Source organism: Kitasatospora sp. NPDC101235 (genome assembly GCF_044767505.1).
Classification (GTDB): domain Bacteria; phylum Actinomycetota; class Actinomycetes; order Streptomycetales; family Streptomycetaceae; genus Kitasatospora.
In genome coordinates this window covers 225,351-281,890 of sequence record NZ_JBIWNZ010000010.1, presented here as the reverse complement: position 1 = coordinate 281,890, position 56,540 = coordinate 225,351, and the positions used below count along the sequence as shown (strand labels likewise).

Here is a 56,540-nt window from a genome sequence, read left to right as displayed (position 1 = left end):
AAGGAACGGACGCTTCCTTCGGATCGCCTTCCAGCGGACCCTCCGGGCTTCGTTCTTTCGTGTTTCCAGCTTATCAGATGTTTTCCGCTCCGTTTCCGGGGCTTCGTTCATCCAACTCGCCGGTGTCTTCCGGGGCTTGACGCCCCGTCCGACGTTTCAAACTCTAGCCGATCTCCGCTCCGAAAAGCGAATCCGGCCGCAATCCGATAAAACGCGCACGCCGAATAAGCACCGGGTCGCCACGCGGAAAAGCGGAAACGACCGGCACGAACCGGGAGATGGTGTTTCAGAGGATTGGCCGCTCCGGGACCGTCCGCGCAGACGCGTGTCCGGTGCTCCCTGCCGAGCGACTAGAGAACACTACCCCTGTCCGGCACCGGAGGCAAACCCGCGCCTGAGACGGTCCGGGTGCAGAGCGCCCGGCCGGGCTTCACGTACTCGCCGTTGGGGTGGTCGTTGCCGGTGACCCAGCGGCGGGCGGTGGCCTCGTCGCGGCCGCCGTCGCGGTGTCGCCGGAGCAGGCGTTCCTCACGGACGTCGTCGTCGGTGTGCACGTACCAGAGCTCGTGCAGCAGCCGGCGGGCGTCGGGCCAGGGTGCGTCGGCGGAGGCGAGGTAGTTGCCCTCGGTGATGACGAGCCGGGTGTGCGGGCGGACCACATGGCGGGCGGCGACCGGTTCGTCCAGGGCGCGGTCGAAGTCCGGGACATAGATGTCCTGGAAGCGGTCGTCGGCGATGCGGCGCAGCAGGGCGACGTAGCCATGGGCGTCGAAGGTGGCCGGGGCGCCCTTGCGCCGGGTCAGGCCGAGGCGGTCGAGCTGGGCGCCGGAGAGGTGGAAGCCGTCGAGCGGGACGTAGGCGGCGGTGCCGGGGCCTTCGGCGCGCTCGACCTCGGTGACCAGGTGGCGGGCCAGGGTGGACTTGCCGGCACCGGGCGGGCCGGCAAGTCCGAGGATCGTGCGGGCGTTGCTGCCCCGGCCCCGGAGGAAGCCGAGGGCGAGGGCGGTGAGGCGGTCCTCGTTCATGGCCGCACCTTACTCAGGGCGCCCCGTCCCGGGCAGGGCTCGCCGGGCCGGATCGGCTCAGCGGTCGGTGAGGGCGGGCAGGTCGAGGGTGAGGGTGCCGGCGTCGGCGTCGAGCAGGGCGGGAACGCCGAGCGGGACGGTGAGGGTGGACGGGCAGTGGCCGAAGCCCAGCTCCCACAGCACGGGGACGCCGAGCCCGCCGAGCCGGTCGAGCATCACGTCCCGGACCCGCTCGGGCCGTCCGCAGCCCTCCCAGGAGCCGAGGGCCACGCCGGCCACGCCGTCGAGGGCGCCGGAGCGCAGGAGCTGGGTGAGCAGCCGGTCGAGCTGGTAGGGGTGCTCGTTCACGTCTTCGAGCAGCAGGATGCCGCCCTCGTAGGAGGGCCGGGCGGCGGGTGTGCCGCGCTCGGCGGTGAGGACGTGGAGGCAGCCGCCGGCCGTGACGCCGCGGGCCCGGCCGGGAACGAGCGGGGCAGCGGTGGGTGAGGTGAGGACGGTGGTGGCGGCAGGGTCGAAGAGGGTGCGGCGCAGGTGCTCGGCGGTCGGGCCGTCGGAGACGAAGGAGGCGCCTGCGGCCAGCGGTCCGTAGAGGGTGGCGAGGCCGAGGCGCTGGGCGAAGGCCTCGTGCAGGGAGCTGACGTCGCTGAAGCCGATGAAGGGCTTGGGCCCGGCGGCGCGCATCGCGGTCCAGTCCAGCAGGTCGAGCATGCGGTGCACGCCGTACCCGCCGCGGGCGCAGATGACGGCGTCGACGGTGGGGTCGACCCAGGCGGACTGGAGGTCGCCGGCACGGTCGGCGTCGGTGCCGGCGAGGTAGCCGAGGGAGGAGTGGGTGTCGAGGACGTGCGGGGCGACGGTGACGCGCAGCCCCCAGGAGCGAAGGATCGCGCACCCTGCGGTGAGGCGTTCGGCGTCGATGGGGCCGCTGGGGGCGACGACGGTGATGTGGTCGCCGGGGCGCAGGTGCGGCGGGCGGGTCAGTCCCTGGCCGGGTGTGGTCGGGTGCTGGTCCATGGGCCGGGCCGCCTTTCGGGCTCGGGAGCGGGGTGCGGGCGGTCGCGCTGTGGCCGCGACCGCCCGGTGACGATATGCCCCGTGTCAACCGGCCGATGTCCGCCGGTCGGCGTCCGCCGGATGCGGTCCGCGGGTCGGCAGGTCCCGGTGGGGGGTCCGGCAGGCTCCTGCGGACTCCGTCGCGCTCGGGAAGGGCGGGCGGTGGGTGCTCTTCAGATCACCGCCCCCATCACCTCCCGAACCTCGGTGAGGGTGGCGTCGGCGACGGCGTTGGCGTGCTCGGCGCCGTCGCGCAGGACCTGCCGCAGGTGGCCCCGGTCGGCGGCGAGTTCGGCCCGGCGGGCGCGCATCGGGCGGAGGAACTCGTTGACGGACTCGGTGACGGTGCGCTTGAGCGCGGCGGCGCCGCCGTCGCCGATCTCCTCGGCGACGGTCTCGGGGGCGCGGTCCTGGCAGAGCGCGGCGAGCAGGACGAGGCTGGAGACCTCGGGCCGGTTGACCGGGTCGTAGCCGATCCGGCGGTCGGCGTCGGTCCTGGCGCCGCGGATGATCCGGGCGGTCTCGTCCTCGGTGGCGCCGAGGGCGACGGCGTTGCCCCGGCTCTTGCTCATCTTGCCGCCGTCGGTGCCGAGCAGCATCGGGGCGTCGGAGAGCAGGGCCTGCGGGCGGGGGAAGACGGCGCTGCCGTCGGCGTGCGGGTAGCGCTCGTTGAACCGCCGGGCGACGGTGCGGGCGACTTCGAGGTGGGGCAGCTGGTCCTGGCCGACCGGCACCAGGTCGGCCTTGCAGAAGAGGATGTCGGCGGCCTGGTGGACGGGGTACGTGAACATCAGCCCGCTGACGGCGGACTGCCGGGAGTGGGCGATCTCGTCCTTGACGGTGGGGTTGCGGCCCAGTTCGGCGACGCTGACCAGGCTGAGGAAGGGAAGCAGCAGCTGGTTGAGGGCGGGGACGGCGCTGTGCGGGAAGATCGTCGCCCGCTCGGGGTCGAGGCCGGCGGCGAGGTAGTCGAGGACGAGGTTCTCGGTGTGCTCGGCGAGCCGGTCGGCGAGGTCGCGGTCGGTGATGACCTGGTAGTCGGCGACCACGACGAACATCTCGACGCCCTGGTCCTGGAGCCGGACCCGGTTGCGCAGGGTGCCGAAGTAGTGGCCGAGGTGGAGCGGTCCGGTGGGGCGGTCCCCGGTGAGGACGCGGTGGGCAGTCGGGTCGTCGGACGGAACGGGGACGGCGGCGGGAACGGGAGCCGCGGCGGCGGCGATGGTCTCGGTGGTCAAGGTCTCTCTCTCCTCGGTGCGGCGGTGGTGGCGGCCGTCCGGGGCGAGGGGCCCGTCCTGCGGGGAGCGCGGAAAACGCAGCAGGGCCGTCCATCCCGGACGGCCCTGGGTCAGGCGAGTGGGGTGGCCGTCCTAGGACGGCCACCAGCACAGGCCCACGAAGCGCTTCATGCGCCCAACAGTAGTGGCGTCAGTCCTCCACGACCAGCGCCGGGGTGTCCTTGCGCAACGTCTCGCCGCGGAAGAACTCCGGCCGGATGAAGCCGTACCAGGTCATCAGCCCGGCGCCGAGCAGCAGGATGCCGACGCCGATCACGAAGACCGAGCCGATGCCGAAGACCGAACCGCTGCCGTAGTCGGGGGCCCAGGCGTCGGTGAGGGTCTGCAGGAAGACCGCGCTGAGCAGCACGCCGCCGAGGAACGGGGCGACGCCCTTGAGCAGCAGGTCACGGGCACTGGTGCGCAGCGAACGGCGGAAGTACCAGACGCAGGCGAAGGCGGTCAGCGCGTAGTAGAAGCAGATCATCAGGCCGAGCGCCAGGATGGTGTCCTGGACGACGTTCTCGCTGATCAGGCTCATGCCGACGTAGAAGACCGCGGTGGCGATGCCCGCCGCCACGGTGGCGTAGCCCGGGGTGCGGTAGCGCGGGTGGACGGCGCCGAAGCGCGGCGGCACGGCGCGGTAGGCGCTCATCGCGAGCAGGGTGCGGGCCACCGGGATGAAGGTGGTCTGCAGGCTGGCGGCGGCGCTGGCGACGACGGCCAGGAAGAGCAGGATGCTCCACGGCGAGCCGAGCACCGGGCGGGCCAGCGCGGCGAAGACGTTGTCGGCGGTGGCCGGGTTGCCGAGGCCGTTGCCGGTGGTGCCGACGCCCGCGAACATCTGGGAGGCGATCGCGACCAGCAGGTACGAGCCGACCAGGGTGACCATGGAGATCATCGCGGCGCGGCCGGGGGTCTTGGCGCTGCCCTGCGTCTCCTCGTTCATGGTCAGGCAGGTGTCCCAGCCCCAGTACATGAAGATCGACAGCGACAGTCCGGCGGTGAACGCGCTGAACGAGTCGACTTCGAGCGGGTTGAGCCAGGAGAGCGAGAAGCCGATCGAGTCGGGCAGGTCGCCGGAGGCTGCCTTGCCGATGGCGATGGCGGAGAAGAGCAGCAGCACGGCCAGCTGGAGGCCGACCAGGCTGTACTGGAACCACTTGGTGGCGGTCATCCCCCGGTAGCTCATCGCGGTGGCGCCGGCGATCAGCAGGACCACGGTGAGCAGGTGGACGGCCTTGTTCTGGTCGAGTTCGGTGACCCAGCTGCTGCCGGTCATCTCCCCCAGCATCAGGTACAGGAAGTCGGTCGCGACCCCGGCCAGGTTGGAGAGCACGATGATGGTCGCCACCGTCAGGCCCCAGCCGGCCATCCAGCCGACCCGGGGGCCGAAGGCCCGGACGCCCCAGGTGAAGGACGTGCCGCAGTCCGGGAAGTCCTTGTTCAGCTCCTTGTACGCGAACGCGACGAGCAGCATCGGCAGGAAGCCCGCCAGGAACACCGCAGGCATCTGGACGCCGACCGCGGTGACGGTCGGACCGAGCGTGGCGGTCAGGCAGTAGACCGGGGCGACGGTCGAGACGCCCAGCACCACGCTGCTCAGCAGGCCGACGGAACCGCCCCGTAGACCCTTGTCCCCCGCTCCCCCAGCGGTCCCCTGATCGGCGGGGACTCCACCACTGATGCCACTGACCGGGGCACCCTGCGGAGCGCCGGGCGCCATTGCCCGGCCGCTGCTCGTGTGCTCTGAGAGCTGCTGATCAAACACCAGCGCACCCTAGATCCGGGCATGGAAGGTTGAGTAGACCAACTCTTGGTGATCTAAACCACGTGCTTCGATTCGTTCCCGCGGTGGCCGCTTGAGTCGATGCATTCACGACTTGTTAACCCATGTACCTTGGTTTCAAAGGAGCTGGGCCAAGAAAATTTCTTCCTTTTGCCAAGATTCGTCATGGTTTGCCCTCCCGGCACGGAGGGGTCGCGACCCCATCGCCTTCGAGTTCGGATAGGTTTGCCTAACCTAATTTCGATCGCGAAGGAGCGTCGCGTGCCCACCACCTCCGACGACCAGGCCCTCCTCCCCCGCACCGCCACCCGCCGCAGGTTCCTCACCGCAGGGATCGCCGGAGGCGCGGTGCTCGGCCTCGGCGGGCTGCTCACCGCCTGTGGCAGCTCGGGCGGATCGGGTGGATCGGGCGGCAGCGCCGATTCGACCCCGGGCGGCGGCTCCTCCCCGAACCAGAAGTCGGTCAAGCAGGGCGGCGACGACTACGCCACCGTGATCGAGAAGATGAAGGGCTTCGGCACCGACGCCGCCCCCGGCGTCTACCCGCGCACCCTCAAGCACGCGATGGGCGAGACCGTCATCCCGGCCAGGCCCACCCGCGTCGTGGTGCTGGACACCGGCGAGCTCGACAACGTCGTCGCCCTCGGCATCCAGCCGGTCGGCGTCGTGCACACCGACGGTTCCAAGTCCCTGCCGTCCTACCTCAGGGACAAGGCCGGCAGCCCTGCCGCCGTCGGCACCATCAACAGCCTCAACCTGGAGGCGATCGCCGCGCTCAAGCCGGACCTGATCCTCGGCAGCCAGCTGCGCGCCCAGGACCAGTACGCACAGCTGTCCAAGATCGCGCCGACCGTCTTCTCGCTGCGCCCCGGCTACCCCTGGAAGCAGAACTTCCTGCTCAACGCGAGTACGTTCGGCCTGGAAGCCGAGGCCAGGACGCAGCTCGACGCGTACCAGGCGGCGGCCGCGGCGATCGGCGCGAAGCTCGGCGACAAGCGGCCCACCATCACGCCGCTGCGCTTCATGCCGGGCCGGACCCGGCTCTACGCCGAGCTCTCCTTCATCGGCACCATCCTCACCGACGTGCCGCTGCCGCAGCCCGGAATCGAGCAGGTCCGGGAGCTCGCGGTGGAGGTCAGCCCGGAGCAGATCGACAAGGCCGACGCCGACTGGATCTTCTACGGCGTGTACGGCAGCCCCAGCTCGACCAACCAGGACGCGGTGCTGGGCGGCGCGCTCTGGAAGACGCTCGGAGCGGTCAAGTCCGGTCAGGCCCGGCCGGTTTCGGACGAGACCTGGTTCCTCGGGCTCGGTGTCATGGCGGCGAACGCGGTGCTCACCGACCTCAAGGGCTTTGTGGCGCCCGGCAGTTGAGACTTCCCGACCGGGCAGTGGCCGGGTCGGCGCGCAGAACGGGGCGCCGTTCCGGTCGTGTGGCAACGGTGTTCGCCCAGCGCTGTCTTGGGCGATCTGCTGCTCATCCCGCACCGATCCCGCGGTGGTATCGCGCACACCGCCGGGTTCGACGCTTGGAGCTGATCGCGTGGTGCGGGAGGATCGTCGGGACCGTTCCCCGAAGGGCCCGCAGATGACCTCGCTCCACCCCGCCGCAACCGCTCCGTCCCTGCCCGGCCCGCCCGGGGACAGTGCCGGATCCTCACCCCCGTCCGCCGCGCCCGGCCCGCCCGCCGCGGCCGTCCCGATGTGCTCGATCGCGTCCGCCGCCGAGCCCGGTGCGACCTCGCCCGGCTCCCCGGAGGGGTCGGCGCGCCAGGACGGTACGGCGCGCCACGACTCGGTGCCGCAGCCGCGCAGCCGGAACGATGCGCCGGCAGCCTGCCCGGAGGTCGACGGCGATCCGACCACGTCGCGGCTGCGGGCCGCGTTCACCGACCGGCTGCGGGCCGCGCACGCCCAGGGCCGCTCCGTCGCCGAACTGGCGGACGCGTGCCGGCGGCCGGTCGCGGAGGTGCGGGCTCTGCTCGGCCTGGCCGCGGACGGTCCGGCCGCGCCCGGCGCTTCCACCGGCGGTGCTGCCGGGGCGACCGACACCCCCGACGGACCGGAAGGGGTCGGGGCCGAGGCCGGGTTCGTCCGGTTCGGGCCCGCCGCCGCGCCGTCGGAGGGTGGCCAGTCCGTGCCGGCGCCGCGTCCGGTGCGCGAAGAGCCGCGGATCCTGGGGTCCCGGCGGCCGTCGCCCTCGCGGCGACTGCGCCGGATGCACCCGCAGGCCGTCCAGACCGGGCAGGGGGCGACCGCACGGGAGACGGCCGCGACCGGCCCGAGCAGGACGGATCTGCCGGATGTCACCGGGCGGGCGGACGAACGCGCCGGTACGGCCGGTGCGGCGGCGCAGGCGCCGTCGTTCGAGGCCGGAGCCGGAGCCGGCATCGACGCCTGGGGCTCCGATGGGGCCGACCCGGCTGCCACCGGCCCCGCCGCCGGAGCCTCGTGGGCCGAGCCTCCGCTCGGCATCCTGATCGGCGGCAACCCCGTGCCGGCCGAGGGCCTCGGCCGGCCGGAGGAGCGCACACCCGTCCGGGCGGCGGCCAAGCCGATCCGGGTCGGCCGCGGCACCTGTCTGGTGGTGCTGCCCTCCTGGCGGCCCGCCATCGCCGTCTCGGTGCCGACCGAGCAGCTGCTGTCCGCGACCGGGCTCGGCTTCGAGCAACTGGCCGGCGCACAGCTGACGGTGCTGATGAACCCCGCCGCACTGCACGACCGGGAGCTGGAGCTGCACGGCTGGGAGTCCGCTCCGGCCGGGCGGACCCGGCGCGGCAGGCGCACGTAGCCGCTCCGCCGGGCGCCGTCCGGCGAAGGGCAGCGCGGACGTGGTGGGCCCGACGGGCCCGGCAGGCCTGACCGGGCTAACGGGCCTGACCGGCCTGAGGGGTGACCGGGGCGTTCGGGACGTACCCGAGGTCGACGGGCACCGGCGGCCGCCCGTCCACGGCCCAGCCCGCGCGGACCGCGTCCAGCAGTTCCGGCAGTGCGGGCGGCCAGAGCGGGTCAGCGTTCTCGTCCGCGAGGTCGGCCGGGGTCCACCACCGCCAGTCCAGGATCCGGTCGACGGCGTGCACCTCGCTGACATCGCCGACCGGGCCGCGGTGCGGGCCGCCGGTGAGGTAGATGTGCTCGTGCTGGCGGACCGGGGTGCCGTGCCAGGTGAAGTCGTGCTCCCAGGTGCAGAGCAGCGGGCCGGGTTCGAGGTCGCTCCAGCCCGTCTCCTCCCAGAGCTCGCGCCGGGCGCCGTCCCACGGAGTCTCACCCGGTTCCAGTCCGCCGCCCGGCATGGCCCAGTGCACGCCGACCTCGTCGTTGTCCGAACGGAGCAGGAAGACCGAGCCGTTCTCGTCCAGGACCACCGTACGGGCGGCCTGCCTCGGCTTGCGTTTGCGCTGACGCAGCAGATTTCGCATCGGGTCACTCTCGCAGCAGCCGGCAGGGGCGTCGAGCGGATTCGGCACTCCGGTCGGGTGCTTGAGCCGGCCGGTCCGTCGCGGCGGGCGCACGACCCGCCGGGCGGCCGTACCCTGACGGCCATGCCCGTACCCGCGATCATCTTCCCCGCCGATCCGCTCAACCCGCGCCGGCCCGACCCGCACTTCGCCTGGGAGGCCAGGATGCTGCGGGAGTTGGGCGGCGAGCACCACCTGGTCGACCATGACGGGCTGTTCGCCGGGCGGGCCGAGGAGGCGGTCCGGCGGGTACCGCGGGACAGCGGCCCGCTCTGGTACCGGGGTTGGATGCTGCCATCCGCCCGGTACGCCGACTTCGCCGCCGCGCTCACCGCCCGCGGCGGCAACCTGCTGACCAGCGCGCCCGGGTACGCGGCGGCCCACGAACTGCCGGGCTGGTACGACGTGTTCGAGGGCGCGACCCCGGCCAGTGCGTGGATCCCGTCCGACGGGCCGGTGGCGCCAGGGCCGGCGGAGCTGGCGGAGGCCGCGGCCCGGCTCGGTGGGCGCGGCCCGGCGATCGTCAAGGACTACGTGAAGTCGCGCAAGCACGAGTGGCACGAGGCCTGCTACGTGCCCGAGTTGTCCGACCTGGCGGCCGTCGGCCGGGTGGTGGAACGGTTCGTCGAACTGCAGGGCGAGTTCCTGGCGGGCGGCGTGGTGCTGCGGCAGTACGAGGAGTTCGAAGGCGCGGGCGTCCCGGCGATCGGTCCGGTCGGCCCGGTCGGCCCGGTCGGCACGAACGGTACGAACGGTACGAGCGGGTTGGCCGGTACGAGCGGGTCGGCCGGTACGGCCGGTCCGGAGCGCGCGGACGGCGGCGGACCGGGGGCCGGCGGGCGGGCCGTGGAGGCCCGGGTGTGGTGGCTGGACGGCCGGCCCGTCCTGGTCGGGCCGCACCCGGACGCCCCGCGCCAGGCCGTCGAACCCGACCTCACCGGGGTTCCGGCGCTGGTCCGCAGGCTCGGCTGCCGCTTCGTCACCACCGACCTCGCCAGCCGGGCGGACGGCTCCGGCTGGCGGGTGGTCGAGGTCGGGGACGGGCAGGTGAGCGACCTGCCCCGGGGGATCGACGCCTCGGCGCTGCTGGCCTCGCTGATCGCCGCCTGACGGTCCGCAGGTGAAGGGCCGTCAGGCGGCTCGCGGGTGAGCGGGGTTCCGGGTGCGGAGCGGCCCTATCCTGCGGCGACGGCCTCGACCGCCGGGTGACCGTCGGCGATGAACGCCTGCCAGAGCCGGGCGTAGGTGCCGCCCCGGGTGAGCAGTTCGGTGTGCGTGCCGTCCTCGACCACCCGGCCGTGGTCCAGCACGATCACCCGGTCGGCGCGCTCGGCGGTGGTCAGACGGTGGGCGATGACCAGGGTGGTCCGGCCCCCGCTGAGCCGGTCCGCGGCCTGGTTGACCGCTGCCTCGGTGGCCAGGTCGAGCGCCGCGGTGGCCTCGTCGAGCAGCAGGACGTCCGGGTCGACCAGCTCGGCCCGGGCCAGCGCGATCAGCTGGCGCTGGCCCGCCGAGAGGTTGCGCCCGCGGCCGGCCACCTCGTGGTCGTAGCCGCCCGAGAGCCGGACGATCATGTCGTGCGCGCCGACTGCCCGGGCCGCCGCCTCCACCTCGGCCGCCGAGGCGTCCGGCCGGCCGTACGCGATCGCCTCGCGGACGGTGCCCGCGAACAGGTACGCCTCCTGCGGCACCACGCCCAGGCGGTGGCGGTACTGCGCCAGGTCGTAGCGGGTGAGGTCGACCCCGTCCACCCGGACGGTGCCCTCCGTCGCGTCGTAGAACCGGGCGACCAGCTTCACCAGCGTCGACTTGCCGGCGCCGGTCTCGCCGACCAGCGCAACCGTCTGCCCGGCCGGGATGTGCAGGTCCACGCCGCTCAGCACGGTCGGAGCACCGTCGGCGCCTCCGTTGTAAGCGAAACCGACCCCCTCGAAGGAGATCTCGCCGCGCAGGCCCTTGGCCACCGGGACCGGGTCGACCGCCTCGGCGGTGGTGGTCGGGGTGCGCAGCAGCTCGCGGATGCGGCCGAGCCCGACCGAAGCCTGCTGGTAGCCGTCGAACACCTGGGACAGCTGGTTGACCGGCGCGAAGAACAGGTCGATGTAGAGCAGGTACGCGACCAGCGCACCGACCGTCAGCGTCCCCGCGTCGACCCGGGCGGCACCGACGATCAGCACCAGCGCGGCGGCCACGCTGGAGAGGAACTGGACGAACGGGAAGTACAGCGAGATGTAGAGCTGGGCCCGGACCCGGGCCTCGCGGTAGGCGATGCCACGGGCCACGAAGCGGTCGGTGTTGGTGTCCAGGCGGCGGAAGGCCTGGACGATCCGCATGCCGGCCACGTTCTCCTGGAGGTCGGCGTTGACGGCGCTGATCAGGTCGCGGGAGCGCTCGTACTGGTCCTTGGACTTCTTGCGGAACACCAGGGTGGCGATCACCAGCAGCGGCAGGACGGCGAAGACCACCAGGGCCAGACCGGCGTCGATGATCAGCAGGGCGGCGAAGATCCCGGCGAAGGTCAGCAGGCTGACCACGGCGGTGACCATGCCGGTCTGGAGGAAGGAGGTCAGCGAGTCCAGGTCGGTGGTCATCCGGGTCATGATCCGGCCGGTCAGCTCGCGCTCGTAGTAGTCCAGGCCGAGCCGGTTGAGGTGGGCGAAGATCTTGAGCCGGAGCGTGTAGAGGACGCGCTCGCCGGTACGGCCGCTGACCCGGTTCTCGGCACCCTGCACCACCCAGTCCAGCAGCACCACGACGAGTGCGGTGAGCGAGGCCACCGCGACGCCGGACATCAGGCCCTTGCGGACGCCCTCGTCGATGCCGTGCCGGATCAGCACCGGCAGCACCAGTCCGGCCGCTGCGTCCAGGGCGACCAGCAGGAGGGCGATGAGCAGCGGGTTGCGGAAGGGGCGCAGCAGACGGCGCAGGGTGAAGTCGGGGTCGCCGGCCTCGGCCTCGTCGCGGGGGACGGCCGGGTTGTCGGAGGCGGGCGGGAGGGCCGCGACCTTGTCCAGCAGGTCAGGGTCGGCGGTGCGGGCTGCCTTGGCCAGGGCGGGGGTGGGGAGGGCGGGGGTGGCCTGGGTTCCGGTGGTCCCAGTGCTGTCGGTGGTTCCGGCGCTGTCGCTCCCGGGGGTTCCGATGGTTCCGGGGGCCGTCTGCGCGTCGCCGGTGGGAGCGCCGGCGGCGGCCGGCTGCCCGGACGCCTGCCCGGACGCCTCTGCGGAGGCCGGTTCAGGGATGGACTGCCGGCCGGTGCGACCGGCCTCGGGGTCGGTGATCAGGGCCCGGTACTGGGGACATCGGGCTTCTAGTTCCTCGTGCGTTCCGAGATCCAGCAGCCGACCGCGCTCCAGGACGGCGATCCGGTCGGCGAGCTGGAGGGTCGAGCGGCGGTGGGCGATCAGCAGCGTGGTGCGGCCGGTCATCACCGAGCGCAGCGCGTCGTGGATCTCCGCCTCGATCTGCGGGTCCACGGCGGAGGTGGCGTCGTCCAGCAGCAGGATCCGGGGGTCGGTGAGGATCGCCCGGGCCAGCGCGATGCGCTGGCGCTGGCCGCCGGAGAGGGTCAGGCCCTGCTCGCCGACCTTGGTGTCGTAGCCGTCCGGCAGCGCACGGATGAACTCGTCGGCCTGGGCGGCGCGGGCGGCGGCGACCACCTGCTCGTCCGTGGCGTCCGGGCGGCCGTAGGAGATGTTGGTGCGGACCGACTCGGAGAAGAGGAAGCTCTCCTCGGGGACGATGCCGACCGTCGCGCGGACCGAGTCCAGGGTGAGGTCGCGCAGGTCGTGGCCGAACAGGCGGACGGCGCCGGCGGCGGGGTCGTAGAAGCGGGGCACCAGCTGGGCCACCGTCGACTTGCCGGAGCCGGAGGCGCCGACCAGGGCGAGGGTCTCACCGGGGGCCAGCTTCAGGCTGAGGCCGTGCAGGACGGGGGCGGGGTGCTCGGGGTCGTAGCGGAACTCGACCCGGTCGAACTCCAGGGCGACGTCGGGGGTCCGCGCACCGACGGTGGCGGTGACGGCGGTGGCGGTGGCGGTGACGGCGGTGGCGCCGGAGGCGGGGGCGTCGGCCGGTGCGCCGTTCTCCGAGGCCCCGGCCGGGGTGTCGCCGTGCGCAAGGTCCAGGGTGCGGGCGTCCGGGCGCTCCTGGACCAGCGGGCGCTCGTCGATCAGCTGCAGGACGCGCTCGACACCGGCCCGGGCCTGCTGGCCGACGGTGATGACCATGGTCAGCATCCGCACCGGGCCGGTCATCTGGGCGACGTAGGTGGAGAAGGCGACGAAGGTCCCGAGCGTGACCCGGCCGTCGACGGCCAGCCAGCCGCCGAAGGCCAGGACGCCGACCTGGGCGAGCGCCGGGATCGCCTGCATCGCCGGGTTGTAGCGGGCGTTCAGCCGGATCGACCGGAGGCGGGCCGCGAAGAGGTTGCGGGAGGCCAGCTCCAGCTTGTCGCGCTCCTGCGCCTCCTGGCCGAAGCCCTTGACCACGCGGACGCCGCCGATCGCGCCGTCCACCACGCCCGCGACGGCGGCCGCCTCCTGCTGGGCGGCCCAGGTGGCGGGGAACAGGCGTTTGCGGCTGAGCACCGAGACCCACCACAGCGCGGGGGCCATGACCAGGGCGATCAGGGTGAGCGGCGGGGACAGCCAGACCATCACGGCCAGCGACATGACGAACATCAGCAGGTAGCCGGTCATCATCGGCAGCATCGAGAGCAGACCGTTGACCAGCTGGAGGTCGGAGGTCGCACGCCCGACCACCTGGCCGGTGTCCAGGCGGTCCTGACGGTGGCCGTCGAGCCGGCCGAGCGAGCGGAACAGGTCGCTGCGCATGTCGTGCTGGACGTCGACCGCGAGCCGGCCGCCGTAGTAGCGGCGGACCTGGGTGCAGCCGAAGACCACGAGGGCCGCGAGCAGCAGCACCACCGCCCAGGGGGCCAGCGAACGGGTGTGGGCGACGATGACGTCGTCGATGATCAGCTTGGTGACCAGCGGCACCAGCGCGGTGACGGCCATGCCGAGGAGCGAGGCGCCGAAGGCGAGCAGCAGGCTGCGGCGGGACCGCCAGCTGTAGCCGACCAGGCGGCGCAGCCAGCCGGCCGACTCGGCACCCTCGGCAGCGGGCTGGGTGTTCTCGACGGCGGGCCCGCCGTCTCCGGTGACCGGCCCGGCGTTCTCGACGGCGGGCTGCAGGCTGTCGACGGGGACCTCCCGGGTCGGGCCGGGGGCCGGGGGGCCGCTCGGGGATTGCTCCACCGTGGATCCGTGAGTCTCAGGCATATTTAGGGATGCTAACCATTTCGTCGGGTGGCTGCCATGGCGTTTCCGGCCCGGGTGGGTTCGGGGCGGGTGGGTTCGGGGCGGGCCGGGGCAGCCCTGATCATCCGGTCCGGCGGACTGCCCAACAGCCAGCCGCCTGCGGTGATTCCCGGTGGAACACTCGCATGGCCCACTCCCCCCGGCCGACTCCAGGGTCGCCGACGGCCGTCACGACGGCCAGCGGCCAGAGGCGGGCGGGCGCCGTTCTTTGGGATTAGTCCTCGGGGCGGGCTGCCGCCGGGCCTTCACCGGCGAAACCCTCGCCCTCTGACCATTCTCCGCCAGCCCCTTCCCCGTCTGCCCCTTCTCCGTCGGGCCGATCCCCATCGGGCCACTTCGCGACGGACCGCTCGGCGACGGACTGCTCGGCGAAGGACTGCTCGACGACGGACCGTTCAGCGACGGGAACGGGGCCGGAGGCACTGCCCGGGGTGCAGGTGGTCAGGCCCCCGCGGACGCCGAACCGTCGACGGGGGAGGCTGCCGAGTCCGCGGCCGCCGCGAAAGCGCCGTGGGCGAGGGCATGGAGCAGGGCGGCCATGCCGTCGCGCTGGAGGGCGGAGCGCTCAGCCTGGTCGGGGTTCGAGCCGAGGCTGTGCGGGGTCGAGTTGATCAGGCCGAAGACGGCGTGCACGGCGGCCCGCGCCACCGGCTCGGCGGCGGGGTCGGCCAGTGGCGGGTAGGCCTGCCGGACCACCTCCACCCACAGCTCGACGTAGCCGCGCTGGAGCCGGCGGACGGTGCGCCGGTCCTCCTCCTTGAGGTTCAGCAGCTCGCGGTCGTGCAGGGTGATCAGGTCCCGGTCGTTCAGGGCGAAGTCGACGTGGCCGCTGATCAGCGCGTCCAGCGTGGCGGCCGGGCCTTCGCCGCCGCCCGCCCGGCGGCGCCCCTCGTCCAGCAGGCGCTCGCTGATGCCGATCAACAGGTCCGCGAGCATCGCGTCCTTGCCGGCGAAGTGCCGGTAGAGCCCGGGGCCGCTGATCCCGACGGCCTTGCCGATCTCGTCCACGCCGACACCGAGGAAGCCCCGGGCGGCGAACAGCCTCGCGGCCTCCCGGCGGATCTGGTCGCGGCGTGGGAGCGCGGAGGCTGCGGGGACGTTCGGCATGCCGTCCATCGTAGACAGTCGGGTTATCGGCCGTTAACCTGGCCGCGTAAGTTAACGTTAATTAACGTGGCGATCACGGGCGGACCGTACCCGGCTGCCCACCTGGTGCCGAGGGCAAGGGAGCTCTTGGGAATGGTCATCTCAACCGCCGGCACACCCACCGGTGTCCGGCTCAGCGCGGCGACCGGCACGACGGCGCCCGGTACCGCCCAGTCCGGTGCCACCCAGCCCGCGGCCGCCGCACCGGCGCCCCGGCTCGGCAGCTCCGTCGATCCCGGCTCCGAGGCCTACCGCGCCAACACCGAGGCGCACCGGGCCCTGGTCACCGAGCTGCGCGCGAAGCTCGACGCGGCCGCCTTGGGCGGCGGCGCCAAGGCCCGCGCCCGGCACACCGCCCGCGGCAAGCTGCTGCCCCGTGACCGGGTGGACACCCTGCTCGACCCGGCCTCCCCCTTCCTGGAGCTGGCCCCGCTGGCCGCGGACGGGATGTACGACGGCGCGGCCCCCGCGGCCGGGGTGATCGCCGGCATCGGCCGGGTCGCCGGGCGCGAGGTGGTGGTGGTCGCCAACGACGCCACCGTCAAGGGCGGCACCTACTACCCGATGACGGTGAAGAAGCACCTGCGTGCCCAGGAGGTCGCGCTGGAGAACCGGCTGCCCTGCGTCTACCTGGTGGACTCCGGCGGCGCCTTCCTCCCGATGCAGGACGAGGTCTTCCCGGACCGCGACCACTTCGGCCGGATCTTCTACAACCAGGCCCGGCTCTCCGCCGCGGGCATCCCGCAGATCGCCGCCGTGCTCGGCTCCTGCACGGCCGGCGGCGCGTACGTCCCGGCGATGAGCGACCAGGCCGTGATCGTCCGCAACCAGGGCACGATCTTCCTGGGCGGTCCGCCGCTGGTGAAGGCCGCGACCGGCGAGGTGGTCACCGCCGAGGAGCTGGGCGGCGGCGACCTGCACTCCCGCACCTCGGGCGTGACGGACCACTTGGCCGAGGACGACGCCCACGCCCTCTCCATCGTCCGCACGATCGTCGCCGGGCTGGGCCCGCGCGAGGCCAAGCCGTGGCCGCTCACCCCGGTCGAGCCGCCGGCCGTCGACCCGGCGGGTCTGTACGGGGCCGTGCCGGTCGACCCGCGCACGCCCTACGACGTGCGCGAGGTGATCGCCCGGCTGGTGGACGGCAGCCGGTTCGCCGAGTTCAAGGCCGAGTACGGCTCGACCCTGGTCACCGGCTTCGCCCGGATCCACGGCCACCCGGTCGGCATCGTCGCCAACAACGGCGTGCTGTTCTCCGAGTCGGCCCTCAAGGGCGCCCACTTCATCGAGCTGTGCGACCAGCGCGGCATCCCCCTCCTCTTCCTCCAGAACATCACCGGGTTCATGGTCGGCCGGCAGTACGAGGCGGGCGGCATCGCCAAGCACGGCGCCAAGATGGTCAACGCCGTCGCCTGCACCCGCGTCCCGAAGCTGACCGTGGTGATCGGCGGCTCGTACGGAGCCGGCAACTACTCGATGTGCGGCCGGGCCTACTCACCCCGCTTCCTGTGGATGTGGCCGGGCGCCAAGATCTCCGTGATGGGCGGCGAGCAGGCGGCCTCCGTCCTCGCCACCGTCCGCCGCGACCAGCTGGAGGCGCACGGCGAGCAGTGGCCGGCCGAGGCGGAGGAGGAGTTCAAGCGCCCCGTCCGCGAGCAGTACGAGCGCCAGGGCAACGCCTACTACGCCACCGCCCGGCTCTGGGACGACGGCGTGATCGACCCGATGGACACCCGCACCGTCGTCGGTCTCGCGCTGACCGCCTGTGCCAACGCACCGCTGGCGCCGCCCGCTCCGTACGGCGTCTTCCGCATGTGATCCCTCGTCGTGTCACCCCTGTTCCCGTGACCCTTCCCTTCCGGGTGTGACTCCCCGCGGCGCCGGCCCACCCGGGCCGGCGCCCCGACCGCCCACCGCCACCTCCTTCGTACGGCTCCCCTCGACCCGGAGGAACGCCTCCCATGTTCGACACAGTTCTGGTCGCCAACCGCGGCGAGATCGCCCTCCGGGTGATCCGCACCCTGCGGCGGCTCGGCGTCCGCTCGGTCGCCGTGTTCAGCGACGCGGACGCCGACGCGCCGCACGTCCGCGAGGCCGACGTCGCGGTCCGGCTCGGCCCGGCCGACCGCAGCGACAGCTCAGCGGCCGAGACCTACCTGCGGACCGACCAGATCCTCGCCGCTGCCCGCCGCACCGGCGCCCAGGCCGTCCACCCCGGTTACGGCTTCCTCGCCGAGAATCCTGGCTTCGCCCGCGCCTGCGCCGACGCGGGCCTCGCCTTCATCGGACCACCTCCCGCTGCGGTCGAGCTGATGGGCGACAAGATCAACGCCAAGGAGGCCGTCCGGACCGCCGGCGTCCCGGTGGTCCCCGGCAGCCGGGCCACCGCGCCCACCGATGAGGAACTCGTCGCTGCCGCCGACGAGATCGGCTACCCGGTGCTGCTCAAGCCGTCCGCCGGCGGCGGCGGCAAGGGCATGCGGCTCGTGCGGGACCGCGCCGACCTGCCGACCGAGATCGCCGCCGCCCGCCGTGTCGCCCGCACTGCTTTCGGCGACGACACCCTGCTGCTGGAGCGCTGGATCGACCGGCCGCGCCACATCGAGGTGCAGGTGCTCGCCGACGCCCACGGCACCACCGTCCACCTCGGCGAGCGCGAGTGCAGCCTCCAGCGCCGCCACCAGAAACTGATCGAAGAGGCTCCCTCCGTTCTCCTGAATGCCGAGACCCGCGCCGCGATGGGCGCCGCGGCCGTCCGCGCCGCGGAGTCCTGCGGCTACACCGGCGCCGGCACCGTGGAGTTCATCGTCCCCGGCATCGACCCGGACGCCCCCGCCTCAGCCGCCGAGGGGGTGCGGGACTTCTTCTTCATGGAGATGAACACCCGTCTCCAGGTGGAACACCCCGTCACCGAACTCGCCGTCGCGGTCGGCGCGGACTCGGCCCGGCTCGACCTGGTCGAGTGGCAGCTGCGCGTCGCCGCCGGTGAACCGCTCTCCTTCACTCAGTCCGACATCTCCTTCCTGGGCCACGCCATCGAGGCCCGCATCTGCGCCGAGGACCCGGAACGGGACTTCCTGCCCACCGGCGGCCGCATCCTCACCCTGGACGAGCCCCGGGGCGAGGGCATCCGTGTCGACTCCGGGGTGGCCCCCGGAACCGTCATCACCAGCGCCTACGACCCCATGCTCGCCAAGGTCATCGCGTACGGGCCCGACCGCCCGACCGCGCTGCGCCGGCTCCGCGCGGCGCTGGCCGACACCCGCATCCTGGGCGTCACCACCAACACCGGCTTCCTGCGCCGACTGCTCGCACACCCCGAGGTCGCCGCCGGCCGCCTGGACACCGGACTGGTGGAGCAGACGGCCCAGGAGCAACCGGCCCTGCTCACCGCGCCGTACTCCCCCACGAACGCGACCACCCCGAACACGCCCGGGGCGGCCGAACCGCCGTCGCCCGCTCACCTCCTCTACTACGCGGCCGCTCTGGCACGGCACCTGGAACTCACCCCGGCCGCCGATCCCGACGGCTGGACCGACCCGTTCTCCCTTCCCTCCGGCTGGCGCCTGGGCGGCACCCCCGCCTGGACCACCCACCGACTCCGTACCCCCGGCCAGGACCCGGTGGCGGTGCGCGTCCGCTCGATCACTGCGGGCAACGTAGCCGATGCCACTGACAATTCCGCCGGGCCCACCCGCGAGGTGGAGCTCCGGCTCGACGAGGGCCCCACGCACCGCGCCCGGGCGACCCTGGCCGGCGACCGGCTGCACCTGACCGTCGACGGCCTCCGGACCACGTTCTCGCTGGCCACCGACGCCACCCCCGGCCTCGCTGCCGGACCGGTGACCTGGCTCGGCATCGAGGGCGACGCCTGGCCGCTGCACGCCTTCGACCCGGTCGTCGAGAGCGCCGCCGGGGCCGCCGCTCACCACGGCGCCCTGACCGCCCCGATGCCCGGCACCGTCACCGTCGTCAAGACCACGGCGGGCGAGACGGTCCGCAAGGGACAGCCCCTGCTCGTGCTGGAGGCCATGAAGATGGAGCACGTGATCGCCGCACCGCACGACGGAGTGGTGGCCGAACTGCGGGCCACCGCCGGCGCCACCGTCGCGATGGAGGACCTGCTGGTCGTGGTCACCCCGGTCGAGGACGCGGTGGTCGGGGACGCGGTGGTCGGGGACGCCCCGGCCGAACCGGCCGCGGCCCCCGCCGAGCCCGCGGAGGTCCGGTCGTGACCGCCCCCGCCCGCGAGCCCGACGCCCTCGACCTGGGCCTGCCCGACCCGGTCCGCGCCCCCGGCCTGCCCGAGGAGGTCCGGATCCACGAGGTCGGACCGCGCGACGGCCTGCAGAACGAGAAGTCCCTGGTGCCGGTCGAGGTCAAGGCCGAGTTCATCGCCCGGCTCGCGGCCGCCGGGCTGCGGACCGTCGAGGCCACCAGCTTCGTTCACCCGAAGTGGGTACCGCAGCTGGCCGACGCCGAGGAGCTGGTCCCCCGGCTCGCCGGCCTGCCGGAGCGCCACCCCGGCCTGCGGCTGCCGGTGCTGGTGCCCAACGAGCGCGGCCTGGACCGCGCGCTCGCCCACCACGCCGCCGACATCGCGGTGTTCGCCAGCGCCACCGAGACCTTCGCCCGCCGCAACCTCAACCGCTCGGCGGACGAGGCCATGGCGATGCTCCGCCCGGTCGTGGCCCGGGCCACCGGGGCCGGGGTCGCGGTCCGCGGCTACCTCTCGATGTGCTTCGGCGACCCGTGGGAGGGCCCCGTCCCGGTCGACCAGGTGGTCCGGTACGGCGTGCAGCTGCTGGAGCTGGGCTGCACGGAGCTGAGCCTCGGCGACACCATCGGGGTCGCCACCCCGGGCCAGGTCACCGCCCTGCTGGCGGGTTTCGCGCGGGCCGGCGTCCCGGTCGACCGGCTCGCCGTGCACTTCCACGACACCTACGGCCAGGCGCTCAGCAACACCCTGGCGGCGCTGCGCGAGGGCGTCACCACGGTGGACGCCTCGGCGGGCGGCCTGGGCGGCTGCCCGTACGCGAAGAGCGCCACCGGCAACCTGGCCACCGAGGACCTGGTCTGGATGCTGCACGGGCTCGGCATCCGGACCGGCGTCGACCTGCGCTCCCTCGTCGCGACCAGCGGCTGGATGGCCGAGCGCCTCGGCCGCCCGAGTCCGTCCCGCACCGTCCAGGCGCTGCTCGGCTCCGCCGGGGGCTGACCCGCCCGCTCCCGTTCCGGCGCCGGCCGCCCGCACCACCCGGCCGGCGCCGCGCACCACCCGCACCGCTCGACTCCCGCCCCTCAATCACATCGTGCGTCCGTCACACCGACCGACGGACGCCGGTCACCCCGTTCACGTCCGCGGCCGACCCGGCCGGACGCCAGGAGGATCACCATGCTCGACCACCGACTCAGCAGCGAGTACGAGGAACTGCGGCGCACCGTCGCCGAGTTCGCCCAGGACGTGGTGGCGCCGAAGATCGGCGAGTTCTACGAGCGGGAGGAGTTCCCCTACGAGATCGTCCGGGAGATGGGGCGGATGGGGCTCTTCGGCCTGCCCTTCCCGGAGGAGTACGGCGGCATGGGCGGCGACTACTTCGCCCTCGGCCTCGCCCTGGAGGAACTCGCCCGCGTGGACTCCTCGGTGGCGATCACCCTGGAGGCCGCCGTCTCGCTCGGCGCGATGCCGATCCACCGGTTCGGCACCGAGGAGCAGAAGCGCGAGTGGCTGCCCCGGCTGACCTCGGGCGAACTCCTCGGCGCCTTCGGCCTCACCGAGCCGGAGGGCGGGTCGGACGCGGGGGCCACCCGCACCACGGCGCGGTACGACGAGGCCACCGACGAGTGGGTCATCAACGGGACCAAGTGCTTCATCACCAACTCCGGCACCGACATCACCGGCCTGGTCACCGTCACCGCACTCACCGAACCGATCGCTCGTTCGAGTGAAGAGGGCGAATTCCGCTCGCCCGTACGGGAGATCTCCTCCATCATCGTGCCCACCGGGACCCCCGGCTTCCAGGTCTCGAAGAAGTACTCGAAGGTCGGGTGGAACGCGTCCGACACCCGCGAATTGTCCTTTACCGACTGCCGCGTTCCCGCGGCCAACCTGCTGGGCGAGCGTGGCCGAGGCTACGCCCAGTTCCTGCGGATCCTCGACGAGGGCCGCATCGCGATCGCGGCCCTGGCCACCGGCCTGGCCCAGGGCTGCGTCGACGAGTCCGTCAAGTACGCCGGCGAGCGCCGGGCCTTCGGCCGGCCGATCGGCGCCAACCAGGCCATCCAGTTCAAGCTTGCCGACATGGAGCTGCGCGCCCACACCTCCCGCCTGGCCTGGCGGGACGCCGCTTCTCGGCTGCTGCACGGCGAACCGTTCAAGAAGGAGGCCGCCATCGCGAAGCTGTACTCGTCCGAGGCCGCCGTCGACAACGCCCGCGAGGCGACCCAGATCCACGGCGGGTACGGCTTCATGAACGAATTCCCCGTCGCCCGCTTCTGGCGCGACTGCAAGATCCTGGAGATCGGGGAGGGCACGTCCGAAGTCCAGCGCATGCTCATCGCCCGGGAGCTCGGCATCGGTTCGTGACGATCATTGCCTGACGGTCACCTCCTGAACCGCGCTCACCGGGTCGGCACACCGCTCAACGCATCGCTCCACAAGGCAAGTTGGGTGGCCCATGGCAGAGGAGGCATCAGGAGGAGACCAGGAGAGGCTTCGGGAGGAGCCGCAGGAACGGGGCCTCAGGGGATCACGATCACCGGGCGGTTGGCCCGCCGCGCCAGCCGTCCGGAGACCGAGCCGAAGATCTTGCCGAGCAGGCCGTGCGTCGTGCCGACGACGATCGCGTCGGCGGCGTACTCACGGCCGACCTCCTCGATCTCGTGGCAGATGTCCCCGCCGCGCTCGACCAGGATCCACGGCACCCCGGCGAGGAAGTCCGCACAGGCGAGCTCCAGGCCGAGGACCTCGGTCCGGCGGTCGGGGAGGTCGACGAAGACGGGCGGCTCGCAGCCTGCCCAAACCGTGGCGGGCAGACGGTTGGCGACGTGCACGATCACCAGCCCGCACTGCGAACGACGTGCCATGCCCACGGCGTAGGCGAGGGCGCGCTCGCTCGACAGCGAGCCGTCGAAGCCGACCACCACACCGTGCTGGAACACCGGGTCGAGCGACGGCGCCGGGGTCTCCTGCCCGGACGGCTCGGCGTGCCCGCCCAACGGGCCGGCCGCGCCGGAAGCCGCCTCCGGGCGCTCGGCGCCCGGACCCAGGCGGCCCGTCACCGGAGACCCGGCAGGGTCGGCCGGGGGCTCGCCGCGCCTCTGGCGGGGCCCTGGGCGGTCACGGCGGGCGAGGCTGCCCCGGCGGGCGAGGCCGCGCAGAGCGCGCGCGAAGCCCAGCGGGCCATCGCTGCCCGGGCCGGGCTCCCCAGGCTCCGTCGGCCGTGCCACGTCGGCCGGCCGGGCTGCACGGTCCGCTCCGGCTGCTTCGGCCCCCTCGGCGACGTCGGCTCGCTCGGGACTCGGCCGACCGCCCGGGACGCGGCCCGGGGCCTCGGCGTGCGCGTCGACTCGTCCGTCGGCAGGCCCGTCGCCGTGACCGCCGTCGCGGCCATCGCCGCAGCCGTCGTCGCGGTCGTTGTCGCGGTCGTCACTGAGGTGGTCGCTACGGCGGCCACTGAGGTGCCCACCGCCGTGGTCACGGCGCTGATCGTCACTGCCCTGATCGTCACTGCGCTGGTCAGCGCCGACCTCGGCCCGGCCGTCGGAGCGATCGGAGGCAGGCCCTCCGGCCGGGCCCACGCTGCGGGGCGTGTCCGGTTCAACCGGTCGGGGAGGCTCAAAACCAGCCATGGCTCACGGCTCTTCGATGGAGAGGGGCCGACAGGAGAGGAGAACAACGCTGCCCGGGCAGCAGGCCCGCCCACGGGATGGCGTCGGTCTGCGCCGCGCAGCACCGTATGTGACCTGTTCCTTTCAGAGTACGACGGGGACGAGGCCCCGCCCAGCGAGGAAGCCCTGGAGCGACGTTGTTCCCGCGAAAGGGGGATGCGCCCGCTGAGGCAGTGCGCCCCGCCCACAGGCGATCGCGCCCCCTCCGGAAAGGAGGTTCCCTGGAGCTTGACTGAGCGGACCGGGCGGCGCAACAGCCCCACGGGACACCGTGACCGGACTGTCATGGATCGGCGACGATCCGTTGCGACACGTCGCGAACCGTGACGTCCGATCTGCTCCCAACAACCCCGGCCGCCCCGTGCGTCGCCGCCCGTCACGGGCGTGCGGAGGCCGTTTCAGCCACTCCGTACGGCTTCGCGACGCCGTCTGGCATTTGCCAGGTGCATAGGTGCAGCCGCTGGCACCATGCTTGGCATGCCCCTGCTCCTGTTCGACCTCGACAACACCCTGCTGCCCCGGGACGCCGCCTACCGGGCCTGGGCACAGAGCCTCCTGTCCGAACACGACCTCCCGCCGGGCGATGTCGACTGGTTCGTCACCCTCGACGGCGGCGGCTACGTACCGCGCAGCACCGTACTGTCAGCGGTCCGGCGCCGCTACGGGCTGAACGTCTCCGCCGACGTCCTGCTGGCCCACTACCGACGCGGCATCAACTCCCACATCCACTGCCCGCCCCGGCACGTCGAGGCGCTGCGCTCCGCCCGGGCGGCCGGGTGGACCCTCGGGATCGTCAGCAACGGTGGCACCCGGCCGCAGTTGGAGAAGATCCGGCGGACCGGGCTTGGCTCGCTGGTCGACGGCTGGGTCATCTCCGAGGAGGCCGACTGCGTCAAACCGGACCCGCTGATCTTCCAGATGGCCGCCCGGCGGTGCGGCATCGCCCCCACCGGAGACTGGGCCGAACACACCTGGATGATCGGGGACCACGCGCCCGCTGACATCGCCGGTGCCGAACTGACCGGGCTGCGCAGCGTCTGGCTGCACCACGGCCGGCCGTGGGCGGAGAGCGGCTACCGGCCGACGCTGAAGGCGGCCGGCCTGCCGGAGGCCGTCGGCCAGGTGCTCGCCGCGCGGAACGCGCCCTCACCCCGGCCTGGCGTCCGTTCCGGCGGGCCGCTCCGGAAGGCCGCAGCGGGAGTGCCAGTACGCGCGACGGCGCTGGTCGGCGCACGGTCCGGCGCACATCGTGCGGTGGCCGCCCCGGACGGCCCGAGTGCTTCCGTTCCCGTGACCGCCGGGACGGTCGGCGAGCCCGTCCCCGCAGACGGGCCCGGTGTCCGAAACCGACCCAGTGGGTTTGCCGTGATCGCCGAGGCCCGCCCTGCCACCGGAGCGGGCTCCCGGGCCCGGGCGGGCGGCAGACCTGGTCCGGTCACGGACGGCCCCCGTCCCGCACCGGCGGCGGCCGCCGTCACAGCCCCGACCCCAGCCACGACCACGGCCACGGCTACGGCTACGGCCACAGCCGGGGCCGTCCGCCCGGTACCGCCCACCGCCGGGGCCGACGGCGCCGCGCACGCCCGGACCGTCTTCGGCGCTGTGCCCACCGCGGCGTCGTCCACGGCGTCCGCTGCCCCGGTGGCGGCCGCGCAGTAGCGCCCCGGCCACCCCTCCGCATCCCTACGACGCCCCGGCACCGCCCTCCTGCCCTCCTGACCTCCCCAACGCCCCGAGCCCCCGCGCCCCGCCCCCGTCAGCCGCCCCCGTCAGCCGTCAGCCGTCAGCCGTCAGCCTCCCCGTCAGCCGTCCGCCTACTCCGCCCGCCCCGCCCACGTCACCTGCCCGCCGGCTCCGCCGCGACACGGGTCCACCAGCAGGTACGGGCCTGCTCGACGAACCCGAGCTTGCGGTAGAGCGGTTCGCCGAGCGAGGTGGCGACCAGGGTGGCCGGGCGGTCCGGGTGTGCGTGGGCCAGAGCGGTCCGGAGGACGGCGTGGGCCACCCCTTGGCCGCGCCGATCGGGCAGGGTGGCGACCCAGTACACGCCGGTGGCCCGGCCGTCGTCGTAGGTGAGGCAGGTGCCCGCCACCGCACCGTCGACGCGGCCGAGCCAGCCCCGCCAGCCGGGTACGTCCAGCAGTTGTTCCGGGAGGGCCTCAGCCCGGACCCAGGGCTGTCGGGCGGGCAGCGGGAAGCCCTCCACGATCGTCCGCTCGACCACCGCGAAGCTGTCGCCGTCCCGCGCCTCATCGACCGTCAGGACGCCGCCTCCGTGCGCCTCCGAGACCGCGGGCAGGACGGTGGTCGCTCCCTCGACCGGTCCGGGGTCCCGGACCATCACCGGCATGATCGGCATCCGGGTGGCGCCGAGGCCGGAGAGGTCGAGCCCGTCGTACGGGTCCTCGACGGTGCAGCGTATGGTCGACCAATCGGCCATCAGGTCAGCCAACTCCTGCTCGACCACGGCCGGTTCGTCGTAGGGGCGGGTCACCACGATGCGGTGCGCATCGTCCGGGGTCCGGGCGCACCGGACCGCGGTCAGCCCCGGGCGGGTGCGGGACTGCCAGCCGTGGACGCGGGCTTGGGCGAGCCAGAAGGCGGCGGCATTGTCGTTGGCCCGTTCGAGCCGGCTGTCGGTGTTCACGGCAGGACCGTAGCCCGGCGGTCCGGTTCCCGGTTCCGCCGTACCGGGCTTGGCCGGATGAAGCCTGGGAGGCGCACGACTTCTCCCCGTGCGCCCCCTCGTGCACCGCCGATTTTCGGTCAATTTCGCGCCGATCCCTCCCGCTTGGGCAAATCCGCAGCCCAGACCTGTCGGCCGGGTGCACCGGAGGCGGACGCCCCAGGAACCGCCCCGCGACAACCAGCCACCGTTGCCCCGGCCCTCTTCCCAGAAAGGTCGACGGGTGCCACGCTTCGTGATCGAATGCATCACGCCAAATTGCCATGTCGACATAGCGTCGGATGGTGAACTTGTCACAACGGCAATGGTCCACCCGATAGATTTCGATCTTGGCTAGCAGTGCCGCACCACCCACACCACACCACCGAGGGGGCTTGAGCGCCTTGAGCAGGGTGAGCAGGAGCGACGCGGGTCCTGACAGCGGCCAGGCGGCGGCCGGCAGCGCGGGTCGGTCCGCGAGAAGCACTGGCACCACCGCGATCGCCGCCACCACCCGCACCTCCGGCACTCCGGGCGCCGCCTCGCACTCCTCGTACTCCGCAGTGCCCTCCCCCGGGGCGGGCCCCGGCGTCGGCCCCGGTGCGGCACCGACCACCGCCGACCACGGCGCGGCTACGCCCTACGGCGCCCAGTCCCCCTACGGAGGCCAGCCCGCCTTCGGCGGACCGCCCTACGGCGGACAGCACGTCAGTCGAGGGATCGTCAGCACCGTTCCGGCCTACGGCGGCGAGCACCCGGGCCATTCCAGCCACCCCGGGCACCTCGCTCATTCCGGCCACCCCGGCTACGGCGGCGGCACCCCGGGTCTGAACGGCGCCCCCGGTGCCGCCCCCGGGCCGGGCGGCGGTCCGCTCGGCGGCCTCGCGCTCGGCGCCACCTCCGGCCACGGTCCGCTGGGCCACGGCGGGCCCGGCGCGAACGGCTCCCCGACCCCGGTGACGGCCTCCGCCCCGCGCAAGCTGTCCGGCCGGCGCCGCCGGGAGACCGTCGCGGTGCTGATCTTCGGCGGCGCCCCGATCTTCGAGAGCTCCATCCCGCTGTCCGTCTTCGGCGTGGACCGCCAGGACGCCGGGGTGCCCCGCTACCGCCTGCTGGTCTGCGCCGGGGAGGAGGGCCCGCTGGCCACCACCGGCGGCCTGACCCTCTCCGCGCCGTACGGCCTGGAGGCTCTCGCCCGGGCCGGCACGATCGTCGTACCGGCCTGGCGCTCGATCTCCCAGCCCCCGCCGGTCGAGGCGATCACCGCCCTGCGGAAGGCCCATCACGAGGGCGCCCGGATCATCGGGCTCTGCACCGGCGCCTTCGTACTGGCCGCCGCCGGTCTGCTCGACGGCCGCCCGGCGACCACCCACTGGATGTACGCGCCGACGCTGGCCAAGCGCTACCCGCGGGTCCACGTCGATCCGCGCGAGCTGTTCGTCGACGACGGCGACGTGCTCACCTCGGCCGGCACCGCCGCCGGCATCGACCTGTGCCTGCACGTGGTGCGCAGCGACCACGGCGCCGAGGCGGCCAACGCTCTGGCCCGCCGCCTGGTGGTGCCGAGCCGCCGCGGCGGCGGAGGACAGGCCCAGTACATCGATCAGTCTTTACCGGAGGAGATCGGCAACGACCCGCTGGCCGAGGTGGTCACCTGGGCGCTGGAGAACCTCAACCAGCAGTTCGACGTCGAGGTGCTGGCGGCTCGCGCGTACATGAGCCGGCGCACCTTCGACCGGCGGTTCCGCACGCTCACCGGCAGCGCGCCGTTGCAGTGGCTGATCACCCAGCGGGTGCTTCAGGCACAGCGGCTGCTGGAGACCTCGGAACTGTCGGTGGACGACGTCGCGCGCCGTTGCGGGTTCCGTTCACCGGTGGCGCTGCGCGGGCACTTCCGCCGCCAGCTCGGAGTCTCCCCGGCCGCGTACCGGACCAGCTACCGGGCCCGCCGGCCCGGCCAGCAGCCGCCCGCGACGGCTGGAGGGCTCGGCGACCTGCGGCTGTCCGGAGCACTGCCGCACCCGGCGGGCGCGGTCGCCCCGGCGGGCGGGCCGCTGTTCGGCGGGGCGCACGGTGTGCCGTCGGCGCAGCCGTTCCCGACCGGTCCGGGGGCGCCGGTGCCGGTCGGCCCGCACGGTCAGCAGATCGGCCACGGGCAGCCGGGAGCGCACGGTCAGCCCGGCGGGTTCGGTCCGGGACAGGTCGGGACGCCGGCCGGCCAGGCCTTCCACGCCCGCGCCGGTCAGCCGTACCCGCACCAGCAGGCCGCGCAGCAGCCGCACCCCGGGCAGCAGGGTGCGACTGGGCGCGGTCCGCTGCGGCCGCCGGTGGTTCCGCCGCAGGCCGGGCCGGGAGCGGGGACCGGACGTCCGCCGCGCACCGCCGAGCACGCGGCCGCGGAGGACGGCCTCCCCCAGCCGGGGGTGCGCGGCCAGGGCCAGGGGCACCGGAGCGCGGCCGAGCGGCCCGCGGACGAGCCGGGTGCGGCCGGGCGCGGTCACGGCGCGGCCGCCGGGCGGATGCCGGCCCCGACCGGGCAGCCGGGCTCCGGCCCGGGCGAGCTCCGGGGCCGCCAGGCGCGGGCTCCGCAGGTCCGCGGCCAGGCCGCCCGGCCCGCGGCCGAGGGCGCCCGGGCTGCGCGCGAGGTCCGGACCGGACGGGACGGCCACGCGGTCCGGACCGGCCGGGAGGGCGAGCGCCCGGAGGGCCACGGCACGCACGACGGGCCGGAGGAGCACCAGGCCGAGGCACCCCGCTCGGCTCCACCGGTCCCCGCGGCGCGTGATCGCGCCGTAGGGTGAGTTGCGTGAATGACCGTTTGGTATGGATCGACTGTGAAATGACCGGCCTCGACCTCGACCGGGACGCCCTGGTCGAGGTCGCGGTGCTGGTGACGGACTCCGAGCTGAACATCCTCGGCGAGGGCGTGGACGTCATCATCCGGCCGCCGGCGGAGGCGCTGGCGAACATGCCCGAGGTGGTGCGCGCCATGCACACCGCCTCCGGGCTGCTGGAGGAGCTGGAGCAGGGTGTGACCCTGGCCGAGGCCGAGGAGCGGGTGCTCGCCTACGTGCGCGAGCACGTGCCGGAGGCCGGGAAGACCCCGCTGTGCGGAAACTCGGTGGCCACCGACCGCGGCTTCCTGGCCCGGGACATGCCGGCCCTGGAGAAGCACCTGCACTACCGGATCGTGGACGTCTCCTCGATCAAGGAGCTGGCCCGCCGCTGGTACCCGAAGGCGTACTACAACAGCCCGCAGAAGGGCGGCAACCACCGGGCGCTCGCCGACATCCGGGAGAGCATCGACGAACTGCGGTACTACCGCGAGGCGGTGTTCGTCCCGCAGCCCGGTCCGGACGCCGACACCGCGCGGGCGATCGCCGGGAAGTACCAGGCCCCGGCGAGCTGAGCCCGGGCCCGCCCGCCGGACTGTCCCCGAGAGCGCCCGCCGGGCGGCCCCGGGACCACCGGCGGGACCACCGGCGGAACCTCACCGGAGGGCCTGAGGGGGTGCCCGTGTTCGCCGGAACGAAACCCTGGCGCGAGCACCCTCTCGGATCCTGTAGAGTTCTTCCTGTCGGAACGGGAACGCGAGAGCGGGAACGGACCGGACAGATGGTGGGTGTAGCTCAGTTGGTAGAGCACCTGGTTGTGGTCCAGGTGGTCGCGGGTTCGAGTCCCGTCACTCACCCCAGAGCCCGAGGGGCCGATCTCTTCAAGAGATCGGCCCCTCGGGCGTTTTCGCGTTCCCTCAGCGTGCACGGCCTCAGTTGCGCACTCCCCCACCGGTATGTGCGCTCCCTCACACGCGCCCGCCGGGCCGGCTTTCCGCCCGCCCCTGCCACCGGAAGCTACTGACTAGTAACATCGTCGCCATGACCACACCTACGATCGGCCAGATGCTCGACTCCACCGTGCCGATGGCGCACACCCTGAAGCTGGAGTACCTGGAGACCACCCCGGAGCGCGCCGTGCTCCGGCTGCCGGACCAGCCCGCGTACCACAACCACGTCGGCGGCCCGCACGCCGGCGCGATGTTCACGCTGGCCGAGTCCGCCAGCGGCTGCATCGTGCTCGCCGCCTTCGGCGAGCAGCTGTCCCGGGCCGTGCCGCTCGCCGTGAACGCCGAGATCGCGTACAAGAAGCTCGCCATGGGCGTCGTCACCGCCACTGCCGTGCTCGGCCGCCCGGCCGCCGAGGTCGTCGCCGAGCTGGACGCCGGCGGCCGGCCCGAGTTCCCGGTCACCGTCGAGATCACCCGCGCCGACGGCGCCGTCACCGGCGTGATGACGGTCACCTGGACCCTGCGCCCCAACTCCTGACCGCCAGACGGTCGGTGGCCCCGGGAGCGCCGGCCCCGGGGCCACCCGCACAATGACTGTCCGTGACGGCAGGCGTGACCTCACCGCCCGTCCGCTCGTTCTCGACTCACGTGCGAGCCAATCACGCGACCAAGCCCCGGGAACCCGCCCCCGCCGGCGTCACCGGAGCCCGCCGCGGGATCGCCCGGTGGCTGCCCCGCCCCCGCTTCGTCGCGGCCGCCGGGGCCCTGCTCGCACAGCTCTGGGGCTTCGGCGCCCCCGGGGCGTACGCGGCCGCCGCCGACCCGCCGCCGGGGCCGGCCCGACCCGCCGTCCGCCACGCGTTGCACGACGCACCGGCGCTCGACCGGCCGGCGTTCGGTGGGCCCGCCCTCGACGGGCAGTCAGCCGAACGTCCCGTCGGGCCCGGGTTGTCGGCGGGCGCCCCGCCGAACCGCTCCCCCGGGCCCGCCGGGGAGCCGGCCGGCGGCGGCCCGGCCGACGGGGTCGCGGGGGTCGGCGGGGCGGTCGGCGACGCCCTCCAGGAACGCATCCGGGCCGGCGGCCTGCCACTGCCCGGCCAGCGGGCGGCCGTTCCCGACGCCTTCGCACTCGCCTCCGGCCTGCTCGGCACCGTCCCCGCCCGGACCCGGCCCGACCGGCTCCGCGACTCCCATGAGGGTGGGGCCGCCGACCTGCCCTCCGCCGGCCAACGCCACGCCAGGGCCGCCCGTCCCACCGCTCCCCGGCAGCCCGAGGCCGCGGACGGACCGGTGGTCCAGGAGGCGGCGGCCACGGCCGTCGACGAGGCCGCGCCCGCCACCGAGCCCGACCGGACGCCCGGCTCCACGGCTCCCGCCGTACCGGGCGGCGGCAGGAATCCCGAACCGGTGGCCATCACCGGCACCGCCGCGGCGGCCACCTCCGGTGACGGCCCCGCCACCGCGACCGCCGTTCTCGCCCCCATCGCCGCCGGGCTGCTGCTCACCGGGGCGGCCATGTGCAAGCACCGCGGACTGCCCCGCGGCCACTGAGCGGGCCCGGGCGGCGGCGGCCGGCCCCCTGCCTAGGGCGTCGCCAGGTGAAGGACCAGCTGCGGGAGTTCACGCCCCGGGATCGAGCCGGACGGGACGCTGCCGATCCGGGTGGCCCCCATCGCCAGGTAGAACGGCTCGGCGTTCGGGTCGGAGTCGATGGTGAGCCGGCGCAGGCCTAGCGCCGCGGCAAGGCTCCGGGCCTGCTCGAACAGCGCGCGGCCGATGCCGCGGCCGATCGACTCGGGCTCGACGAAGAGCAGGTCCAGCGACCCGGTCGGCGGTGCGCCGGAGAGCGAGACGAACCCCAGCACCCGCCCGCCGTCCTCGGCCACCGTCGTGGCCGACCGCTCGATCACGCCGGCGTCCACGACCAGCTCCGCCCGGCAGGCGGCCATGAACGCCTCGTCGTAGCCCCAGTACGCCTTGGCCCGCAGCGCGATGCCGGTGAGCAGCGCGGCCTCCTCCGGCCGGGCCGGTCTGATCTCCATGGCGCCCCCTCGGGTCGGTGGCCGGATGGCAGCGCCATTGTCGGCCGCGACTCGGTCGTCCGCCAACGGTTTTACGGCAGGCGGCCCGGTACGGAGGAGCACCAGCGGGACGCGCGGGACGACGGCTGTCCGGGGGCGGGCCCGGCAGGTTGACGCGGCCCACCCGCGTTGGGCCTTCGGTCCCGGCGCTCGTGCGGCGACGGGCGGGCCGTCAGCGGAACACCCCCGGCGGCGGTTCCGGGGACGGAGCCGCCGTGGCATCCGTCGCCGGGGTGGCGCCGGCCGCGAAGTCGGTGAGGGCGCGGCCGTGTTCGACCCGGGCGTGGGCGGAGTCGGAGGCGGCGCGGCGGGTGAGGTCGGCGATCGGGAGCGGGGTGTGGGCGGCGGCCAGGACGAGGTTGCCGAAGCGCTTGCCGCGCAGCACGGCGGGGTCGGCGATCAGGCACAGTTCGGGGAAGACCGCGCCGAGGGTGGCGACCTGGGAGCGGGCGAAGGGCAGGGCGCCGCCGTCGGCGATGTTGGCGGTGTACCAGCCGCCGGGGGCGAGGGCGCGGGCCGCGAGGGTGGTGAACTCGACGGTGGTGCAGTGGGCCGGGGTGCGAGCCCCGGAGAAGACATCGGTGATCACCAGGTCGACGCTGCCCTCGGGCGTGCGTTCCAGCACGCTGCGGGCGTCCGCGCCACGCACCTTGATCTGCCAGCCGCGCTCCAACGGGAGTTCCGCGCGGACGAGTTCGGTGAGCGCGGTGTCGATCTCGGCGACCTGCTGGCGGGAGCGCGGCCGCGTCGCGGCGGTGTAGCGGGCCAGGGTGAGGGCTCCGCCGCCGAGGTGCAGGACGGTGAGCGGGCGGCCGGGCGGTGCGACCAGGTCGATCAGGTGGCCGAGCCGGCGCTGGTACTCGAAGCCGAGGTGGGTGGGGTCGGCGAGGTCGACCAGGGACTGCGGGGCGCCGTCGATCAACAGCGACCAGGCGGCGGGGCGGTCGCGGTCCGGGCGCAGCTCGGCCAGGCCGGAGCCGACGGGACGGCTGAGCGGACCCTGGGCGTGGGTGCGTCCGCCCGGTCCGGTGGTGGTCGCCGGCTCCGGGCCGCGCGCGGCTCTGCTGCTTCGTCCCATGCCGGCCATTATCGCCGCCGAGGAGGGACACCCACAGGTCAGGGGCGTACCGCGGGGACCCGGCCGGAGGCTCACGGGCCCGGCGGGATCCGCGCGGTACGCCTGCTAGAACGGGCCGAGGCCGCCTGCGGTGAGCGTGCAGGCGGCCTCGCAGAGGGCGGAGCGGAGCACCCAGGCGTCGGTGGGGCGCGCGGCGCGGCCGACGCCGGAGGGCGGGATCACCCAGCGCGGGTCGGTGGCGACGGGCACGAGCGCGCCCGCGGTACAGGAGCTGCCGGGCAGGTGCCAGGTCTCCCAGGTGCCGGCCGGGACGAGGAAGGAGACGGTGCTGCCGTTGCGGCTCTGCAGGACGACTCCGCAGGCGCGGCGCAGTCTCAGGATGTCGACGGCCTCCAGACCGTGCCGCAGGGCGACGGTCACGGTGTCGCAGGCGGTGACGAGGGTGCCCTCGTCGGGGGCGGCGCGTTCGCGCCGGCGGCCGCCGCGGGGGACGCGGCCGCCCTCGGCCGGGCCCCGGCCCGGGGCCCGGTCGTCGCCGGGTTCGGGGAGCAGGGCGGGAGCCGCGCCGGCGAGCACTCCCCCGGGGACGGGTCGGTACTGCGGCAGTCCGGTGGCCGTCATTGGCCCTCCTGTACCTCGTCGGGTCCGGAAGCACAGCCGTTGGGACGGGCCGCCGGGCTGGGACGGGCCGGGGGCGACGGCGTGGGCTTTTCCGCGTACCAGGACAACGCGGCGGGCGCACCGCAGGCCACGGGGCGCCTTACAGCAAGGCATGGCATTTCATGGCAGATATCCCGCAACATCGACCGTTTTGCCCTGGATTGACGGCCAATGTCCCGCCAACCGAATGTGGCCACTCGGTGACTCCGAGTACTCTCTGCGCCATGGCAGCCACCCCACCGGCCGAGCCGAACCGACCGTCCCCCAACACCGTGATGCGCGCACTGCGCGGCGACCGCTCACCGGGCGAGTTCGCCACGGCCGTCCGCAGGGCCGCTCGCGAGATCGGCGAGCACGTGTCCTGCGACGCCCGCTACGTCGGACGGGTCGAGTCCGGTGAGATCCGCTGCCCCAACTACGCCTACGAGCGGGTGTTCCGGCACATGTGGCCGAACCGCACGCTCGCCGACCTCGGCTTCGCCCCCCGGACCTCCGTCCGCCGCCGCCCGGCGGACGCGTCCGGTGGACGGGTCGAACCGCCTCCGCTCCACCCGACGTTCCCGCCCCTGCCCGCCCCGCGCTCACCTCTCTCCACTCAACTCCCGTACGCTGCCTCGCCGTACGCGGATCCAGCCGCTCCGGACGGGCCCCCGTGGCCGAGCCCCGGCGCGGTGCCCCGGGGGCCCGATGGATCGCCCTATCTCGACGAGGAGAACGACGACGTGCGTCGCCGTACGTTCCTGGCCGGCGGCACCACCGCGCTGGCCACCGTGATCGGCATCGACCGACCGGCCGCGGCCGCCGGCCGACAGGCCGGTGCCGACGGCGCCTCCGGTGCACTCACCGGCCAAGGCGCCATTCCCGGTGCGGAGTTCACCGCACCGTCGCCGCTCGGCGGCGAACCGCTGGTGCCCGGCCGGCCCTGGCCGGTGGCACCGCTGCGCCGGGTCGGCGCAGCCGAGGTGCTCGGCGTCGAACAGGCCGTCCGGGAGATCCGGCTGGCCGACGACGCGCACGGCGCCGACGCCCTGTACGAACTCGCCGGACAGTCGCTGCGCAACGCGTACGTGCTGCTCAACGAGTGCGAGTACAGCGCCGAGACGGAGCGCCGACTCCAGGCCGGGGCGGGCGAACTCGCCATCTCGGTCGGCTGGTTGGCGCACGACTCGAACCGCCTCGCGGACGCCCGCTCGTTCTACTCCGAGGCACTCGCCACCGCCCGGATGGCCGGGGACTCCGCCCTGGAGGCACACGTCTTCTGCAACAGCGCCTTCCTCGCCCGGGACGCCGGCCGCCCGCGCGAGGCGCTGCGCGCCGCCCAGGCCGGGCAGGTCGCCGCCCGGGGGCTGGACTCCGACCGGCTGCTCGCCCTGCTGACCATGCGCGAGGCCGGCGCCTGGGCGCTGCTCCAGGACCGCGCCTCCTGCGAGCGCGCGCTCGGCCGGGCGTACGCCCTGTTCGACCGGGGCCCCGGCGAGCAGGACCCGGAGTGGATGTCCTTCTTCGGCGAGGCCGAGATCGCCGGCCTCCAGGCGCAGTGCTGGTCCGCACTCGGCGACTGGGACCGCGCCAGCGAGCAGGCCGGGCTGGCGATAACGCTCCAGAAGCCGCACTTCGTCCGCAACCGGGTGCTGTACACCGCCGAGCTGGCCCACGACCGGCTCGGCCGCGGGGACCTGGCGGGTGCGGCACACCACGGCTCGGCCGCCGTCGCACTGTTCGGCGCCGTCGGCTCGGCCCGGATCCGGAGCATGCTCGCGGACACCGCCGGACGGCTGCGCCCGCACGTCGCGGTGCCCGAGGTGCGCCGGTTCCTGACCGACTACGACCGGGCGGCGGCCTGAGGCCCGCCTCACGGACTCCGCCACAGGCGCTCTGCCGCCCACGGCATTCGGCCGCCGGTGCTCGTTCGGAGGCAGAGCAACCGCGCTCCGCCTCCCGTGTGCCGACGACGTCTCCCGCCGGGCCGGAGGTCAGTGCCCGGCGCCCGGGCCCTCCAGGTGGGACAGGTCGTTCCAGACCTCCACCGCCGGAGCGCCGTACTCCCAGGACAGCACGCAGAGCGCGGCAGTGCCGAGCTTGAACCGCTGGGCGAACTCGGGCGGCAGGCCCAGCCAGCGCGCGGTCAGGATGCGCAGCAGGTGGCCGTGCGCGACCAGGACGACGTCCCGGTCCGCGCAGTGCATCACGGTGGTGTCCGGGTCCGGGACGCCGTGCTCGTCGTTGAGGTCGGCCAGGAAGGCGTCCACCCGGGCGGCCACCTCGGAGAGCTTCTCGCCGCCGGGCACCCCGTCGCGCCAGATCAGCCAGCCGGGCTGGTCGGTGGCCCGGATGTCCGCACCGGTGCGGCCCTCGTACCGGCCGTAGTCCCACTCCATCAGCTCCGGACGCTCCACCGCGCGGTCGCCGAACCCGGCCAGCTCGCAGGTCTCCTTGGCGCGGCCGAGTGGGCTGGTGTAGACGAGCGCGTCCGGCAGCCCGTTCCAGGGGGCCTTGGCGAGTCGGGCGCCGAGGGCCCGGGCCATCGCCCGGCCCTCCTCGGTCAGCGGGATGTCGGTGCGGCCGGTGTGGCGGCCGGTGGCGGACCACTCGGTCTCGCCGTGGCGGACCAGCACGATTCGGCAGGGCATGGGCAGCTCCTCGCAACGGGCGGTGGCAACGGTCGGTCTCACCATTGAGCACCGGGCTCCATGATCCCCCACCCGGACGGCGGCCACGACGCGGGGCCGTACCGGCGGCCACGGCCGCACGCCGGTGACCGCAGCCTGCCGGGCATGCGGTTCCGGCCACCCGGTGCGTCGCCCAACGGCCGGTCCGCACCGCGCTGTCGGACCCGGATGCGACACTGGGCCGCACCATGAACGTCTCGACGAACGTCCCGCCCGGCGGGCCCGCTGAGCCGCTCGCCCAGCGGCTCGCGGAGCTGCGCGGACCGGCCCCGCAGCGCAGTCTGAACGCCCGCTCCCTCGCCGCGCTCGCCGCCAATCCGGGCTGCCACCGCCGCGCCGTGCTCGACGCGGCCGGGGTGGACAAGTCTGCGCTGGCGGCCCGGCTCGGCCGCCCCGCCCCCTTCGGCCAGTCCCCCTTCGCCATCGCCCGCGGCGTGATCTTCGAGTCCCGGCTGAAGGCGGACGGCTACGCCCCGCTGCTGGAGCCGCTCCGCCACCACCTGGGCGTCCCGGCAGACGGCCACGCCCCGCTCCGGGTGCCGGACCTGCTGCACCGCTCCGGCCCGGCCGTGCGCGCCGACCGGACGGCCGAGGCGCTGGCCCGGGCCGCCGCCGACCCGGAGGCCTGGACGCTGCTGGACCACCCGATGCTGCGCCTGGAGGTGGCCGGCAGCACCGCCTACCTGGAGCCGGACGCGCTGGTGGTGCACGGCGGGCGGTGCACCGTGGTCGAGATCAAGTCCTTCCCGGTGCTGGACGGCAGCGCGGACCCGGCCAAGGTCGGCGCCGCCGCCCGGCAGGCCGCCGTGTACGTGCTGGCGCTCCAGCGGGCCGCCGCCACGGCGGCCGGGCAGCCGCTCGACGAGGACCCGTACACCGAGCAGCGGCTGCCGGGCAGCCCGCGCACCAGCGTGCTGCTGGTCTGCCCGAAGGACTTCGGCAACCGGCCGACCGCGGTCGCCGTGGACGTCCGCCGCGAGCTGGCCACCACCCGCCGCCAGCTGGGCCGGATGACCGGCATCGGCGGGCTGCTGGCAGCGCTGCCGCCGGACGCCGACTTCGACCTGGCCGCCGACGAGGACGGCGCACCGGCGCGGACCACCGAACAGCTGGCCGCCTCGGTCGAGGCGGTGCCCGCCGCGTACAGCCCGGACTGCCTCTCCACCTGCGAACTCGGCTTCCACTGCCGAGCCCGGGCCCGCTGCGACGACCGGGTCGAGCAGCTCGGCCGGGGTGTGCGCGGCGAGCTGGGCAGCATCCGTACGGTCGCCGAGGCGCTGGCCGCCGCCGGCACGAAGAGCGACGACCTGGACGGCGCGGACGACGCCGCCGAGCGCCTGGCCTACGCGGCCGCCCTGCGCGCCGAGGCGCTGGGGACGGCGACCCTGAGGACGGCAGCCCAGGGGATGGCGGCCCTGGGGGCCTCCGCATGAGTCTGCTGACCACCCTCGCCCGGCTGGAGGCGGTCCGCAGCGGTCGGGCCGAGCCGCTGGCCACCGTCCGGCACCGGCACCTGTCGGAGCGCCCGATGGTGCTGGTCCCACTGACCGCCGCCGGTGAGTCCGGCGCGCCGCTCGCGGTGATGCTCGGCACCGACCGGGACGCGCCCCGGCTGCACCTGGTGCCGCAGCCGCTCAACCGCACCCTGCGGTTCGACTTCCTGGCCGAGCTGGCCGCCGACCTGCTGCCCTACCTGGAGTCCTTCGCCGAGGACGTCGAACAGATCGAGGGCTCCGAGAAGGACCCGGAGACCGGCGAGAAGACCCAGGTGTTCCGCGAGCTGTGCGCGGACGCCCCGCAGCTGATCGTGCCCAACAGCGCGGGCGTGCACCACCTCGCCCTGATCGGCCGCTCGACCCGTTTCCGCCGCACCGCCGAGGACGAGGAGCCGGGGCCCTACCCGGCACCGGTCCGGGTGCCGCTGCTCGGCCGCTGGCTGACCCACCTCACCGACCGCGCCCAGGTGCCCGGCTCCTCGCTGCTGCTGCCGATGACCGGCCTGCTGGCCCGGCACTGGGCGACCGGCCAGAGCCACCTGGAGGACCAGCACCTGGCGGCCCGGCTCGCCTGGCACCGCCCGCCGGACGGCCTGACCGGCGCGCAGGCGGCCGAGCTGGCCGAGTCCGCCCGGGACGACCGGGGGCAGCTGCTGCACCCGCCGGCCGGCCCGGCCACCGACCCCCGCTTCGACGAGTTCGTCCTCGCCCCGGCGATCGCCCGCTACGACTCCGCCGTGGGCGCCCTGCAGCACAGCACCGAGCAGCGCGACGAGGCCGCCGCCGAGCGCGCCCGGGCGGCCGTACGGGCCGCGGTGACGGCGCTGGAGGAGGCGCTGACGCCCGTCCTGCTGCCCACCTGGCGGGACGTCTGGCAGGGCCTGGACCTGCTGCGCGCCCTGCCGCCGGCCGGCCACCTGGAGGAGCGCTGGACCGGCGACCGCTGGTCCTACACCGGCCACCGGGACCGGCTAGCGGCCGGTGAGCCGCCGCAGCCCCGGCAGGACGACGCCGTCACCGCCGCCCGCAAGCTCGCCCAGCGCGAGCGCGAGCAGGCCCGCCTCGACGTCCAGGAGGCGCTGGACGACCCGCTGGCGATGGCCGAGCACCGGCTGGCCGGCGAGGCGTTCAGCGGCGTGGTGACGGAGGTGGTGCCGGACTGGGACACCACCGGCCGCTCCCCCAAGCCGCGCCCGCTGGTCACCCTGCGCACCGCCGACCGCCCGCACGCGGACCTCGGCCGGGAGGTGCACCGGGTATGGGGGTCCCCCCGGCCGGAGGCCGGGGGAGGTCCGTCCGCGCAGAAGGCGGAGATCGTCGCGGTGGACGCCGCCGAGGGCACCCTCACCCTGCGGGTGCTCTCCGGCATGGGCCGCAAGAAGGAGCCGGAGCCGGGCAGTCTGCCCGAGCCCGGCGAGCCGGTCACCTTCACCCTGTTCGAACTGACGGTGCGCCAGTCCGCTCCGCTGCCCGAGCCGGACGACACCCCCTGGACCCACGGCGGCCCGCCCGGCACCGCACCCGTACCCGCCCCGTCCGTCTCCGAGGAGTGGGAGTGAACCGTCCGATGACCCCCGAGCAGGCCCCGGGCGCGGCCGCCGACGCCGCGGTGGCCCGGATCCTGGCGGCCACCGTCCACCCGCCGGCCGGCGCCCCGCGCGGCGTGGTGGTGGACTCCCCGCCCGGCGCCGGGAAGTCGACGCTCGTGGTGCGGGCCGCGCGCGAGCTGGTCGAGGCCGGCGAGCGGCTGATGATCGTCGCCCAGACCAACGGCCAGGTGGACGACCTGGTCGGCCGACTGGCCGAGAAGGCGCCGGAGCTGACGATCGGCCGGCTGCACGCCGCGGACTCCCGGCCCGGCCCGGAGGTGCTGAAGCACGCCGGCGTCACGCCCTCCGACAAGGTCGCCGACCTGGTCGAGCACGACGTGGTGATCTCCACCGCGGCCAAGTGGCAGTGGGTGCGGGCCGAGGCCCCGTGGCGGCACGCAATCGTCGACGAGGCGTACCAGATGCGCTCGGACGCCCTGCTCGCGGTGGCCCGGCTGTTCGAGCGGGCGCTGTTCGTCGGCGACCCGGGCCAGCTGGACCCGTTCACCGTGGTCGGCACCGAGCAGTGGGCCGGACTGTCGTACGACCCGTCCAGCAGCGCGGTGGTCACCCTGCTGGCGCACAACCCGGAGATCGAGCCGCACCGGCTGCCGGTCTCCTGGCGGCTGCCCGCCAGCGCCGCCCCGCTGATCTCGCGGGCCTTCTACCCGTACACGCCGTTCCGCTCCGGCACCGGCCCGGACGACCGCCGGCTGACCGCCGCCGTGCGCCCGGACGGCTCGGCCCTGGACGCGGTGATCGACCGGGCCGCCGCACACGGCTGGGCCCTGCTGGAGCTGCCCGCCCGGCACACCGTGCGGACCGACCCGCAGGCCGTGGCGGCCGTCGCGGCCACCGTCCGCCGACTGCTGGAACGCGGGCTGACGGCACACTCCGAGCAGGGCGAGGCCCCGCTCACCGCGGACCGGATCGCCGTCGGCACCGCCCACCGGGACCAGGCGGCGGCCGTGCGCGCGGCGCTGCTCAAGGCGGGCGTGCCGGTGGACGGCGCGGCCGGTCCGGCCGTCACGGTGGACACCGCCAACCGCCTGCAGGGCCGCGAGTACGACGTCACGGTGGTGCTGCACCCGCTCTCCGGGCGCCCCGACGCGACCGCCTTCCACCTGGAGACCGGCCGGCTCTGCGTGCTCGCCTCCCGGCACCGGCACGCCTGCATCGTGGTGGCCCGGGCCGGGATCGCCGAGCTGCTGGACGAGCACCCCGCGACCGAGCCGGTGCAGCTGGGCGTCCCGGTGACCTTCCCGGACGGCTGGGAGGCGAACCACCAGGTGCTGCACCACCTGAGCGGCCACCGGGTCCACCTGAGGTAGCCGCCGTGCTCAGTCCTCCGTCTCGCAGACCGCGAAGGCGACCACCGATCCCCGCTGCGCCTGCGCGCTCCACCCGCTCGCGTCGGCGGTGGGGCCGTTGACGCGCACCGGGCCGTCCGCGTCCGGCTGGAGCCGGTAGCCGCCGCCGGTCAGGTGGGTGCCGGACGGGCAGGTCGCCGTCGAGGCGCCGCCCGGGCCGCTCGGCTCTCCGGTGACCACCAGCGCCGTCTCGGCGGCCGCGGCGGGCGGGGCGACGGAGGCGGCGACCGCGAGCAGGGCGCCCACTGCGGACAGGACGGGCAGGGCGAGGACCGTGAGGCCTCTTCTCACACGCATGGGGGTTCTCCCGTATCGATGGACGGCCGGCTCGCCCCGATGTGACCGGCCCGCCGGAACGACCGGCGGGCCGGAGCGGCCGGTACCCGGGACAACCGGTTCGCATGCGGTCCGGAAGCGCAGCGCGCGAGTCGCACGCCCGGCGCGCGCCGGGGAACAGCGCTCGCGTGCGCACCGTTCCGCTACGGGCCGCTGCCGCGAGACAATGGACGGCGGCCACGACCGGGCGGCGCGGCCCGGAGCAGATTCCCTTCACCCCACCCGAGACCCGGAGGTGTCCGTCCATGCCCGACTCCCCAGAGTCGTCCGAGCCCACCAGGCGCCTGCGTCCGGTCCAGCTGCTGTTCGAGCCGCAGTCCGCCGAACCCGAGCCGGAACGATTCTTCGACCTGGAGTCGATCGAGGACCCGGCGCAGCTGCTGCGCCGCTCCACGGAACTGGCCCTGGCCTTCCGGGCGGCCGCCGAACGGGCCACGGACTTCCAGGCGGTCGCCGCCGCGCAGCTCGCCGACCCGCGCCGGTTCGACGCGCTGTCCGACGCCGAGATCGCCCAGCGCGCGGACTGGACCCCGGACTACGCCGCCAAGATGATCGAGTACGGCCGCACCCTGCTCCAGCCGCGCCGGCACGAGGACTGAGCCCCGGCGCACGCAGCCGGACACGGGCCACTGGCATATGCGCGGCGGGGAAGGGTACGCGATCCCCCGCCGCGCCGTCCGGCGAACCGCGCTTTCCGTCCCACCGGGGGCACGCGCCACGCAGGCTGCTCTCCGTGGAGATCTGGACGCAGCAGTCGGTGACGCAGCAGTCGGTGATGTACCCGTCGGTGGAGTACGTCAGCGCGGCCGGGGAGGCCTGGCTGGCCTCCGCCAGCGAGTACCCGCGCAGCATGCGCGCCCTGTGGGAGAGCCGCCCCTGGGCGCCCTCGGTGCTGCCCTGCGGGCGCGCCTTCGACGTGATCAGCATGCCGGCGCTGTTCGGCCGCCGGGTGCTGGACGAGATGTGGACCTCCGGGCCGGGCTGCGGTCCGGTGGCCGCCCATCGGGGACGGGTGCTGCTGTTCGTCCAGCCGGGCGCGGCACCCCGGCTGCGCCGGCTGCTGGCCTGGGAGGAGTGGGCCCGGGACGTGCCGCCGCTGCTGTGCCACGGCAAGGGCGACGCGGTGACCGTGCCGCCCCTGCAGCGGGTGCTGAACAGCCCGGACTCCCCCGGGCAGGGCGCCGGCCGGTGGATCGTCGCGCCCGAGCAGCGGGAGCCCCGGCTGCCCGGCGCCGCGGTGGTGCTGTGGGCCTGCGTCCGGGCGGCGCGCGAGCCGGGCGCGCCGGTTCCCGCCGGGGCGGCCGTCGTGACCGGGGGGTGAACGCGGGGCGACCGGTATTCGATTTTGGCTCGGCCGCACGGCGCTGCTAGAGTCTTCTCTGTCAGCAGGCGCCGCTAGCTCAGTTGGTTAGAGCAGCTGACTCTTAATCAGCGGGTCCGGGGTTCGAGTCCCTGGCGGCGCACAGACAGCCGGAAGGCCCTTCGCGAGAGCGAGGGGCCTTCCGGCGTTTCCGGACCGATCCGCCGGTGCCCGGTGACCGCGGCGCCGGTGACCGGGCCGCCCGCCGGAGCAGGCGGCCCGGTCCGGGCTCAGCGGCCGCGCAGCGCGCGGTAGCGGGCGACCAGCTCAGCGGTGGAGCTGTCCAGCTGCTCGACGCCCTCGCCGGTGAGCAGCACCGGCTCGATCCGCTTGGCGAGCACCTTGCCCAGCTCGACGCCCCACTGGTCGAAGGAGTCGATGTTCCAGACCGCACCCTGGACGAACACCTTGTGCTCGTAGAGCGCGACCAGCTGGCCGAGCACCGAGGGGGTGAGCTCGCCGGCCAGGATGGTGGTGGTCGGGTGGTTGCCCTTGAAGGTCTTGTGCGGGACGAGCTCGGCGGGCACGCCCTCGGCCGCGACCTCCTCCGGGGTCTTGCCGAAGGCCAGCGCCTGGGTCTGGGCGAAGAAGTTGGCCAGCAGCAGGTCGTGCTGGGCGACCAGGCCGGGGAGCAGGTCGGCGACCGGCTTGGCGAAGCCGATGAAGTCGGCCGGGATGACCTTGGTGCCCTGGTGCAGCAGCTGGTAGTAGGCGTGCTGGCCGTTGGTGCCGGGGGTGCCCCAGACCACCGGGCCGGTCTGCCAGTCCACCGGGGTGCCGTCGCGGGTCACCGACTTGCCGTTGGACTCCATGTCCAGCTGCTGGAGGTAGGCGGTGAACTTGGACAGGTAGTGCGAGTAGGGCAGCACAGCGTGCGCCTGGGCGTCGAAGAACGCGCCGTACCAGACGCCGAGCAGGCCGAGCAGCAGCGGGACGTTCTGCTCCGCCGGCACGGTACGGAAGTGCTCGTCGACCAGGTGGAAGCCGTCCAGCATCTCGCGGAAGGCGTCCGGGCCGACGGCGATCATCAGCGAGAGGCCGATCGCCGAGTCGTAGGAGTAGCGGCCGCCCACCCAGTCCCAGAACTCGAACATGTTGGCGGTGTCGATGCCGAAGTCCTGCACGCCCCGGGCGTTGGTGGACAGCGCGACGAAGTGCTTGGCCACCGCGTCGGTGTCGGCGTGCAGCCCGGTGAGCAGCCAGTCGCGCGCGGAGACCGCGTTGGTGATGGTCTCGATGGTGGTGAAGGTCTTCGAGGCGACGATGAACAGCGTCTCGGCCGGGTCGAGGTCGCGGACCGCCTCGTGCAGGTCGGCGCCGTCCACGTTGGAGACGAAGCGGACGTCGAGGTCGCGCTTGGCGTACGAGCGGAGCACCTCGTAGGCCATCGCCGGGCCGAGGTCGGAGCCGCCGATGCCGATGTTGACGACGGTGCGGATCGGCTTGCCGGTGTGGCCCTTCCACTCGCCGCTGCGGACCCGGTCGGCGAAGGCGGCCATCTTGTCGAGGACGGCGTGCACCGCGGGCACCACGTTCTCGCCGTCGACCTCGATCACGGCGCCGCGCGGGGCGCGCAGCGCGGTGTGCAGGACCGCCCGCTGCTCGGTGTTGTTGATCTTCTCGCCGCGGAACATCGCGTCCCGCAGCTCGGCGACGCCGGTGGCGGCGGCCAGCTCGCGCAGCAGCTCCAGCGTCTCGTCGGTGACCAGCTGCTTGGCGTAGTCCACGTGCAGGTCGCCGACCTGGAGGGTGTAGCGGCGGCCGCGCTCCGGGTCGGCGGCGAACAGCTCACGCAGGTGGGTGTCGCCCAGTTCGGCCCGGTGCTTGGCCAGGGCGGCCCACTGCGGGGTGCGGTCGAGCGGGGTGCGGGCGTCGGCGCGGGTCTCCGACATCGGTGGGTCCTCGATTCGTCTGTGTGCAGAAACCGGCAGGGCCAGGCGTGCGGGCCGGGCGGCAACGGTCTGTGCGAGGTCGTGCGGGTCCTGATGGTGCGCCGACTCCGTTGACGGCCTGCCCGGGTTCAGCCTATGCAACCCCGGAGCCGGTCGCGCACATTCCGCCCCGCGGGCGCGGACAGCCCGTCACTTCCGTTCGGAGCGCAGGTCGAGTCCGCGCAGCACCTGGTCGACCAGCTCCGGATCGGCGCCGGGCTCGCTGCGGGCGGAGAGCATCTCGCGGCGGGAGGCGGCGATCATCTCCTGCTCGACGTCCCGGGCGGCCCGCCACTGGGCCATCCGCAGCTTGGCCTCGGCGGCCTCCTCCTCGGCGTAGTTCTCCGGGCAGAGCCGGGCCAGCCGGTCGTGCTGGCGGTCCCGCAGGCGGTCGGCGACCTCGACGGGCAGCCGGTCCTGCTCCTCCAGCTCGCCGAGCCGCTTGAGCCCGGCCTTGGCGGCCCGCCACCAGAGCTGGCGCACGGCCTGCTCGTGCTTGTCCTGGTCGATGTCGAGTTCGAGCCGCTTGGCCAGCCAGGGCAGGGTGAGGCCCTGCACCAGCAGCGTGAACAGCACCACGCTGAAGGCGATGAAGACCAGCCGGCCGCGCTCGGGGAAGTCCTCGCCGGAGTGCAGGGTGAGCGGGATGGCGAGTGCCAGGGCGACGGTGGCCACGCCGCGCATCCCGGACCACCAGAGGATCACGCTCTCCTTCCAGCTGAACGGCGTGTCCTCGTCGTCGCCGGAGCGCAGCCTCTTCGACAGCCATCCGGCCGGCAGCAGCCAGAGCAGCCGGACCAGCACCACCACCGCGATGACCACGGCGGCGTCACCGATGAAGCCGGTCCAGCCACGGCCGGCCTCCTTGAGCACGGTGGCCAGCTCCAGGCCGATCAGGCCGAAGGCGACGCCGGTGATCAGGATCTCGACCACCTCCCAGAAGGCGTTGCCGACCAGCCGGTAGGAGACGGCGTCGGCGTCGGAGGCCCGCTCGGCGAGGTAGAGCGCGCAGACCACGACGGCGAGCACACCGGAGCCGTGGATCTCCTCCGCGAGGGTGTAGGCGGCGAAGGGCACCAGCAGGTTGAGCGCGACCTGCTGGGTCGGGTCGTCCAGGCGCTCGGCGAGCTTGGTGTTGACCCAGCCGAGCGCGACGCCCACCACCACGGCCAGCACTGCGGACAGCACGAAGCGCAGCACCGCGTCACCGACCGAGAAGTCGCCGCTGACCATGGCCTCGATGGACAGCGAGTAGATGACGATCGCGGTGACGTCGTTGAACAGCCCCTCGCTCTCCAGGATCGCCACCAGGCGGCGGGGCAGCCCGACGCTGCCGGCCACCGCGACGGCGGCGACCGGGTCGGGCGGGGATACCAGCGCGCCGACCGCGATCGCGGCGGCCAGCGGCAGGGCGGGCAGCAGCCAGTGCACGGTGCCGGCCACGGCGACCGTGGTGACCGCCACCAGGGCGACGGCCAGCAGCAGGATCGAGCGGGCGTTGGCCTTGAAGTAGCGCACCGAGGAGCGCCGGGCCACCGCGAAGATCAGCGGCGGCAGGACCAGCGGCAGGATCAGCTCCGGCTCGACGGTGACGTCCGGGATCTGCGGGACGAGCGCCATGACGATGCCGAGCAGGGTCATCAGCACCGGTTGGGGTACTCCGGTCCTGCGCCCGAGCGGCATGGTCACCACGGAGGCGAGCAGCACCAGGAAGAACAGGGGCAGCTGGCCCACGGGGAGGTTCCTCTCGACGGCGGACGGCTGAGCGCCGTCCAGGATAAATCTGACAATGCGCCCATCAGTGTCGACACACTGAACAACGGCTTGACCTCAAGCGCACTTCAGGTCCCAGGATCATCGGCATCGGAAGGGTCGCGAAGGGGTGGGAACAGGCATGAAGGCGGTCACGGTGACGGGGTCCGGCGGTCCGGAGGTCCTGCGGGTCACCGAGGTGCCCGACCCGGAGCCCGGGCCGGGCGAGGTGCGGGTACGGGTGTACGCGGCCGGGGTGCAGCCGGTGGACCTCGCGGTCCGCGAGGGCTTCCGCCCGCCGGGGACGGTGGTCGAGCCGCCGTTCGTCCTCGGCAACGAGTTCGCCGGGGTGGTGGACGCCCTCGGCCCGGACGCCGGCGACTGGCGGGTCGGGGACGAGGTGCTGGGCTTCCGGGTGCTGGGCTGCCAGGCCGACCGGGTCACCGTGGACGCCGGCCGGCTGGTGGCCAAGCCCGCCGGGATGCCGTGGGAGCAGGCCGGCTCGCTCTCCGCCTCCGGCCAGACCGCACACCTGGCGCTCACCGGGCTCGGCGTCGGCCCGGGCGACACCGTGCTGGTGCACGGCGCCGCGGGCGGGGTCGGCACGGTCGCCGTCCAGCTGGCCCGGGCCTGGGGCGCCACGGTGGTCGGCACCGCGAGCGAACGCAACCACGGGTACCTGCGGGAGCTGGGCGCGGTACCGGTGACGTACGGCGAGGGACTGGTCGAGCGGGTCCGCGCGGTGGCGCCGCAGGGGGTGACCGCGGCCTTCGACGCCGCCGGCCGGGGCGCCCTCCGTCGAGCTGGTCGCCGACCGGAACCGGATCGGCACCGTGGTCGACTACCCGGGCGCCGAGCGGCTGGGCGTCCGGGGGCTGCGGGGCGAGCGGACGGCCGGGCGGCTGGCCGAGCTGGTGAAGCTGTGGGAGGCCGGCGGGCTGCGGCTGGAGGTCGAGGAGTCGTTCCCGATGGAGCGGGTCGCCGAGGCCCACCGGCTGGTCGGCGCCGGGCACGTCCGGGGCAAGGTGGTGCTGACCATGTGAGCCCGCCGGACTCCCGCCTCCGGCCGATTGTGAGTTTCGGCAGCTGACCAGGTAGTGTTCTCCACGTCAGCAAGCGCCGCTAGCTCAGTTGGTTAGAGCAGCTGACTCTTAATCAGCGGGTCCGGGGTTCGAGTCCCTGGCGGCGCACAGACAGCCGGAAGGCCCTTCGCGAGAGCGGGGGGCCTTCCGGCGTTCTGCCGTACGTCCGCAGGGTGTGGCAGGAAAGGTGGGAAACAGGTCATTGCTGCCATCACGGCCCGCTGACAGGCTGGTCGCATGAGAGCGCGCAGCGTGGTCATCGTCCTCTTCGAGGGCGTGCAGAGCCTCGATGTGACCGGGCCGCTGGAGGTGTTCGCGGGGGCGGCCAACGCCTCCGGCCGGCCGCAGGCGTACCGGGTGACCACCGCCTCCCCCGGCGGCGGCCCGGTGCGCACCCACAGTGGCCTGCGACTGCTCCCGGACGCGGACCTGGCCGAGGTCGGGCCGGTGCACACCCTGCTGGTTCCCGGCGGGAAGGGCACCGAGCACCCGGACCCGGCGCTGGTGGCGCGGATCCGGGAGCTGGCCGGACGGGCCGAGCGGGTGGTGTCGGTGTGCACCGGGGCCTTCCTGCTCGCCGAGGCCGGGCTGCTGGCCGGGCGCCGGGCGACCACCCACTGGGCCTTCTGCGAGGAGCTGGGCCGGCGGTTCCCGGACGTCGAGGTGGACCCGGACCCGATCCACGTCCGGGACGGGCACATCGCCACCTCGGCCGGGGTCACCGCCGGGATCGACCTGGCGCTGGCCCTGGTCGAGGAGGACCTCGGACGGGACACCGCGCTGCTGGTCGCCCGTCACCTGGTGGTCTTCCTGCGCCGGCCGGGCAACCAGGCCCAGTTCAGCACCCAGCTGGCCGCCCAGGTGGCGGCCCGCCAACCGCTGCGCGAGGTGCAGCGGTGGATCGCCGAGCACCCGGAGGCCGACCTGTCCGTCGAGGCGCTGGCCGCCCGGTCGGCGCTGTCGCCGCGGCACTTCGCCCGCGCCTTCGCCGCCGAGGTGGGGGTGACCCCGGGCCGGTACGTGGACGGGGTCCGGCTGGAGGCCGCCCGGCGGCTGTTGGAGGACACCGACGACGGCGTCGAGGAGATCGCGCGCTCCTGCGGCTACGGCACCCCGGAGGCGATGCGGCGCGCCTTCGTCCGGGCCCTGGCCGCCCCTCCCGCCGAGTACCGACGCCGCTTCCGACCCAGTACCGACGGAGGTCACTGATGCGCATCGCCATCCTGCTCTACCCCGAGTTCACCACCCTGGACGCGGTCGGCCCGTACGAGGTGCTGTCCCGGATCCCCGGCGCCGAGGTCGTGTTCACCGCCGCCGAGCGGGGGCCGGTGCGCAACGACGTCGGCAGCCTGGCGCTCGTCGCGGACGCCACCCTGGACGAGGTGGACTCGGCCGACCTGCTGCTGGTGCCCGGCGGGCCCGGCACGCAGGCCCAGCTCGAGAACGAGGCGCTGCTCGACTGGCTGCGCCGGGTGGATGCGACCACCACCTGGACCACCTCGGTCTGCTCGGGCTCGCTGCTGCTGGGCGCCGCCGGGCTGCTCAAGGGCCGTCGGGCCACCACGCACTGGGGCGTTCTGGACCGGCTGCCCGCGTACGGGGCGGAACCGACCGGGACGGAGCGGGTCGTCATCGACGGCAAGTACGCCATCGCCGCCGGGGTCTCGGCCGGGATCGACCTCGCCCTGACGCTGGCCGGCGTGATCAGCGGGGACACGACCGCGCAGGCGATCCAGCTGCTGATCGAGTACGACCCCCAGCCGCCGTACGCGTCGGGTTCCATGGCGAAGGCGTCTCCCGAGGTGGTCGAGGCGGTGAACCGGCTGATGGCGCGCTAGGTCCTCGGTCTCGCGTCTGCGGGCCGGCGCCGGGGCACTGCGTCAGCGCCGGGGCGGGAAGGCGTGGCGGCGGGCGCCGGCGGTCACGGCGAGGACGGGGAGCATCAGCGCGAGCACCGTCCAGGGCAGGGCGCCGGTCCCCAGGCCGCTCAGGACCAGGCCGCCGACCACGCCGCCGCCCGCCATCGCGGCGTTCCACAGGGTCACCAGTACGGCCTGGGCGGCGTCCGCCCGCTCCCCGCCCGCGTCGCCCAGGGCGGTCTGGAGCAGGGTCGGGGCGCCGCCCCAGCCCAGGCCCCAGAACAGCGCCGCAACGTACACCAGCGGCGTGCTGCCGGACCACACCGCGAGGACGGCCGCCGTCAGGGCGACCAGCAGCGCGCCGCCGATCGTCAACTGCCGCAGCCGGCGGTGGATGTGGGCGCCGATCAGCCAGACGGCCAGCAGCGAGGCCAGCCCGAAGACCAGCAGGACGGTGCCGGTGGCGTCGCCGAGGCCGGCCTGGTCCAGGAAGGGCGCGATGTAGGTGAACAGGATGGTGTGCGCGAGCACGTAGAGCACCGTCACGGTGAGCACCGGCCGTACGCCGGGCACGGTGATCGCGTGCCGGACCGGCACCCGCTCGCCGGCCGGCTGCCCGGGCTGCTCCGGCAACAGCGCCGCGATCCAGCCGATCACGCCGACCGCCAGTGCCGTCATGGCCAGGAAGGGCACCCACCAGGCGAGCACCTGCCCGAGGAAGGTGCCGACCGGCACTCCCAGCGACAGCGCCACCGGCACGCCCGCCATCGCCACGGCCATGGCCCTGCCCTGCTGTGGGACCGGCACCAGCCGGCGCGCGTACCCCGCCAGCAGGGCCCAGGCGAGGCCGGCCGCGACGCCCGCGAGGAAGCGGGCGGCCAGCGTGAGCGGGTAGCTGGTGGAGGCCGCGGTGACCGTGTTGGCCACCACGAAGCCCGCCATCGCGGTGAGCAGCAGCCGCTTGCGGCCCCAGCCGGCGGTGGCCGCGGTGAGCGGGATCGCGGTGACGGCGGAGCCGATCGCGTAGACGGTGACGGTCTGCCCGGCTGCGGACTCGCTGACCCCGAGCGCCTGGCTCATCCCGGGCAGCACGCCGGCGGGCAGGTTCTCGGTGAGGCCGGTGACGAAGACGGCGGTGGCCAGGGCCAGCAGGGCGGGGAGCGGAAAGGGCTTGTGGGACACCGGGGTCGTGCGCTGTGTGGTCGCCATGGGGCCATGCTTGGACCTCACACCGGTGTCAGGTTCAAGCATGGCCCCGAGGGCCGTCAGGTCAGCGGCCGAAGTAGCCGGTGAAGTTCCTGGAGAACTCCTGGCCGCCGAACCGGTCCCAGTTGATCGACCAGGTCATCAGCCCGCGCAGGTTCGGCTGCGCACCCGAACGCGGCACGTAGGAACCGCAGTTGGCCAGCCTGGTGAGGCAGTCGAGCGCCTTGTTCACCTCGGCCGGGGCGACGTAGCCGTTGCCCGCGTTGGTGGTGGCCGGCATGCCGATGGCGACCTTGGAGGCGGGCAGCGCCGGGAACACGTTGTTCGCGTTGCCCGCCACCGGGAAGCCCTTGAGCAGCATGTCGGTCATCGCGACGTGGAAGTCGGCGCCGCCCATCGAGTGGTACTGGTTGTCCAGGCCCATGATGGAGCCGGAGTTGTAGTCCTGGACGTGCAGCAGGGTGAGGTCGTCGCGCAGCGCGTGGATGACCGGCAGGTACGCCCCGGCGCGCGGGTCCTGGCCGCCCCAGGGGCCCGATCCGTAGTACTGGTAGCCGAGTTGGACGAAGAAGGTCTCCGGCGCCATGGTCAGCACGAAGCCCGGGCCGTACTTGGCCTTGAGGGTCTTCAGTGCGGAGATCAGGTTGACGATGACCGGGCTGGTCGGGTTCCTGAAGTCGGTGTCACCGGTGTTGAGGGAGAGCGAGTGCCCCTCGAAGTCGATGTCCAGGCCGTCCAGGCCCCACTTGTCGATGATCGCCGAGACCGAGCTGACGAAGGCGTCCCGGGCGGCGGTGCTGGTCAGCTGGACCTGGCCGTTCTGACCGCCGATCGAGATCAGCACCTTCTTGCCCTGGGCCCGCTTGGCGGCGATGGCGGCCTTGAACTCGTCGTCCGACTCGACGCTCGGGCACTCGGTGGCCGGGCAGCGGTTGAAGCGGATGTCGCCGGAGGCGACGGAGGCGGGCTCGCCGAAGGAGAGGTTGATGAAGTCCCAGGAGTTCGGGACGTCGGCCATCCGGGTGTAGCCGGCGCCGTTGGCGAAGCTCGCGTGCAGGTAGCCGACCAGGGCGTGGCTGCCGGCCGGCGGGTTGGTGGGCGTCCCGGTGGGCGTGCCCGTCGGGGTGCCGGTGGGCGTACCCGTGGGCGTCCCGGTGGGCGTGCCCGTCGGGGTCGCGGTCGGCGAAGCGGTGGCGGTGGGCGTGGGCGTCGGGCTGGGGGCGCCCGGGCCGTCCAGCGAGATGTCGTCCGCGTAGTAGGTGCCCTGGCCGTACCAGCCGTGGGTGTAGACGGTGGCGCTGGTCTGGTTGGCGCCGGTGGTGAAGCCGAGGCTGAGCTTCTGGTACGAGCCGCCGGTGCCCGGCGTCCAGGTGCTCGGGCCGCCGCCGTCCACGCCCAGGTAGACGTACGAGCCGTTGACGAAGGCGCTGAGCGTGTAGGTGGTGTTCGGGGCGACGGTGACGGTCTGGCTGCACTGGGCGGTGTCGCCGGCCGTGGCGGCCGCGGCGAGCGCGCGGCTGCCGCTGTGCACCGGGCTGGTGACGACGCTGCCGGAGTTGCCGGTGCAGCTCCAGGGGCCGAGCGTGCCGGACTCGAAGCCGCCGTTGGCCAGGAACTCGCCGGCCGAGGCGGCGGGCGCCAGGCCCAGCGCGAGGCCGGCCAGGGTGGCCGCGGCGACGGCGGAGGCGGTACCGGCGGCGACGGCCGCGCGGCGGCCCGTGACCGGAGTTCTGGGGGCGGGTGTTCTGCGCATGCGGGCGCTCCTGCGATGGCGCGGTCGTGGGGGACGTCCGAGGGCACGCCGGAGCACGCGCCAGTGGGGGGAACGGCCCGGCCTGGCACCCAAGTTGGACTAGACCACTGAAGTGGATTCGGCCGTGCGGTGTCAATGGTCCAGACCGGTTCCCCGCCGCTCCGGTTGCCGGGTGTGACACCCCGCCGAAGGATGGAGGGGTGACCCCGCCCGGCTACCTCCGCTACCCCCACCTGCACGGCGGCCTGCTCACCTTCACCGCCGAGGACGACGTCTGGGTCGCCCCGCTGGACGCCGACGGCACCGGCACCGGCCGGGCCTGGCGGGTCGGCTGCGACCGCACCCGGGTCAGCCACCCCCGCTTCTCCCCCGACGGCACCACCCTCGCCTGGACCGGCTGGCTCGCCCCGACCCCCGAGGTGTGGACCGCCCCGGTCGAGGGCGGCCAGGCGAGCCGGCTCAGCTTCTGGGGCAGCCAGGACACCCGGGTGCGCGGCTGGCTGCCGGACGGCGAGGTGCTGGCCGTCACCTCGTACCACGAGCCCTTCAGCCACTACACCTGGGCGCACGCCCTGCCGCCGGACGGCTCCCCCGGCCGCCGGATGCCCTGGGGGCCGGTCGGCGACGCCCAGATGAGCCGCGAGCGGACCGTGCTGCTCACCGGCGCCGCCCCCCACGAACCGGCCGCCTGGAAGCGCTACCGGGGCGGCGCCACCGGCCGGCTCTGGGTGGACGGCGAACGGATCCTGCCCGAGCACACCGGGCACCTCGCCTCACCGATGCCGGTCGCCGGACGGATCGCCTTCCTCTCGGACCACGAGGGCATCGGCAACGTCTACTCCTGCCGCCCGGACGGCACCGACCTGCGCCGGCACACCGACCACGCCTCCTACTACGCCCGCGAGGCCGCCACCGACGGCACCCGGATCGTCTACCAGCACGCCGGCGACCTCTGGCTGCTGGACGGCCTGGACGCCCCCGCCCCGCGCCGGCTGCACGTCCCGCTCGGCGGCGCCCGGGCCGGCCGCCGCCCGTACCAGGTCAACGCCGCCACCCAGGTCAAGGACCTCGCCTGCGACCGGACCGGCCGGGCCGGAGTGATCACCGTGCGCGGCAGCCAGTACTGGCTCACCCACAAGGACGGCCCGGCCCGCGCGCTCGCCGACACCCCGGGGGTGCGCACCCGGCTGCCGGTGGTGCTCGGTCACACCGGCGAGGCGGCCTGGATCACCGACGCCGAGGGCGCCGACGCGATCGAGGTGATGCCGCTGCCCGGCCACGCCGGGTCGCAGACGCACCGCCACCGGGTGCTCGCCGTCGGGCGGATCGGCCGCGTCCTGGAGCTCACCGCCTCACCCGACGGCAGCCGCCTCGCCGCCGCCACCTCGAACGGGCGGCTGCTGCTGGTCTCCGCCGCCGACGGCGAGGTGCGCGAACTGGCGGCCTCCGGCTACGGACCGGTCTCCAGCGCCCGCTTCTCCCCCGACTCGCACTGGATCACCTGGTCCGAGCCGGTCGCCGGGCGCTCGCTGCGCCGCATCCGGCTCACCCGCACCGACGTGCCCGCGCCGACCGTCGACATCACCGACGGCCGGTTCGAGGACGAGCAGCCGGTGTTCACCCGGGACGGCCGCTACCTGGCCTTCCTGTCCTGGCGCGGCTTCGACCCGGTCCACGACGTGCACACCGGCGACCTCTCCTTCCCGCTCGGCTGCCGCCCGTACCTCGTCCCGCTCGCCGCCGACACCCCCTCGCCGTTCGCCGCCCCGGCCGAGGACGGCGCCCCGCACGGCGACGGCGACGGCACCGTCCGGGTCGACCCGGACGGCATCGGCGAGCGGCTGCTCCAGTTCCCGGTGATCGCCTCCAAGTACTCGGCCACCGACGCGGTGCGCGGCGGCCTGGTCTGGCTGCGCTGGCCGATCTCCGGAACCCTCGGACAGACCTTCGCCAGCCCGGAGGACATCTCGGGGCGCCCCTCACTGGAGCACTTCGACCTGGCCCGGGGTACCCGCAGCACGCTGGTCGACAAGCTGGACGGCTACGCGGTCTCCGGGGACGGCGGCTCGATCGCGGTCTACTCGGCCGGGACGCTGCGGGTCGTCCCGGTCGCCGCCCCCGCCGCCGGCACCACCGTCGACCTGCGCCGGATCACCCACACCGTGCACCCGGCCGCCGAGTGGCGCCAGGCCTACCGCGAGGCCGCCCGGATCGTCCGGGACCAGTTCTGGGACGAGCGGATGTCCGAACTGGACTGGCCCGCACTGGTCGCCCAGTACGAGCCGCTGCTGGACCGGATCTGCTCCCCCGACGACTTCGCCGACCTGCTGCGCGAACTCCTCGGCGAACTCGGCACCTCGCACGCCTACGTCACCCCCTCCCGGCGCGCCGAGGGCCCCACGCTCGCCCAGCAGCCGCTCGGCCTGCTCGGCGCCACCGTCCACCGCTCCCCCGACGGCCGCTGGCTGGTCCACCGGGTACTACCCGGCGAGACCTCCGACCCGCGCGCCCGCGCCCCGCTGGCCGCCCAGGGCGTCCGGGACGGCGACGAGTTCCTGGAGATCGGCGGCCGCCCGCTGGACCCGCTGCGCGGGCCGCTCCCGATGCTCGCCGGCACCGGCGGCACCACCCTGGAACTGGCCCTGCGCAGCGACCCGGACGGCCCGGTGCGGCGGATCGTGATCACCCCGCTGATCGACGAGCGGCCCATCCGCTACCAGGACTGGGTGACCAAACGACGCGCCCTGGTCCGGGAGTTCAGCGACGGGCGGTGCGGCTACCTGCACATCCCGGACCTCGGCGGCTCCGGCTGGGCGCAGTTCAACCGGGACCTGCGGCGCGAGCTGGACAAGCCCGCGCTGGTGCTGGACGTGCGCGGCAACGCCGGCGGCAACGTCTCCGAACTGGTGCTGGAGAAGCTCTCCCGGCAGGTCCTGGCCTGGGACTTCAGCCGGGACCGCCGACCGGTGCGCTGGCCCCGGCACGCACCGCGCGGACCACTGGTGGCGCTGGCCGACGAGGCCACCAGCTCGGACGGCGACGTGATCATCGCGGCGATCGAACTGCTCGGGCTCGGCCCGGTGATCGGCACCCGCACCTGGGGCGGGGTGGTCGGGATGAGCGGGCGGCACACCCTCGGCGACGGCACCCAGATCTCGGTGCCGAAGAACGCCTCCTGGTTCGGCGGCGGGCTCGGCTGGTCCGTGGAGAACCGGGGCGTCGAGCCGGACGTGCACATGCTGCGCACCCCCCGTGACTGGGCCCGGGGGCGCCACCCGGAACTGGTCGCCGCCGTCCAGCTGGCCCTGGAGCTGCTGGAGGACGCGCCCGCCGCGGAGCCCCCGCCGGAGTCCACGCCCCGGCCGGACCTGCGGCGCCCGCCGCTGCCGCCGCGAGCGCGGTGACAGCCGCTACGGAACCGGTGGGGCCTCAGTCCCAGGGGTCGCCTTCGGCCGTCATGTCCTCGGCGGCGCGCCGGTCGGCCTCCTCCTGGGCGAGCCGCTCCTTGCTCTCCCGGGTGCGCTCGACGTCGTCACCGTACGCGTCGGCGGCCTCGTCGTGGGCGAGGGCCGCACGCTGGGCGGCCTCCTGCCCGGCGGACTCGTGCGGCGGCCGGTGGAACAACCTGTCGAAGATGCCCATGACTCCTCCAGAGGGGATGGACGGAATGTCGGATATGCCGGGCTGCCCCCACTCTCACACCGCGTGTCGACGGACGCACCTTGAGCCTTTGGTCCCTGGTGACCGCGCCCAACGGCCGTAGCCGGGGGCCGTCGGCCGGGCGGAGGGTGGGGACCGTCGGCGACATCCACGCCACCCCCTGGAGTCCGCAGTGACCGTCGTACATCCCGGAAGCCCCGCCCGGCGCACCGCCGAGGACCTGCACGACGGACCGCGCCGCCGGGTCGGCCCGCTCGCCGCGCTGGACGGCCGGCTGCCCGGCCCGCACGACCTGCTGCTGATGCAGTGCCCCAGCTCGCTGCGGCCCCTCGCGGGCGGCCCGCTGCCGGACTGGGCGCGGGCGGTGCTGCGGGTACACCCCTGGGTGACGGTCGGCCGGGCGCCCGCCGTGGTCGGCAACCCGGTCGACCTGCCGCATCCGCAGCGCTGCACCCGGGACCCCGAGGCGGCACCCGAACTCTGGTTCCCGGTCACCGTGCACGGCCCGCGCCCCGGACTGCGGCTGGACGCCCTCGCCCCGTGGGCGGCGGTGGCCCGGACCCTGCGCCCCGAACAGCTCCCCGAACGACGCGAACACCTGGCCCCCGAACGGCTGGCCGGCATCCCGGCCCTGGCCCTGCTGCCCGAGGTCGGCCGACTGGTGGCCGACCACCGACTGCCCTGGGGCCCGATCGGCGCGGTCGGCTACGAGCTGGGCAGCGGGGTACCGGTCGCCGGCCCGCTCAGCCCGCTGCGGCTGGTCCTGCGCTCCCCGCAGCCGGTCAGCCGCCGCGACGCCCTGCAACTGCGGCGGGCGCTGACCAAGCTGCCGGTACCCGTACAGGCCGAACTGGAGACCCGCCACGGCTCGGTCCAGCTCGCCGAGTACGCCTCCGGCGCCCACAACCTCACCCTGCTCACCCCGAACGGCCCACGGGAGGTCCACGACCCGTGGTTCCCCCGGGGCCCGTTCGCCTGACGGGCGGCTTCACGGGGTGACGGTCGCAACGGTCGGCCGGGCGGTGACGCCCGTGCGACCCGTGTGAGCGGTCACGCGGCGGCCACAGCGCCGGCGGGGACGCGTCCCGACATTCCTTCGAAAAAAATTCGCGGCCGATGTCAATCCGGCCGCGTCCGCTCCGACGTCATGGCGTGCGGCGCCCCGCCGCACGCGGACGCAACCGGAGTTCAGCCATGGATCAACTGCTCAGAGTCATGAATTTCAACGTCTCCAGTGACGGCATCGGTGCCGG

At 74.2% G+C, this 56,540-nt stretch carries 42 protein-coding genes, 3 tRNA genes and 2 pseudogenes (1 of these 47 only partly in view); 28 read left to right on the top strand and 19 right to left on the bottom strand.

Features of this window, described 5'->3' with window-relative positions:
- Positions 1-350: 350 nt before the first annotated feature.
- From ACIRRH_RS19495 to ACIRRH_RS19480, 4 genes are all read right to left on the bottom strand, one after another.
- Complete coding sequence (locus ACIRRH_RS19495) at positions 351-1,025, bottom strand: nucleoside/nucleotide kinase family protein (RefSeq protein ID WP_403068558.1); 675 nt, start codon at positions 1,023-1,025, stop codon at positions 351-353.
- A 57-nt stretch (positions 1,026-1,082) separates the two neighbouring features.
- Positions 1,083-2,039, bottom strand: coding sequence for an LD-carboxypeptidase (locus ACIRRH_RS19490; protein WP_403068555.1), 957 nt, complete (start codon positions 2,037-2,039; stop codon positions 1,083-1,085).
- A gap of 212 nt (positions 2,040-2,251) precedes the next feature.
- Positions 2,252-3,301, bottom strand: a complete 1,050-nt coding sequence (gene trpS / locus ACIRRH_RS19485) for a tryptophan--tRNA ligase (protein ID WP_403068600.1) — start codon at positions 3,299-3,301, stop codon at positions 2,252-2,254.
- Between the two features lie 205 nt (positions 3,302-3,506).
- Positions 3,507-5,081 carry an APC family permease gene (locus ACIRRH_RS19480; protein ID WP_403068597.1) on the bottom strand — a complete coding sequence of 525 codons (1,575 nt, stop codon included), beginning with the start codon at positions 5,079-5,081 and terminating at the stop codon, positions 3,507-3,509.
- 324 nt (positions 5,082-5,405) lie between these two features.
- On the opposite strand from ACIRRH_RS19480, the gene ACIRRH_RS19475 reads away from it, so the two are divergent.
- Together ACIRRH_RS19475 and ACIRRH_RS19470 are read left to right on the top strand one after the other, a co-directional pair.
- Positions 5,406-6,518: an ABC transporter substrate-binding protein gene (locus tag ACIRRH_RS19475; protein WP_403068553.1), complete on the top strand. Its 1,113-nt coding sequence runs from the start codon at positions 5,406-5,408 to the stop codon at positions 6,516-6,518.
- Between the two features lie 214 nt (positions 6,519-6,732).
- On the top strand, positions 6,733-7,935 hold the full coding sequence (locus ACIRRH_RS19470; RefSeq protein WP_403068550.1) for a hypothetical protein: 1,203 nt from the start codon (positions 6,733-6,735) through the stop codon (positions 7,933-7,935).
- A gap of 76 nt (positions 7,936-8,011) precedes the next feature.
- On the opposite strand, the gene ACIRRH_RS19465 is transcribed toward ACIRRH_RS19470, so the two are convergent.
- Positions 8,012-8,563 carry an NUDIX hydrolase gene (locus ACIRRH_RS19465; protein ID WP_403068548.1) on the bottom strand — a complete coding sequence of 184 codons (552 nt, stop codon included), beginning with the start codon at positions 8,561-8,563 and terminating at the stop codon, positions 8,012-8,014.
- Positions 8,564-8,686: 123 nt separating this feature from the next.
- On the opposite strand from ACIRRH_RS19465, the gene ACIRRH_RS19460 reads away from it, so the two are divergent.
- Positions 8,687-9,712, top strand: a complete 1,026-nt coding sequence (locus ACIRRH_RS19460; RefSeq protein ID WP_403068545.1) for an ATP-grasp domain-containing protein — start codon at positions 8,687-8,689, stop codon at positions 9,710-9,712.
- A gap of 65 nt (positions 9,713-9,777) precedes the next feature.
- Here the strand turns inward: ACIRRH_RS19460 and ACIRRH_RS19455 are convergent, their stop codons facing one another.
- Both ACIRRH_RS19455 and ACIRRH_RS19450 read right to left on the bottom strand, forming a co-directional pair.
- A complete protein-coding gene (locus tag ACIRRH_RS19455; RefSeq protein WP_403068542.1) occupies positions 9,778-13,881 on the bottom strand; it encodes an ABC transporter transmembrane domain-containing protein in 4,104 nt (1,367 codons plus the stop codon).
- Positions 13,882-14,361: 480 nt separating this feature from the next.
- Positions 14,362-15,027 (bottom strand): TetR/AcrR family transcriptional regulator, encoded by a 666-nt coding sequence (locus ACIRRH_RS19450; protein ID WP_403068539.1) that lies wholly within the window; start codon positions 15,025-15,027, stop codon positions 14,362-14,364.
- A 132-nt stretch (positions 15,028-15,159) separates the two neighbouring features.
- Here ACIRRH_RS19450 and ACIRRH_RS19445 point away from each other — a divergent pair, with 132 nt between their 5' ends.
- The 4 genes from ACIRRH_RS19445 (at position 15,160) to ACIRRH_RS19430 (ending at position 21,652) form a co-directional block, all read left to right on the top strand.
- Positions 15,160-16,884 (top strand): carboxyl transferase domain-containing protein, encoded by a 1,725-nt coding sequence (locus ACIRRH_RS19445; RefSeq protein WP_403068536.1) that lies wholly within the window; start codon positions 15,160-15,162, stop codon positions 16,882-16,884.
- Positions 16,885-17,027: 143 nt separating this feature from the next.
- Positions 17,028-19,301: a biotin carboxylase N-terminal domain-containing protein gene (locus ACIRRH_RS19440; RefSeq protein WP_403068533.1), complete on the top strand. Its 2,274-nt coding sequence runs from the start codon at positions 17,028-17,030 to the stop codon at positions 19,299-19,301.
- Positions 19,298-20,284, top strand: a complete 987-nt coding sequence (locus ACIRRH_RS19435; RefSeq protein WP_403068530.1) for a hydroxymethylglutaryl-CoA lyase — start codon at positions 19,298-19,300, stop codon at positions 20,282-20,284. The genes ACIRRH_RS19440 and ACIRRH_RS19435 overlap by 4 nt, the downstream gene beginning before the upstream one ends.
- A 177-nt stretch (positions 20,285-20,461) precedes the next feature.
- Positions 20,462-21,652, top strand: coding sequence for an acyl-CoA dehydrogenase family protein (locus ACIRRH_RS19430; RefSeq protein WP_403068527.1), 1,191 nt, complete (start codon positions 20,462-20,464; stop codon positions 21,650-21,652).
- A 155-nt stretch (positions 21,653-21,807) separates the two neighbouring features.
- Here the strand turns inward: ACIRRH_RS19430 and ACIRRH_RS19425 are convergent, their stop codons facing one another.
- Positions 21,808-22,284 (bottom strand): universal stress protein, encoded by a 477-nt coding sequence (locus tag ACIRRH_RS19425; protein ID WP_403068594.1) that lies wholly within the window; start codon positions 22,282-22,284, stop codon positions 21,808-21,810.
- Positions 22,285-23,433: 1,149 nt separating this feature from the next.
- On the opposite strand from ACIRRH_RS19425, the gene ACIRRH_RS19420 reads away from it, so the two are divergent.
- Positions 23,434-24,615: an HAD-IA family hydrolase gene (locus ACIRRH_RS19420; RefSeq protein ID WP_403068524.1), complete on the top strand. Its 1,182-nt coding sequence runs from the start codon at positions 23,434-23,436 to the stop codon at positions 24,613-24,615.
- Positions 24,616-24,793: 178 nt separating this feature from the next.
- Here the strand turns inward: ACIRRH_RS19420 and ACIRRH_RS19415 are convergent, their stop codons facing one another.
- Positions 24,794-25,603 (bottom strand): GNAT family N-acetyltransferase, encoded by an 810-nt coding sequence (locus ACIRRH_RS19415; protein WP_403068521.1) that lies wholly within the window; start codon positions 25,601-25,603, stop codon positions 24,794-24,796.
- A 974-nt stretch (positions 25,604-26,577) separates the two neighbouring features.
- Between ACIRRH_RS19415 and ACIRRH_RS19410 the strand changes: the two are divergent.
- The 5 genes and pseudogenes from ACIRRH_RS19410 to ACIRRH_RS19390 form a co-directional block, all read left to right on the top strand.
- Positions 26,578-27,580, top strand: a pseudogene (locus ACIRRH_RS19410) (helix-turn-helix domain-containing protein); the annotation flags it as partial.
- 847 nt (positions 27,581-28,427) lie between these two features.
- The gene (orn, locus tag ACIRRH_RS19405; RefSeq protein WP_403068518.1) at positions 28,428-29,030 is read left to right on the top strand and encodes an oligoribonuclease; all 603 of its coding nucleotides are present in this window, start codon (positions 28,428-28,430) and stop codon (positions 29,028-29,030) included.
- Between the two features lie 209 nt (positions 29,031-29,239).
- Positions 29,240-29,315: transfer RNA gene (locus tag ACIRRH_RS19400), tRNA-His, on the top strand.
- Positions 29,316-29,496: 181 nt separating this feature from the next.
- On the top strand, positions 29,497-29,943 hold the full coding sequence (locus ACIRRH_RS19395; protein WP_403068515.1) for a DUF4442 domain-containing protein: 447 nt from the start codon (positions 29,497-29,499) through the stop codon (positions 29,941-29,943).
- Positions 29,944-30,053: 110 nt separating this feature from the next.
- Positions 30,054-30,956, top strand: a complete 903-nt coding sequence (locus tag ACIRRH_RS19390) for a hypothetical protein (RefSeq protein WP_403068512.1) — start codon at positions 30,054-30,056, stop codon at positions 30,954-30,956.
- A gap of 32 nt (positions 30,957-30,988) precedes the next feature.
- Here ACIRRH_RS19390 and ACIRRH_RS19385 read toward each other — a convergent pair whose 3' ends face one another.
- The 3 genes from ACIRRH_RS19385 to ACIRRH_RS19375 all read right to left on the bottom strand — a co-directional run bounded on the left by ACIRRH_RS19385 (position 30,989) and on the right by ACIRRH_RS19375 (position 33,185).
- Positions 30,989-31,447: a GNAT family N-acetyltransferase gene (locus ACIRRH_RS19385; protein WP_403068509.1), complete on the bottom strand. Its 459-nt coding sequence runs from the start codon at positions 31,445-31,447 to the stop codon at positions 30,989-30,991.
- A 211-nt stretch (positions 31,448-31,658) separates the two neighbouring features.
- On the bottom strand, positions 31,659-32,564 hold the full coding sequence (locus tag ACIRRH_RS19380; RefSeq protein ID WP_403068506.1) for a spermidine synthase: 906 nt from the start codon (positions 32,562-32,564) through the stop codon (positions 31,659-31,661).
- 105 nt (positions 32,565-32,669) lie between these two features.
- Positions 32,670-33,185, bottom strand: coding sequence for a hypothetical protein (locus ACIRRH_RS19375; protein ID WP_403068503.1), 516 nt, complete (start codon positions 33,183-33,185; stop codon positions 32,670-32,672).
- Between the two features lie 263 nt (positions 33,186-33,448).
- Here ACIRRH_RS19375 and ACIRRH_RS19370 point away from each other — a divergent pair, with 263 nt between their 5' ends.
- Positions 33,449-35,068: a tetratricopeptide repeat protein gene (locus ACIRRH_RS19370; protein WP_403068501.1), complete on the top strand. Its 1,620-nt coding sequence runs from the start codon at positions 33,449-33,451 to the stop codon at positions 35,066-35,068.
- A 129-nt stretch (positions 35,069-35,197) separates the two neighbouring features.
- Here the strand turns inward: ACIRRH_RS19370 and ACIRRH_RS19365 are convergent, their stop codons facing one another.
- Positions 35,198-35,854: a histidine phosphatase family protein gene (locus ACIRRH_RS19365; protein WP_403068498.1), complete on the bottom strand. Its 657-nt coding sequence runs from the start codon at positions 35,852-35,854 to the stop codon at positions 35,198-35,200.
- A 227-nt stretch (positions 35,855-36,081) separates the two neighbouring features.
- Here ACIRRH_RS19365 and ACIRRH_RS19360 point away from each other — a divergent pair, with 227 nt between their 5' ends.
- From ACIRRH_RS19360 to ACIRRH_RS19350, 3 genes are read left to right on the top strand one after another with little or no spacing between them, the layout of a single operon-like run.
- Positions 36,082-37,326 carry a hypothetical protein gene (locus ACIRRH_RS19360; protein ID WP_403068495.1) on the top strand — a complete coding sequence of 415 codons (1,245 nt, stop codon included), beginning with the start codon at positions 36,082-36,084 and terminating at the stop codon, positions 37,324-37,326.
- Positions 37,323-38,948 carry a hypothetical protein gene (locus tag ACIRRH_RS19355; RefSeq protein ID WP_403068492.1) on the top strand — a complete coding sequence of 542 codons (1,626 nt, stop codon included), beginning with the start codon at positions 37,323-37,325 and terminating at the stop codon, positions 38,946-38,948. Before ACIRRH_RS19360 ends, ACIRRH_RS19355 begins: the two co-directional genes overlap by 4 nt.
- An 8-nt stretch (positions 38,949-38,956) precedes the next feature.
- Entirely contained in the window at positions 38,957-40,309 is a 1,353-nt protein-coding gene (locus ACIRRH_RS19350; RefSeq protein ID WP_403068591.1) for an AAA family ATPase, read from the top strand.
- Between the two features lie 9 nt (positions 40,310-40,318).
- On the opposite strand, the gene ACIRRH_RS19345 is transcribed toward ACIRRH_RS19350, so the two are convergent.
- Entirely contained in the window at positions 40,319-40,645 is a 327-nt protein-coding gene (locus ACIRRH_RS19345) for a hypothetical protein (protein ID WP_403068489.1), read from the bottom strand.
- A 284-nt stretch (positions 40,646-40,929) separates the two neighbouring features.
- Between ACIRRH_RS19345 and ACIRRH_RS19340 the strand changes: the two genes are divergently transcribed.
- The 3 genes from ACIRRH_RS19340 to ACIRRH_RS19330 all read left to right on the top strand — a co-directional run bounded on the left by ACIRRH_RS19340 (position 40,930) and on the right by ACIRRH_RS19330 (position 42,147).
- Positions 40,930-41,283, top strand: a complete 354-nt coding sequence (locus tag ACIRRH_RS19340; RefSeq protein ID WP_403068486.1) for a hypothetical protein — start codon at positions 40,930-40,932, stop codon at positions 41,281-41,283.
- A gap of 134 nt (positions 41,284-41,417) precedes the next feature.
- Complete coding sequence (locus tag ACIRRH_RS19335; protein WP_403068483.1) at positions 41,418-42,005, top strand: bifunctional DNA primase/polymerase; 588 nt, start codon at positions 41,418-41,420, stop codon at positions 42,003-42,005.
- A gap of 68 nt (positions 42,006-42,073) precedes the next feature.
- Positions 42,074-42,147: transfer RNA gene (locus ACIRRH_RS19330), tRNA-Lys, on the top strand.
- A gap of 127 nt (positions 42,148-42,274) precedes the next feature.
- Here the strand turns inward: ACIRRH_RS19330 and pgi are convergent.
- The gene (pgi, locus tag ACIRRH_RS19325) at positions 42,275-43,936 is read right to left on the bottom strand and encodes a glucose-6-phosphate isomerase (RefSeq protein ID WP_403068480.1); all 1,662 of its coding nucleotides are present in this window, start codon (positions 43,934-43,936) and stop codon (positions 42,275-42,277) included.
- Positions 43,937-44,125: 189 nt separating this feature from the next.
- Entirely contained in the window at positions 44,126-45,709 is a 1,584-nt protein-coding gene (locus ACIRRH_RS19320; RefSeq protein WP_403068477.1) for a Na+/H+ antiporter, read from the bottom strand.
- Between the two features lie 160 nt (positions 45,710-45,869).
- On the opposite strand from ACIRRH_RS19320, the pseudogene ACIRRH_RS19315 reads away from it, so the two are divergent.
- The 5 genes and pseudogenes from ACIRRH_RS19315 to ACIRRH_RS19295 all read left to right on the top strand — a co-directional run.
- A pseudogene (locus ACIRRH_RS19315) lies at positions 45,870-46,460 on the top strand (NADP-dependent oxidoreductase); the annotation flags it as partial.
- Between the two features lie 100 nt (positions 46,461-46,560).
- Positions 46,561-46,770, top strand: a complete 210-nt coding sequence (locus tag ACIRRH_RS19310; protein ID WP_403068474.1) for a zinc-binding dehydrogenase — start codon at positions 46,561-46,563, stop codon at positions 46,768-46,770.
- Between the two features lie 73 nt (positions 46,771-46,843).
- Positions 46,844-46,917 (top strand) — tRNA-Lys (locus ACIRRH_RS19305).
- 129 nt (positions 46,918-47,046) lie between these two features.
- Complete coding sequence (locus tag ACIRRH_RS19300) at positions 47,047-48,018, top strand: GlxA family transcriptional regulator (RefSeq protein WP_403068471.1); 972 nt, start codon at positions 47,047-47,049, stop codon at positions 48,016-48,018.
- Complete coding sequence (locus tag ACIRRH_RS19295; protein ID WP_403068468.1) at positions 48,018-48,647, top strand: DJ-1/PfpI family protein; 630 nt, start codon at positions 48,018-48,020, stop codon at positions 48,645-48,647. Before ACIRRH_RS19300 ends, ACIRRH_RS19295 begins: the two co-directional genes overlap by 1 nt.
- A 42-nt stretch (positions 48,648-48,689) precedes the next feature.
- On the opposite strand, the gene ACIRRH_RS19290 is transcribed toward ACIRRH_RS19295, so the two are convergent.
- Together ACIRRH_RS19290 and ACIRRH_RS19285 are read right to left on the bottom strand one after the other, a co-directional pair.
- Positions 48,690-49,877 (bottom strand): MFS transporter, encoded by a 1,188-nt coding sequence (locus tag ACIRRH_RS19290; RefSeq protein WP_403068465.1) that lies wholly within the window; start codon positions 49,875-49,877, stop codon positions 48,690-48,692.
- 61 nt (positions 49,878-49,938) lie between these two features.
- Positions 49,939-51,627 (bottom strand): chitinase, encoded by a 1,689-nt coding sequence (locus tag ACIRRH_RS19285; RefSeq protein WP_403068462.1) that lies wholly within the window; start codon positions 51,625-51,627, stop codon positions 49,939-49,941.
- Positions 51,628-51,827: 200 nt separating this feature from the next.
- On the opposite strand from ACIRRH_RS19285, the gene ACIRRH_RS19280 reads away from it, so the two are divergent.
- Positions 51,828-55,031: a S41 family peptidase gene (locus ACIRRH_RS19280; protein WP_403068459.1), complete on the top strand. Its 3,204-nt coding sequence runs from the start codon at positions 51,828-51,830 to the stop codon at positions 55,029-55,031.
- Between the two features lie 25 nt (positions 55,032-55,056).
- Here ACIRRH_RS19280 and ACIRRH_RS19275 read toward each other — a convergent pair whose 3' ends face one another.
- A complete protein-coding gene (locus tag ACIRRH_RS19275) occupies positions 55,057-55,269 on the bottom strand; it encodes a hypothetical protein (RefSeq protein WP_403068456.1) in 213 nt (70 codons plus the stop codon).
- 190 nt (positions 55,270-55,459) lie between these two features.
- On the opposite strand from ACIRRH_RS19275, the gene ACIRRH_RS19270 reads away from it, so the two are divergent.
- Positions 55,460-56,266, top strand: a complete 807-nt coding sequence (locus tag ACIRRH_RS19270; protein WP_403068450.1) for a phosphoribosyl-dephospho-CoA transferase MdcG domain-containing protein — start codon at positions 55,460-55,462, stop codon at positions 56,264-56,266.
- A gap of 215 nt (positions 56,267-56,481) precedes the next feature.
- On the top strand, positions 56,482-56,540 hold the 5' portion of the coding sequence (locus tag ACIRRH_RS19265) for a dihydrofolate reductase family protein (RefSeq protein ID WP_403068447.1). 586 nt of this gene lie beyond the right edge of the window; 59 of the gene's 645 nt are visible here — the first part of the coding sequence; the start codon lies at positions 56,482-56,484; the stop codon falls past the right edge of the window.

Coding starts and splice junctions, on each gene's coding strand:
- ACIRRH_RS19285 (WP_403068462.1), bottom strand. CDS start 51,627: ATGCGCAGAACACCCGCCCCCAGAACTCCGGTCACGGGCCGCCGCGCG.
- pgi (WP_403068480.1), bottom strand. CDS start 43,936: ATGTCGGAGACCCGCGCCGACGCCCGCACCCCGCTCGACCGCACCCCG.
- ACIRRH_RS19465 (WP_403068548.1), bottom strand. CDS start 8,563: ATGCGAAATCTGCTGCGTCAGCGCAAACGCAAGCCGAGGCAGGCCGCC.
- ACIRRH_RS19355 (WP_403068492.1), top strand. CDS start 37,323: ATGAGTCTGCTGACCACCCTCGCCCGGCTGGAGGCGGTCCGCAGCGGT.
- ACIRRH_RS19375 (WP_403068503.1), bottom strand. CDS start 33,185: ATGACGGCCACCGGACTGCCGCAGTACCGACCCGTCCCCGGGGGAGTG.
- ACIRRH_RS19300 (WP_403068471.1), top strand. CDS start 47,047: ATGAGAGCGCGCAGCGTGGTCATCGTCCTCTTCGAGGGCGTGCAGAGC.
- ACIRRH_RS19275 (WP_403068456.1), bottom strand. CDS start 55,269: ATGGGCATCTTCGACAGGTTGTTCCACCGGCCGCCGCACGAGTCCGCC.
- ACIRRH_RS19360 (WP_403068495.1), top strand. CDS start 36,082: ATGAACGTCTCGACGAACGTCCCGCCCGGCGGGCCCGCTGAGCCGCTC.
- ACIRRH_RS19385 (WP_403068509.1), bottom strand. CDS start 31,447: ATGGAGATCAGACCGGCCCGGCCGGAGGAGGCCGCGCTGCTCACCGGC.
- ACIRRH_RS19440 (WP_403068533.1), top strand. CDS start 17,028: ATGTTCGACACAGTTCTGGTCGCCAACCGCGGCGAGATCGCCCTCCGG.
- ACIRRH_RS19445 (WP_403068536.1), top strand. CDS start 15,160: ATGGTCATCTCAACCGCCGGCACACCCACCGGTGTCCGGCTCAGCGCG.
- ACIRRH_RS19490 (WP_403068555.1), bottom strand. CDS start 2,039: ATGGACCAGCACCCGACCACACCCGGCCAGGGACTGACCCGCCCGCCG.
- ACIRRH_RS19455 (WP_403068542.1), bottom strand. CDS start 13,881: ATGCCTGAGACTCACGGATCCACGGTGGAGCAATCCCCGAGCGGCCCC.
- ACIRRH_RS19340 (WP_403068486.1), top strand. CDS start 40,930: ATGCCCGACTCCCCAGAGTCGTCCGAGCCCACCAGGCGCCTGCGTCCG.
- ACIRRH_RS19345 (WP_403068489.1), bottom strand. CDS start 40,645: ATGCGTGTGAGAAGAGGCCTCACGGTCCTCGCCCTGCCCGTCCTGTCC.
- ACIRRH_RS19450 (WP_403068539.1), bottom strand. CDS start 15,027: ATGCCGAACGTCCCCGCAGCCTCCGCGCTCCCACGCCGCGACCAGATC.
- ACIRRH_RS19480 (WP_403068597.1), bottom strand. CDS start 5,081: ATGGCGCCCGGCGCTCCGCAGGGTGCCCCGGTCAGTGGCATCAGTGGT.
- ACIRRH_RS19460 (WP_403068545.1), top strand. CDS start 8,687: ATGCCCGTACCCGCGATCATCTTCCCCGCCGATCCGCTCAACCCGCGC.
- ACIRRH_RS19420 (WP_403068524.1), top strand. CDS start 23,434: ATGCCCCTGCTCCTGTTCGACCTCGACAACACCCTGCTGCCCCGGGAC.
- ACIRRH_RS19430 (WP_403068527.1), top strand. CDS start 20,462: ATGCTCGACCACCGACTCAGCAGCGAGTACGAGGAACTGCGGCGCACC.
- ACIRRH_RS19290 (WP_403068465.1), bottom strand. CDS start 49,877: ATGGCGACCACACAGCGCACGACCCCGGTGTCCCACAAGCCCTTTCCG.
- ACIRRH_RS19470 (WP_403068550.1), top strand. CDS start 6,733: ATGACCTCGCTCCACCCCGCCGCAACCGCTCCGTCCCTGCCCGGCCCG.
- ACIRRH_RS19350 (WP_403068591.1), top strand. CDS start 38,957: ATGACCCCCGAGCAGGCCCCGGGCGCGGCCGCCGACGCCGCGGTGGCC.
- ACIRRH_RS19395 (WP_403068515.1), top strand. CDS start 29,497: ATGACCACACCTACGATCGGCCAGATGCTCGACTCCACCGTGCCGATG.
- ACIRRH_RS19365 (WP_403068498.1), bottom strand. CDS start 35,854: ATGCCCTGCCGAATCGTGCTGGTCCGCCACGGCGAGACCGAGTGGTCC.
- ACIRRH_RS19495 (WP_403068558.1), bottom strand. CDS start 1,025: ATGAACGAGGACCGCCTCACCGCCCTCGCCCTCGGCTTCCTCCGGGGC.
- ACIRRH_RS19370 (WP_403068501.1), top strand. CDS start 33,449: ATGGCAGCCACCCCACCGGCCGAGCCGAACCGACCGTCCCCCAACACC.
- ACIRRH_RS19380 (WP_403068506.1), bottom strand. CDS start 32,564: ATGGGACGAAGCAGCAGAGCCGCGCGCGGCCCGGAGCCGGCGACCACC.
- ACIRRH_RS19295 (WP_403068468.1), top strand. CDS start 48,018: ATGCGCATCGCCATCCTGCTCTACCCCGAGTTCACCACCCTGGACGCG.